Genomic DNA, 57,671 nt, shown 5'->3' with positions numbered 1-57,671 from the left:
TGCATGCCTAAGGATTGAAATGTAGTTTTTGTCATAGTCGTACTCCTTTTTACCGTTAACTTCATTCCGTTATAAATATTGGAATGGGTCGGTATTACGTTCGGATGTAATAATTTCTACATCAAATTCTGTTAATTTCTGTTTTAAATAGTCCTTAACACTATCTTTCATTACAGATTCAATATAGTGACCGGCATCAATCATTGCAAGTCCCATTTCCATCGCGATCTGTGCTTGGTGGAAACCTACATCCCCTGTAATATAAACGTCTGCACCGGCACGTTTCGCTGCGTGAATATACTTTTCCCCGCTGCCGCCAATTACAGCCGCTTTTTTAACATTCTTTTGTAAATCTCCAACAACTCGAACATGCGATAAACCTAACTTTTCTTTCACTTCTTCTGCATATTGCTGGAGATTCGTTTGATTTTTCACTTCACCGATTCGACCGAGTCCAAAGCTTGCACCGGGATTGGTTAATTCGATAATGTCATAAGCTGGTTCTTCATAAGGATGTTCCTCCAGAACGGCTGCTATAACTCGCTTAAGAGAATGTTCTGGTACAAGTGCTTCAACTTTTACTTCTTCAACCTTTGCAATCTCCCCGATTTCACCTATGAATGGATCGGCTTGTGATCCCGGCTTAAATGAGCCAGTTCCTTCTATTTCAAAGGAACAGTGAGTATAATCACCCTGTTCGCCGCCACCAGCGTCACCAATCACCTGCTTGATTGTTTCTCGATGGCTGACGGGAACGTGAACTGCGTACTTATATAGCTTTTCCGTACCAATTTGAACAAGTGGCTTCCCTTTTCGTATTTCCAATTGTTCAGCCAACATATCATTTACTCCACCTTTTACAACATCTAAATTCGTGTGGGACGCATAGACCGTAATATTATGCCGAATCAGTTTCGTGATGACCCGACCTTCTGGAGTATCAAAATTAATTTGTTTCAGCGGTTTAAATAATAGGGGGTGGTGGGCAATAATAACATCGACATTTTTTGCAATTGCTTCATCTACAACTGATTCAAGTACGTCTAGCGTAATCATAATTTTGCTTGCTTTTTGATTAGCGGAACCAATTTGTAGACCAACATTATCCCATGAATAAGCTTTCTCTATTGGAGCGAGCTCCTCTAGTGCTTCAAAAATTGTTTTTACTATGATTTTTTTGCTCATGGACTAATTCCTCCTCCATCCAAATTAATTCCCGTTTAAATTGGTTAATCCGTTTTAAATCGGGGTTGTTCGCCTGCTCCATCTGTGTGATGATAAGGCTTAATTTATCCGCTTCTTTGCGCCATTTTTTATAAAATACAGGAGATTTATCCTTTAATAAATACGGACCTAATAAAAATTGTTTATCCATAATCTCGTCTTTATACGGGTCACTACCTTCCCGATCTGCGACAAGAATTTCATAAATATGGCCATTCTCCTCCATAATCCGCTCTTCTGTCAATAAGAAGCCTTCTTGATGCAGCCAAATTCTTACCTTTCTCGCATCGACATTCGGTTGTAAAATCATACGGTTAACCGTATCAAGCTTATCTTTTCCATCCGATAAAATTTGTTTGATTAATCCTCCGCCCATGCCTGCGATGACCACTTGCTGGATATCGTCGGCCTCTCTTACAACATCTAGACCGTCGCCAAGCCGGACTGTAATACGCCCCGCCAATCCATGCAGCCGGACATTCGCTTGTGCGCTATCAAATGGACCCTGGTTTACTTCACCAGCAATTGCGGTTGCAGTAGGGTCATGCGAGCACACATAGCAAGGTAAATACGCATGATCTGATCCTATATCGGCAAATGTCGCACCTGTTGGTAAAAAATTTGCCACATCAATTAAACGTTTGGAAAGTTTAAAGTTTAATTGTTTCATCCCTTACTCCTTTTGAAAAAGAAAAGCTTTCTGTTCTAGCAGAAAGCTCGTCTTTTCCTTTTATAGATATTACTGTTTTTCACTCAACCATTCTGCAAGGGCATCGAGTTCTTCGCCTTGCACTGCTTGTACTGGTGGCATTGCGCCTTTACCATTTTGAATTATTTCTTTTATGTCATCCGCTGAATAAGATGCACCTACAGCTGTTAAATCTGGTCCGCCTCCACCAGTAAGGTCTGCACCGTGACACATTGCACAGTTATTCTGGAAAATCTCATCGGCGTCACCACCAGCTGTTTCACCGCCCTCTTCTCCACCGTTTTCAACTTGTTCTGTTTCTTCACCTTCGTCTTCGCCTTCAGCAATTTCCGCTTGGTTATTTAAGCCGATAACTGAAATGATGATGACAGCAACAATTCCTAATACAGCAATAAGTGCGTATGGTACTACTGCATTCTTCATTTAATTGCCTCCTTATGTATTCCCTTTTCTATCTATAAAAGACTATATATAGTTTACTCTATAATGTGTCAATTTTAAAGGGAAATGATATTAATTCCAAAGAAAATAATACAAAAAAACAAATATTACGCCTAAAGCACCTATAAAAGCGATATACTTACTCTTTAATTTATAACCCGCGAAAATCCAGAATATGAAATTACATACGATAACTAAAGCAGCCGCGATTGGTTGGATAAACCATAAGTTACTTATTGATAAACTGAGTAATAAACCCAGGAATAGACTGATGATAAAAGCTGAATGAAAATATACAGCTCGCTTATTTTTATAATAGATAGCAACCGCAACTGAATAGCTAAGTAGCAAAAATAAAATAACTAGTTGCAAATTAACATGAAATTCAGTAAAATAGATGACAATAAACGAGAAGGGAAGTAACAGGTAAAGTAAAGCTATTTGAAAGCGCTCTACCACCTTCGTAAAAGAAGTACCCTTCCTCTGTTGTTCGATGGTTGTTGCTTCTTCACCTTCCGTGTATAAAGCAAGCAAGAAATCGCAGTAATGCTCTGGCAGTAGTTTATGTTGTTTCCAGTATTCAATTTCATTGATGATTGTTATCTTACGCTCGTGCTCCACCTGTAATCACCCCATTTTTTATAGGATCGTTCAATGAGGCAGCATCTTTGTTTAGAGCCTGTTTCCATACTGTAAAATAGTCATTTAATAGTCATTGTTTACACGTTTGTCATCGTGTAAACAATGACTGGATTATAGTCTTAGTCTAAGAAGTCTTTCAAGCGCTTGCTGCGGCTAGGGTGACGCAGCTTTCTCAATGCTTTCGCTTCAATTTGACGAATACGCTCGCGAGTTACACCGAACACTTTACCAACTTCTTCAAGTGTTCTTGTACGACCGTCATCAAGACCGAAACGCAGACGCAGTACATTTTCTTCACGATCTGTTAAAGTATCAAGTACATCTTCCAGCTGCTCCTTCAGTAATTCATAAGCTGCATGATCAGATGGAGATATAGCTTCCTGGTCTTCAATAAAATCGCCTAAATGGGAATCATCTTCTTCCCCAATTGGCGTTTCAAGTGAAACTGGTTCTTGAGCGATTTTTAGGATATCTCTCACCTTATCTGGTGATAGTTCCATTTCCTCTCCTATTTCTTCAGGAGTTGGTTCTCTTCCTAAGTCCTGAAGCAGTGAACGCTGGACACGGATAAGCTTGTTGATCGTCTCCACCATATGAACAGGAATCCGGATTGTTCTAGCTTGGTCAGCGATCGCCCGTGTAATTGCCTGACGAATCCACCAAGTTGCATACGTACTGAACTTAAAACCTTTTCGGTAATCGAACTTTTCGACGGCTTTAAGAAGCCCCATGTTCCCTTCCTGGATTAAGTCCAAAAACAGCATACCCCGGCCAACATAGCGTTTTGCTATACTTACAACAAGACGCAAGTTTGCCTCTGACAGTCTCCGCTTAGCCTCCTCGTCACCTTGTTCAATACGGGATGCAAGCTCAATTTCTTCAGCTGCAGATAGAAGGTTCACCCTTCCAATTTCTTTTAAATACATACGAACTGGATCATTTATTTTAATTCCTAAAGGGACACTTAAGTCATCCGTATCTATTTCTTCTTCCTTTGCTATTTTCTGCATATTTGGATCATCCTCAGATTCTCCAATTACTTCAATCCCTTGTTCATTCAGGTATTCGTAGAACTCCTCCATCTCATCGGATTCAATTTCGAAATTAGCAAGTCGGTCAGCCACCTCTTCATAGGCTAATGTACCGCGTTTCTTACCAATTTCGACTAAATTATCCTTAGCCATCTCTAAAGTCATTTCAGTTTCTTTTGTTTGAGTAGGCTTTTTATCGGTCATGAGTCCCCCTCCTTCCAACAAATTAAAATTCCATTAACATTAATGTTTCAGCTTTCTTTGAATCTGTAAAATTTCTTCGGCAATTTGAGCCGCCTTTATCGGATCACTTTGCTGTTCTGCTACCTTTAACTGTTCTTTTAAAGATTGGATTACACTTTTATTACTTGATTCGGTTTCAACCATTCGAATATAATCACCGAGCGCCTCCTCACTAATTTCATCCACCTCAGGGGACATAGCTATCTCCGAGATGAGCTGTTTCAATCTATCATCATTTATACTTTCGAGGAATTTACTTATATCAGGTTTGTTTCCATCTTCATAGAAAGCATAAAGATAAGTAACAATTATTTTATGATCATCAACTCTAAAGTTTGCCCCGAGTTCTTCTTGAACACGGTTAGCCACCCAATCGTTCTGCATCATATAGTAAATAATTTTTCTTTCTGCATTTTGATATGCTGGTAATAGTTTCCGCTTCTTGGGCAAAATAACAGTATTACTAGTATATCTGTTCTCGGTTGTCTTATCCGGCTGATTCCCATATTTTGCTTGAATTGTCTCTAATTCTTCTTTTAGAACATCGAGAGACATCGAGAAGTCCTTGCTTAGCTCCTGTAAATAATATTCCCTTTCTAATGAGCTTTCAACCATAGACAGCTCTTTTAAAACCTTTTGGATGTAATTCAGCTTATCGGCTTCTAGGCTAAGATTATAATCTTTTTTATAATAACGCATTAAAAACGTCATATACGTATCACTTGCGCGTAAGATTTGGTCTTGGAATGCTTCGCCGCCGTGTCTTTCAATAAAGGTATCTGGATCACTTCCGTCCTTTAAATAAGCGACTTTGACCTTACAACCAGCTTGGCGTAGAGTTGCAGCTGCCTTAAAACTTGCTTCTTGACCAGCATCGTCTCCGTCATAACAAATAATGACATCATTGACGTACCTTCTAAGCATTTTCGCTTGAGATTCCGAGAGCGCTGTCCCTAATGTAGCTACAACATTTTTTATTCCTGCCTGGTAAGCTGCAATTACATCCATATACCCTTCAAACAATATTACTTCATTTTCTTTCCGAATATGTCTTTTTGCCAGATCGAAATTATAAAGCAGCCTTCCTTTCTGGAATAATTCGCTCTCCGGACTGTTTAAATATTTCGGTCCTTGATCGTGAATAGCTCGTCCACCGAAGGCAACTGTCTTACCGAGGTGATTCCGTATCGGGAAAATAACCCGCCCCTGGAACCGGTCCGTAACAGTTCCATCATCCCTTTCCGAAACAAGCCCTGCTTTGATAAGTAATTGCTTATTGAAGCCCTTCTTTTCAAGAAATTCCACAATGAAATCTTTAGTATTCGGAGCAAATCCTAGTTGAAAGACATCAATTGTTTCATCTTGGATTGACCGATCTTGTAAATAGTTATATCCTTCCTTACCGTCCTTCGTATAGCGGAGTAAATGATGATAAAGCTTTGTTAACCATTCAGAAGCCTCCAGTATCCGCTGGTTTTCGTCGGAATAGGAAGACCTATTCTCATTTCCTGTCGTAGGAAGGCTGATTCCTGCGCGACCGGCCAGCACCTCCATTGCTTCAAAAAATGAAAAACTTTCTATTTCCATTAAAAATGTCACGACATTTCCACCTTTTCCACATCCAAAACAGTGAAAAATTTGTTTATCCTGTGTGACCGAGAAGGATGGTGTCTTTTCACCATGGAAGGGACAAAGACCGAAGTAATTCCTTCCTTGTTTCTTTAGTTGTACATATTCTCCAACAACATCCACAATATTATTGGCTTTTCTTACTTCTTCTATTACTTCTTCTGGTATTTGACTCAACTCAATCACCATATTCTATTTATTCGTGATAAATCTAGAAACTCCTTCAAAAAACGACATTTTTCTTCATAAAACCGTAAAAAAACAATGAACTGTTAATTATACAGATTTAGTGCAGCACACTTATTTTGTCTGTATCTGCTCACCTCTATGATGATATTAACCTCCCCACCATTATTTTCCTGAATGAAGAAAATAAAAATGCTGGAATTCTATGCAGTTTTCGCCAAAAAATTAATTTTGCCTTTTTCTTTACTCTTAATTTCGATAAGCAGGGGGCAGATTCCTGCTTTTTAATGAATGTTTTTTTCTGAATATAACTCCGCATATTTTAAGTAATAATACTAGGTTTGCACGAAAAATTATTATAATACATCTAGACAAATATTTCTATTCGTTTGCTCATTTTTATTAAAACAGGAAAAAAGCTGGGTGAAAACCCAACCTTTTTTGACTTTTAAGGAATTTTAGTTATTTTCCGCTTTATTTTTGATCATGTGTAAAATAATATTTGCGGTTTCTTCCACTGCCTTATTTGATACATCAATTACTTCACAATTAATTTTTTCAATTACTTTATCAAAGTATTCCAGTTCCTGGTTAATTCGTTTAATTGTTGCATAGGTTGCTTGATTACCAAGTCCAAGGGCTTTTAACCTTTCTTTCCTAATTTCATTTAATTTCTCCGGACTGATGCGGAGACCAATACATTTATCTTTTGCTACTTCAAATAACTCTTCAGGTGGCTCGACTTCTGGAACAATCGGAACGTTCGCTACTTTTATCCGTTTATTAGCAAGATATTGAGATAACGGAGTCTTTGAAGTCCGCGAAATTCCGACTAGGATAATATCAGCTCGCGCAATTCCTCTTGGGTCTCTTCCATCATCATACTTCACAGCAAATTCTATTGCTTCTACCCGTTTGAAATAATCTTCATCAAGCTTATGTACGAGACCGGGTTCTAAGCGAGGTTCTTTTTTAAAGTATTTCTCCATCGCGTCCATCGCAGGTCCCATTATATCAATTGCCTCAACACCAACGCGTTCCGCTTCTTCGTTTAAATAACTTCTGAGTTCCGGATCGACTAAAGTGAATCCGATCATCCCTCGCTGTTCTTTCGCAATTTGTATGTATTCCTGAATTGTCCCCCGATCTTCAACATAAGGAATGCGGATAATTTTATAATCCCCGTTAAATTGACTTAATCCCGCTTTTACTACAAGTTCCGCTGTTTCTCCAACTGAATCCGATAAAATAAATACGGTCGGTTTCGTACTCATTTTCTTCCCCCTTATATTCAATCAAAACGTTCATCCATTGTTAATTCCACTAGTGCTTTCGTCATTGACGTTTTTGTTATTCTCCCAATAACTTCAAGTCCGGCTTCCGTATCTTTTACTACTGGAAGTCCATCAATTTGCTTATTGATCAACTTTTGTGCTGCTTCGATTAAGGAATCATTTTTCCTACAGACCGTAATATTCGGCATCCTAGTCATGATGATGTGGACAGGTACGCCGCTTAAATGCTGTTGCCCCAAACTTGCCCGCAGCAAATCTTTTCTGGAAAGAACACCTGTTAGGCATGACTGTTCATCGACAACGAATAACGTACCTACATCTTCTAAAAACATGGATGTAATGGCATCATAGACGGAAGCATCTTCCCTGATTGCAACCGGTATCTGCTGGTAGTCCTGAACTTTCAACTTTTTTATATTCTCAGTGAGCAACTCTGACCCAGTCTTTCCAGTAAAAAAGTAACCGACGCGGGGTCTTGCTTCTAAAATCCCCGCCATCGTTAGAATAGCAAGATCAGGTCGTAATGTTGCCCTAGTTAATCCTAATTTTTCCGCAATTTTCTCACCCGTTATCGGGCCATTTGGTTTTACAATCTCAATGATCTGTTCTTGACGATCCGATAATTCCATCTTCCCACCACCTATAGGACATACTAATCACTATATATTATACATTATTTGGTGATGGAAAGGAATTATGTTATACTATAAGCTTTTAGAAATGTTGTTTCCACTCAATTAGAGCAAGATCTGCATAGTCTAAAATTAAACTGGAAATAGCTGCAACGAGTGCTAACCGATTATTCCTTAATTCCATATTATCTGCCATAACCATATTATTGTCAAAGAATTCATGGATTGGGTCGGCTAATGCCTCCAGTTGCTCAAATGCTTTCACGGCATCGTGTGCTTTATCATGGTCACTAAATGCTTTACGCGATAACTCAAATTGTTCGAATAACGCTTTTTCCGAATCCGTTTCAAACGCCTGTGGATTGATTTCATTATTTTCCGCTTTATCAGCAAGGTTTAGTATGCGAACAAGCGCTTCTTCCTTTTCTTTAAAAGCTTCTTCATGACGTTTTTTCGATAAATGACGAGCTTTAGCCATTGCATAAGTAAAGTTGCCCATTTCCTTATCCATGACAGCTTGGAAAACATCTTGTTCTATTCCAGCTTCTTTTAACAAATGAGAAGCACGCAGCTTGAAGAATTCATGGATTTTCTCTTTATAATCACTGATCTTTTCAATCTCTAGCTCATCGTATAAGTCATAGGCAAGTTGTAAGAGGTCCTCTACTTTCATTTCCCATTTTCCAGCTTCTAAAATACGTAAAACGCCGATTGCTTGCCTTCTTAGCGCATAGGGGTCTTGAGACCCTGTTGGGATCTTACCGACCGATATAATCCCGACAATCGTGTCGATCTTCTCAGCAACACTAAGGATTGCCCCAATTTCTGAATCGGGAAGGTCGCCATTTGCATGTGTTGGAAGATACTGCTCTCGGATAGCTGCTGCTACAGCTTCTTTCTCACCTAAATTCAAGGCATAAATTTCACCGATAATCCCTTGTAAATCAGTAAATTCATTAACCATGTTCGTCATTAAATCAAACTTACTGATTTCTGCTGCCCGCGAGGCATCTTCTATCATATTAGCAGGCAAGTTCAGATCTTCTGCAATCCGTTCGGTTAAAGCAGTAACTCTTTCCGTCTTTTCAGCAAGTGTACCTAGTTTTTCTTGGAAAACGACACGTGTTAATTTCTCTAAATGATGATTTATTGTATTCTTTTGATCTTCTTCATAGAAAAACTCCGCGTCTTGCAGCCGAGCGCGTAATACTTTTTCATTTCCTCTAATCACTGTTTCAAGAGCGGTGTCATCCCCATTTCTTACTCCAATAAATGAAGGTAGCAACTTCCCTTCTTTGGACTTCACTGGAAAGTATCGTTGGTGCTCCTTCATAGAGATAATTAGGACTTCACTTGGGAGATCAAGAAACATTTCCTCGAATTCCCCTTTAAAGACTGTTGGGTATTCGACTAGGTTCGTCACTTCGGCTAACAAGTCTTGATCAACACTCACTTGAAATTGATCATTTTGCAGTTCATCGATCCCTTCCAAGATACGTGCTTTCCGTTCCTTGGCATCAGCTATAACAAAACTTTCTTTTAATTTCTTTTCATAATCCATCGCATCTTCTAAAGTCACTGGCTTACCGAGAAAACGATGCCCGTACGTGACATTGCTCGTTTCGACTTTAGTAATTTCAAATGGTACAATTTCGTTTCCATACAACGCAACAAGCCAGCGAATTGGTCTGGCAAAACGCAAGGTATTCGTTCCCCATCGCATATTATTACTGAACGAGATGGACGTGATAATATCTTTAAACCCTGGTAACAGTTCGTTGGTCGCTTTTCCTTCAATCCGTTTTGTAACAAACACATATGCTTTACCGTTTACTTCTTTTTCCACAAGGTCTTCCACCGTTTTTCCTTGCCCTTTGGCAAAGCCTATTGCCGCCTTTGTCCATTCTCCATTCTCGTCTTTAGCAATGGTTAGGGCTGGCCCTCTCGCCTCTTCTTCAATCGTCGTTTGCATGTCAGCAATGTTTTCAATTCGTACCGCTAAACGACGCGGGGTGGAAAAAGAAGTAATCGAGTCATACGCAATCCTTAAATCCTCTAGCCATTTGGCTGTTTTTTCTTTTAATTGCAGTTCCGCGTCATCTATAAAGCGAGCTGGTAATTCTTCCATTCCTATCTCGAATAAAACATGTTTAGCCATTTACCTCTTCCCCTTTCTGAAGCATTGGAAAGCCTAATCTTTCCCGTTCTTGTACATATGTTTTCGCGATACCTCTCGCAAGATTCCTTACTCTTGTAATGTAGCCTGTTCTTTCTGTTACAGAGATAACACCTCGCGCATCAAGTAAGTTGAAGGTGTGCGAACATTTCAAGACATAATCATACGCCGGGAATACAAGCCCTTTTTCCATAATCCGCTTTGCTTCGTTCTCGTACATGGAAAATAATTCAAACAGCATTGCTGTATCCGATTCTTCAAATGTGTATGTCGAATGCTCGAACTCTGGTTGATAAAAAATATCTCTTACAGTAACACCATCATTCCACTCCAAGTCAAAGACATTTTCTTTATCCTGGATGTATGAAGCTAACCGTTCTATTCCATATGTCAGTTCGACTGAAACCGGATTTGCTTCAAGTCCACCGATTTGCTGAAAATAGGTGAATTGGGTAATTTCCATCCCATCCAGCCATACTTCCCAACCTAAACCAGCAGCACCGAGCGTAGGATTTTCCCAGTTGTCTTCTACAAAACGAATATCATGCTGCAGTGGGTCTATCCCAATCTTTTTTAATGACTCCAAATATAGTTCCTGAATATTATCAGGTGATGGTTTCATAATGACTTGGAACTGATGATGCTGATACAGCCTGTTTGGGTTATCCCCATATCTACCATCATCCGGTCTTCGCGATGGTTCCACATAAGCAACATTCCACGGTTCCGGTCCGAGACTCCGAAGTAGCGTCATCGGTGACATCGTCCCTGCCCCTTTCTCCGTATCATAAGCTTGGACGAGAATACAATTTTGCTCGGACCAATGCTTTTGCAATTCTAGAATCATTTGTTGAATATTCATTATCAGTACCTCCATTTTACTCCTTTTAATCATAAGAAAAACCGTCCCTATGCTTGTAGTCTATTACAAGCATAGGGACGGCTTTTATACCGCGGTTCCACCCTATTTACCCAAGTTTCTTGAGTCACTTTATTATCATGCTCTGGAGTGCCTCTTCCTTATCCAATCTTCATCCAGCTTACACCATCCTGGACTCGCTTGAGAAGAATTATTGATAAGTACTTTCTCCTTCAACACATGTGAAATATTATTTTGTAAATATGTAACATCATAATCCAGAAAACGGATAATGTCAATGTTCATCCTTTAAACTGATCTAATTGATTCAAAAATCTCCTCGATTTCAAGAAATATCCACCAAATCGGTCATAATAGGCATCAAGAAGCCGCCTAAATAACTGACGATTTTCTAATTTCACCGATATTTCACCGACTTGCTCGATCCCAACTGCTTGAAACATTTGCAATAATTTTACCTGTATTTCTGTTAATTGGACAGCTCGGTCATCAAGCGCCAAGCATCTCCTGCATAATAAGCCGCCTTCTCCTATTGAAAATGCATAAGGTCCTTCTTTATTTCCACAATTACTACAGTGGGAAAGCGTTGGCGCAAAGCCGCCTTTTTGAAATATTTTTAATTCATACATCAAAATAGGGATATCATATTCATCGTGTTCCGCAATCCATTCCATCGTACGGTAGAGCTGATCGTATAAATAAGGCTCTGGTGTTTTATCATCAAGAAGTTTCTCCGACAGTTCAATTAGATAAGCAGTATAAGCTGTTTTTTCAATATCTTCCCGCAGTGGCCGGAAAGATTCCAAGATTTCACCTTGTCGAATTGTACTTAAACCGGGATTGATATATACAAAAAATTGACCAGCAATGAATGGCTGCGTCACAGCAGCCATTCTGCTTCTAGGCTTCTTCGCCCCTCTTGCCATCGCGGTGAATTTCCCGATATTCTTACTGAATATCGTTATAATTTTATTCGTTTCGCCATAATCAATCGTCTTTAAAATAATCCCTTCAATTTTTTCAAGCAAAGCTGTTCAGCTCTTTTCCTTTCATAATCCTAGGTTACATTTTGGTTGTCTCAACTTCATTTGATTCATCTTCATCTGTATCATTCTCTTCATTATCTACATTTTCCAGTTCTTTGTATAATAAATAGGTTTCAATGTTTCCTGTCTGACTAAATACTTTCCACGTAATATCAAGCACAAGAAACCCCGCCTTTCTATTTTTTCTTTTGAAAATGCTTCTATTTCTAGATTGACCATGAAGCTGAAAATAATAAGTATTAAATTTTACCATGGTTTAATATTCATCTTGTCTAAATCCTAATTCGTGCAGTTGGCTCTGCTTATTCCGCCAGTCTTTTTTAACTTTTACCCAAAGTTCTAAATATACTTTCGAACCGAGAAGACGCTCAATATCTTTCCTGGCTTCTTGACCGATTTTCTTTAGCATACTACCTTGCTTACCGATAATAATACCTTTTTGGCTACTTCTTTCCGTTACGATTGTCGCTTGAATAAAGACGGTTTCATCCTTTCGTCTTTCCATGTTTTCAAGTGCGACAGCGATCGAGTGCGGCACTTCTTCCCTCGTAAGATGCAGTGCTTTTTCCCGAATGAATTCTGTAATAATAAAGCGTTCCGGATGATCCGTGATTTGATCTTGCGGATAATAAAGTGGTCCTTCCGGCAAATAACTCTGCAACTCGGTTAATAAGCGATTGACATTATTCCCTTGAAGTGCAGAAATTGGAATAATTTCCTGGAAATCACCTTTTTCCCTATATTCATCAATAATACCCAGTAAAGATTCTGGTGAAACTAAATCAATTTTATTAATAATTAAAAAGACAGGGCTTTTCACACTTTCCAAACGATCAATGATAAATTGATCCCCTCGTCCATAACCCTCGTCTGCGTTAATCATAAATAATACTGCATCGACTTCATTTAATGTATTGTCGGCAATTTTCACCATGAAATCTCCGAGACGGTGTTTCGGTTTATGGATACCTGGTGTATCGATAAACACCATTTGATAATCATCGGTTGTAAGTACACCCTGTATTTTATTTCTTGTTGTTTGTGGCTTATCACTCATAATGGCAATTTTTTGTCCGATTACGTGATTAAGGAATGTAGACTTTCCCACATTCGGTCTGCCAATAATCGCGATAAAGCCCGATTTATAATTGGATTTCATGTAATTTTTCCTCCAAGATGTCTTGTTTTTTATTATCATACTATAAAACGAATCGCTTTTTCTACTTTCGACAAAGGTTCTAAAAACTTCCGAAGAACTGACAGGGGATAAATCACTTTCATTCAGCGTAAGTGTCTTTGCTCGTTTATTTAATTTGGTGCTCTAATCGCCGTTCAGTTGCCCGGCGGACGGATGCTTTCCACGGGCACGGCCGAAGCCTCGACGCACAGGACGTGCTAATGCAGACGTTGCCACAGGACGTGGCGTTCTCAGTCTGCCTCGGAAGAAGTTCGCTTCCTGCGGGGTCTCCGGACTCGTGCTATTCCCGCAGGAGTCACCGTCCACCGGGCAACTGAACTGGTAGAGAGCGTTATTATTAACGGAAACTATCCCAATTATGGTGAGAGTTCTAATTCCTTAAATGAAAAATAGTGCTCCAAATTGGACTTTTCCTAGGAGCAGTCCAGACACCTCGAGACTCCAGCAGGAGGATAGGCATAGGTGAGACCCCGCAGGGCGACAGCCCGAGGAGGCTCACCAGCCGCCTGCGGAAAGCGAGAGGTGTCTGGACTGCGGACTTCCAGGAGAAGGTTGCACTTACGCTGAATGAAAGAAATCAGCTGAGTATGCTAGAAGATGGATAGGAGTTTTGGGAGAAAAATAATTACTCCGACTAGTACAGAAACAATGGAACTGACAAGGACAGCACCTGCAGCCGCATCTTTAATGAAGCGGGCATCGGGATGAATCTCCGGGCGCAGATAATCAATCATCTTTTCGATCGCCGTATTTAAAAGTTCCGTTAGAAGAACCAGCCCGATTACAATGATAATGAGTGCCCATTCGAGCTGCGACAGCTCGAATAGTAGCCCAGCAGCAAGAACCAGCACCATGATGCTTACATGAAAGCGAAAGTTCCATTCCGATTTAAATACGGCCCTGATTCCAGCAAAAGCATGATGAAAGCCGACCTTTCCTTTCTTATCTTTCAATGCCAAACTCACTCAATATCTCTCTTTGTTTCGCAAACATTTCCTTTTCATCTGTCTCTGTCATATGATCATAGCCAAGTAAGTGCAGAAATCCATGGATGGTCAGAAAAGCAATTTCCCGCTCTAGAGTGTGCCCATACTCATCCGCTTGTTCCTGTGCCCGGTCGACGGAGATAACGATATCGCCAAGTATAATAGGTATATCCACTCCTTGGATATGCATCTCTCCGTCCACACGATCCTGCATGGCAAAGGATATGACGTCTGTCGGTGTGTTCTTCTGCCGATAGTTACGATTCAATTCTTGGATTTCACCATCGCGGACAAAATTAACGGACATCTCCGCTTCGTTGGAGACCCCCTCCCGCTTTGCAGCAAATTCCAAGAGACGTTTCAATAGATCCACCTGGTCGGCTGGTAATAAATTGGTTTTATCATGAAAATCGATATGCATTATTTTTCCTCCCTATTTGGATACTGGATTCTTGAATGGAAAAAACCTTTTAATGAATCACAAATTGTCCGTTGAATGACTTTTAATTCCGTTAATGTTAGTGGACTTTCATCCAATTGGCCATCCGCTATTTTATCACTCATTATTGCTGCAACAATCTCTTCAATTTTCTCTTCGGTCGGCTCAGATAACGACCGCACAGCAGCTTCTACGGAGTCACAAATGCTGACAACAGCAGCCTCTTTCGATTGCGGTTTGGGACCAGGATAACGGAACTCCTCTTCCTGCACATCTGGATTCTTCTCTTTCTCTTTATAATAGAAGAACTTGAGCAATGAAGTTCCATGATGTGACTTTGCAATCTCAATAATTTCTTTCGGTAATTTGTTCTCCTTCAACATCTCTACCCCATCATAAGGGTGGCTAATGATTATTTTTGCACTTTCTTTTGGATCCATCCGGTCATGCGGGTTCTGATTAGATAACTGATTTTCAATAAAGAACTGCGGACGGACGGTTTTTCCAATATCATGATAATACGCACCGACTCTTGCTAACAATCCATTTGCACCAATCGCCTCGCATGCCGTCTCACTAATGTTCGCAACCATGACAGAATGATGGTAAGTGCCCGGTGCTTCAACTAACAATTTCTTAAGTAAGGGCTGATTCGGGCTTGAGAGCTGCAGCAATCTCGTGTCTGATAAGATACCCAAACCTGTCTCAAAGAACGGTAAAAGACCGATTGTCAGCACTGCAGCTAAGAATGCGGAAACAAGTCCGTATGCTGAGTTTAGGAAAAAGTCAATTAACGTATATTTTTCAAAGGACAAGAATAGAAATAGTAATACAGTCAGGATATTCACTAGTATAATTCCCAGTCCCGCCTTTAAAATAGCTAAGCGGTCTTTCACTTGCGGGAAGAAAATAATTCCTGCCAGTTGGGAAAAGAAGAAATAAATTCCTGCTTCAATATTTAATGCCCCTGGAATAAGTCCATTGAATATCACCGTACCTATAATTGCATAAATTCCTGCCATAATGATCGCCAGCCGTTCACTGATGAATAACTTCAATAAAAGGGCTCCCATGGCAATAGGCATTATATAGAACAGTTGGTTGTTATCCGTCGAAAACAGACTGACAACTTTCATTAATGTAACTACAATGAAACTTATCGTTAACAGTGCGGCTAATACGCGCTTATTCATTGTTTCACGTTTGGCCAACTTATTAATCTCGACGACTGAAATACTGCCAAGTATAATTAACAACAGAACTAAACCGATGACGGGATAAAAATTACGTTCCCCATCAAGTAAACCGACAAGTTGCAGCTGTTCATATATTTCATTCGTAATCACTTGACCTTCACTGACAATGATCTCCCCGGCTTTTATCATTTCCGGATCGACATTGCTGGCAGCAATTTTTCGTGCTTCATTCGTCGCTTCCAAATCGAAAAATGAGTTTTCTGTTACGATAAAGTTTGCAAACTCGATAAGCGCATCTTTAAGAACAGGATCGAGTTCTGAATACTTTATTTCATCCTCGACAATGACTCTAGCCGATTGCAAATTCTCTGTTCGGACTCCCTCTTCCATTACCTCTTTTACACTAGTGATAAAAAGCTTTTTAGCCTTTTCGATTTCCTCCCGCGGTTGATTAATCAATGCACGAAAGGAATCGGCACTCGCCTCTAGTACAATTTCTTCGGAGAGGACTTGTCTTAATCGGTCAATTTTCTCCTCCGTCGATAGTTCGGCAGCTTCCTCTTCGCTCTCTCCTTCTTTCACCTGTTTATCTTTGTCCTTGGTCTTATCCGATTCATCGTTTAGAGAAAGAACTGCATCGAATATCTCCTCACTATAACCGATCCTTTCGTTATTGACCTGTTCGGATATCGAATACCTGTCACCGATTTGCTGGACCGCTTCCCTCGTCTTTCTCTCTGTTTCCACTTCATTTTCAATCGTTACGGGTGAACGGATCGTCGTATTCGCTGTAGCAAATCGTTGTAAGTCATACGTTTCCGTGTAGACATTATTTAAGGAAATGAAAAAGAAGAAAATACTTTGTATGAACACAGCAACGACAATTAAAAATAAGCTTGTTCTATTTCCCAGCCATTTCTCTACTTTTTGGAATAAATTCTTTTTCTTTTTCACTTTCCACTTACCCCCTAAGTGAAAATAAGACCTACAGAGCAGGTCTTACTGATTCGTATCATTATTTTCATATGCATGAATAATCCGCTGAACGAGCGGATGACGAACAACATCGGACCCTTTCAAGTACACAAAAGAAATACCCTCTACATTCTGGAGGATTTGTTCCGCAATCCGAAGACCGGAGTGCACTCCTTTTGGTAAATCAATCTGCGTGATGTCACCAGTAATCACCATTTTTGACCCGAAGCCTAGTCGGGTTAAAAACATCTTCATTTGAGCTGGTGTTGTATTCTGGGCTTCATCTAAAATAACGAAAGCGTCATCCAATGTTCTTCCACGCATATAAGCGAGCGGGGCAATTTCAATAACTTCCCTCTCAATTAACCTTGCCGTATGTTCAACTCCTAAAACATCGTGCAACGCATCATAAAGCGGACGTAAATACGGGTCAACTTTCTCTTTTAAGTCACCTGGTAAGAAACCAAGGCTTTCACCTGCCTCAACAGCAGGCCTTGTTAAAATAATCTTCTTCACAAGACCTTTCTTCAACGCATCGACAGCCATCACAACGGCTAAATACGTTTTACCCGTTCCAGCAGGACCAAAGCCAAATACTAAGTCTGTTGCCCGTATTCGGTCCACATATACTTTTTGGCCTAATGTCTTTACACGAATGGACTTTCCTTTCATATTCTTCGTAATTTCATCTTCAAATAATGCTTCAAATTGATTGATCGTTCCTTTTCTAGCCATCTCTACCGCATAGGCGATATCTCTTTCCGAAAACGATATGCCTCTTTGAATTAAAGAAAGTAAAGAGAACAGCACTTGTTTCAGTACTTCAACCGCTTCCACACTGCCTGAAGCTTGTACTTTCTCTCCGCGTGAAACAATACGGATATCCAAAAGGGATTCCAAATGTTTTAAATGCTTATCATTGTTTCCGAATAAAGCTAGCGCTTCGGTTGGATCTTGTAATTGTAAATCAATATCAGTTAAATTTCCTGCCATACTTAATCTCCTTGGTTTATCGGTTGTTCAACAGCTATATTTTCTTCTACCGTGATGTACAAGCTTAGTTTTACTTTACCATGACGGATGGTTTCATGCAAAACTTTTTCCGTGATAATTTCAGCATCTTTCCCAAGCCTTCTTTGCAAATCATTTTTAGCTTGGCGAATACCGGTCTGTATTGCTTCTTCTCGCGTTCTCTCACTGTACCAAGGAGTACTCTCAAGCCTCTTTTCAGCTGTAAAGTAGATTGGAGGACGCCAGCCAAAAATATCTAATTGATATTCATCTGTTTCTATCAACTCATGTTCAAAGTGTTCAAAACGAGTAAGTGGCCAAATCGGAATAGATAGTGAACCGAATTTAATTCGGTATTTTTCATTCGTATTGCCAGTTAATTCAACATGCTCTGCTGTTAAAGGGACGCTCACTTCAGCTTTATACCAAGTTGTTGCGATAATCTCACCATCTGCAGCAACCAATTCGAATTCCTGCTTATCTTCTTCCTCATCATTCTCATCATTGATATTCAGCTTTTCAATTGCTCCAGAAACAAGTACATCCCCCTTCTCGACCACATCATTGACCGTTACTTCAGGCATTCCTTTTTTCACATACATATATTGAATAACACCGCTCTTACCAGCAACTAAATGCCTTGGACCTGCTGGCTCGTCCTTTTCGATGATGAGTTTCTCCACCCCTTCAAGATAAAAACTTGTCCCTTTTTTATCCACACCAATCCAAAGCAATTCCGGCACATCTTCGAGCAATAATTGTTGGATTTGATTAGGAGATTCGATTGAGAAAGTAAACGCTCCTGGATAAACACCATAACTAGTTAATTGTTCTTTGATTTTATTTTCCAATTCTTCCGGCACTCCTGTTACCGTTACTTGCCATACCATATTGGAGAGGATAAAGAATAATAATAAACTAAGCAGAAGACCGATTAACAAAGGTTTTTTTCTGCCGACTCTTTTCTTAAAAAAAGGTAACCCATGTTTATTCAAAAAATGGATTTTAAATTTGCTTCCACGGCGAAGTTTGCGGATTTCTTTCACATCTTTAAGCAACACGCTTGCTGTACATTGGTTAACATTAACTTTTTTAATTTCCCAAAGCATAATTCCATTCCGCGCGCATTGTTGCAAGAATTGCTCCGGATGGTCACCTGTGACTTGAATCTCTACAACTCCTGATAGATAGGATCCTTTTACAGATTTCATATGTCCTCCTTTTACAATGAACTAGGTATATATTTTATTTCTTCAATTTCTCCTTCTAGCAAAATTTCTTCTGGGAGCATTTGTTTCAAGACAAAGGAAGTACCGAGTATTTGTACATATCCATTCGTCGTTTTTAATTTCAATTCTGTCTCGGAATATGTTTCTAGTCCTTTATGATTCTCAATATACAGGTGGAAGTTGCCGATCATCGTTAGTCGCGGTAACTCCAGCAAAATATCGGAAGGAAGTGCTAAATAGTTAACCATTAAGTTGCGGAACTTCAGATGCCATTTTTTCACGGATACATCCCCCTCTTCTCTATATGTATGAACGACTGAAATGATTAAGACCTTGATAAAAACAAAAAACCATTAGCTTTGCACCGAGTAAATCGATGTGCTAATGGCTTTTTTTATCTTTTATAACGCTCGGATGTGACACTTTGGTAAGGTTTCAAAGAACGAGGTCTACCTAATACTTCGGCCATAATAATTCCGTTAATCAAACCTTTGTTCTTCAAGCTCCGGCGGATATCTTTCTTTAATACTTCCTGCTCCTCCGATAAGCTTTTCAATACTTCCATTTGTTGACGGCTGATGAAGTCATCAATATTCCCATCCGTGGTGTTTACATCTGCGGCTCCCCTATACCTTTCCTGTAATCGATCGATTTGAGCCTGCTGTTCTTCTTCCATCCCCTTTGGTGTAGCGAGGGTTACCGTCGCTTCTTTCGGTTCTGGCTCTATTTTAGTCGTCACAACCTCTTTAGGGCGCTCTCGTACGGTTTCTTTCCGAGTTGACGCGGGAGCTTGTCTTGGTTGCCCTTGGCGTCCAGTCTGTGGCTGCTGTGGCCGATTTGGGCGTTGTTGTTGCTGTTTTTTCTGTTGTTCTTTATTGCTTGAGAGCATTCCGATAATTCCTGAGATGATCAAAATAACCAGGAACATATTTTCAAATATAAATTCGAAAATCTCGCCCATTACTTCCCTCCTTTACCGGAAACAAAGAAGTGATTAATTGTTATCATCATGGTCTTCTGTCAATTTACCGATTGTATCGCGCATTTCTGTGTCCGCACCAATATTGCGGTAATTCATATAATCCATGACACCCATATTGCCTGAACGTAGTGCTTCTGCAAGGGCACGCGGCACATCTGCTTCAGCTTCCACAACCTTCGCGCGCATCTCTTGTGTTCTTGCAACCATCTCTTGTTCTAGGGCAACAGCACTTGCTCGGCGCTCTTCCGCTTTCGCTTGAGCAATTTTCTTATCTGCTTCTGCCTGGTCGGTCTGTAGCGTCGCACCAATGTTCTTACCGATATCAACATCAGCAATATCGATTGAAAGTATTTCAAAAGCTGTTCCTGCATCTAACCCTTTAGCAAGTACAGTGTGGGAAATGGAATCAGGATTTTCCAGCACTTGTTCATGTGTTTTAGAACTACCAATTGTACTAATAACCCCTTCACCAACACGGGCAATTACTGTTTCTTCACCTGCACCACCGACTAGACGGTCAATGTTCGCTCTTACAGTAATTCGTGCCAAAGCTTTTACCTCAATCCCGTTCATGGCAATACCTGCAATAAAGGGGGTTTCAATCACCTTTGGGTTAACACTCATTTGTACCGCTTCTAAAACATCACGACCAGCAAGGTCAATCGCTGCTCCTCTTTCGAATGGAAGTTCAATATTCGCACGATGTGATGCGATAAGTGCATTTACAACACGATCAACGTTCCCACCAGCAAGATAGTGACTCTCTAGCTGATTGATTGATACATTAAGTCCTGCTTTATGTGCTCTTATGAGTGGAGTAATCACCCGGCTCGGCACAACCCGACGTAAACGCATCCCGATTAGTGTGAAGATACTCACTTTAACACCCGCTGCGAGTGCACTAATCCACAGTGTGACCGGAATGAACGTGAATAAGATTGCAAGCGCAATAATAATCACTGCAATAATTATCAGTGGAAAAATATCAAAACCCATAAAAACTCCTCCTAAAACAATCATTTTTTTATTCTATTATCTCTCGAACCACAATTCGCATTCCCTCTACTTTCGCTATTTTAATCTTTTTCCCTTTATCGATAAAGCTGCCTTCTGAGACAATATCGATATATTCATCACCGAATGAGCCGATTCCAGAGGGACGTAAAGGGGTGAGCGCCACCCCCTCCATACCGATCAACTCGAGACGGTTTACACTTGATACATACCCAAGTTCCGTTGTTGTCTGGTCTTTTAATATGATATGGCGGAACAAGCCTTTATCCGCCCCAATTCTTCGGTATAGGAATATCGCAGCAATAATCGCAATAATAAACGAAATACTAATACTAAGTGCCATATGACCGAGATCATAACCTGACATGAATAAGGAGCCTAATATTGCACCGATTCCCAACAGGCCTGCAATACCACCTGGTAAAAAGAATTCCAAAACGATGAGAATGATTCCGACAACTAAGAGTATAATGGCTTCCATTCCAGCTAGTCCAGCGACAATATGACCATAGAAAAACAGGATAAGTGCGATAATTCCCATTGTTCCGGGTATACCGAATCCAGGAGAATACAGCTCAAGAACGAGTCCAAGACTTGCGATTGAAAGCAATATCGGAATGACAGTCGGGTGAGTTAAAAATCTTGCTACTTCTTCCGCGAGCGTCGTTTCTGTTTCAACGATTGTCGCATTTGTCAAATCAAGCTCTGCCAATAACTCTGTACGATGATTGACAATCCCTTCCGCATACCCTACCTCCACCGCTTCATTAGGACCAAGTGTAAGGTACTTACCTTCGGGTGCCCCGTATTCAGGCAAGTCAATGGAAGGGTCTGCCATTGCAGCAGCATATAACGGATCTCTCCCCTTTGATTCAGCAGCACTTCTCATGGATGCTAACCAAGCGGATTGCGCTTTTTCATCGGCAGCATTTCCATCCCCGGTAATTACCCCACTTGCCCCCATGGTTGCATGTGGCCTGAAATAAATAGTATCGGTGTTAAGGGCAATATAGGAGCCTGCTGAAAGTGCTTCGTTTACAATAAATGAAGTGGTCGGGATCTCCAGACTTTGTAATAGTTCTGCAATTTGTCCAGCAGAATCCACTCTCCCTCCAGGTGTGTTGATTTCAAATATGATATGGTCGGCATTTGACTCAATCGCTTCATTAGTCGTTCGTTTTAAAAACGCTTCAAGTCCTCGTTCCACCTCGCGTTCAATTGGAATAACATAGACAAGCTTTCCAGTTCCTTCCCCATGAGCCTTGTTCGTAAAAGTTGGAAGGAAAATGAAGATTACAAGTAATGTTAATAATATGTAGTGCAAGATCTTTTTGGCAGGCAATTTAAACACCCCCTTCATTGGTATCTTACTATACGGATAAAAACAATCATATGTTTCACTTTTTCAATTATTTTTGCAGAAGATACCGTTTCCTACTAAAATACTACCACATATCCTCCAGTTATGAAAATATGTATAAAACTTAAAAAATGGTCCCGATTATCACCATGATAATAATCGGGACCATTTTAAGGGTATAAAAGACTGGTTAGCACGCTAACTCGTCTTTCACTTCAATTTTTCTTCAACTATTTGCTTTACTTGAGAGCCGTCTGCTTTACCTTTGGTTAATGGAATTACTTTCCCCATTACTTTTCCAATATCTTTCATCGATGTTGCATTGGCTTCTCGAATAGCTTGTTCTACAATTTTCTCCGTTTCCTCTATAGAAAGTTGCTTCGGCATATACTGCTCTAACACTTCTATTTCAAACTGAGCCTTGTCAGCAAGGTCTGCTCGATCCGCAGAAGTAAATTCCTGGAGGGATTCTTTTCTTTGTTTGAGCTCTCTGGACAAAATTGTTAGTTCTTCATTTTCCGAAAGATGTTCTTTTCCTAGCTTGATCAATTCATTTTGAATCGAAGCCTTTACCATGCGAATTACAGTAAGGGTATCTTTATCCTTCTTCTTCATCGCTTGAATCATATCTTGATTAAGCTTTTCAAGTAGAGTCATTTACGCTAACACCCTCTTCTTAGTATCTACGCTTTCTTGCTGCCTCCGATTTTTTCTTCCGTCTTACGCTAGGTTTTTCATAGTGTTCACGCTTGCGATATTCTTGCAATGTACCACTTTTCGATACATTACGCTTGAAGCGACGAAGAGCATCCTCAAGAGACTCGTTTTTACGTACGCGAGTTGAATTTGACATGCTTGTTTCCCTCCCTCCGAAGCAAAAAACAAAAATTTCTACATATGAAAATCAAGTCACATGCTTCCTAAATTATAATATAAGCAGGCGTGCTGGTCAACTTAAAGTTTTGAAAAGAAAAGATTTAATAGATTTCTTGTTCTGTCATTCCTTTGCCACTTACGTATCCCACTCTAATTCCTCAAAATGATAAGAAATACTAGCCAAAGCATAAATTGCTGCTGTTTCTGTACGAAGAATCCTTGGGCCAAAACGAACTGCCTGAAAATCGCGTTCCGTTAAAGCTTTAGCTTCATTCTCGGAAAAGCCGCCTTCTGGACCGATGCAAATGATAAGGTTCATTCCCCGTTCCAGCTTCTTTAACACTGTTGCAAAAGATTGAAAATCACTTGATCTAGCTTCTTCCTCATAAGCGAAAATACAAGCATCATATTGTTTACTAAGTTCAAGCAGTTGTTTCAAAGTTACAGAATCTTGAATGGTTGGGATTAGGGAACGATGACTCTGTTCGCTAGCTTCTTTGACAATCTTCTCAAAACGCTGCTGTTTTTTGCGCATTTTTTTCTCATCCCAAACAACAATCGAGCGTTCCGCCTTATAGGGGATAAAAGAAGTTGCACCAAGCTCAGTTCCTTTCTGGAGAATCAACTCAAATTTATCCCCTTTTGGCAATCCTTGTGCAATCGTCACATTGATCGGCAGTTCAACATCTTGCCGAACCCATTCCATAATCCTCGCGGTTACCTGGTTGCTAGATATTGCTTCAATTGCACAAATCGCTGTAGCTCCATTGCGTCCTGTGCAAATAATTTGATCACCCGGTTGACTCCGCATGACTCTGTATATATGATGGACGTCATCTCCTATAATCGTTACCGCTTCGTCTGACCATTGTTCATCTTCGAGGATAAAATATCTTTGCATGCCTTTCACCTACCGACCATCAAGATTGCTTGGGCTTTCTTGCTATAATAGAAATCCAATCTTCCAATTCATTCTGTTCTATAACTTCAAAACCTTGTCTTCTTAATTCTCCAAGAACCATTTCTTGCTTATCCTTAATAATTCCGGAAGTGATAAAGTAACCGCCTGCCTTTAAATTATTCCATGCATCGTTAATAAACTTCACAATGATTTCAGCTAAAATATTAGAAACGATGACGTCAGCATCTAAGTGTATTCCTTTTAATAAATCATTTTGCTCCACGGTAATCTCGCTCGCCAAGTCATTTAATTGAATATTGGCCTTACTGCTCTTCACCGCAACTTCATCCAAATCAAATGCATGGATTTTTGCCGCGCCTAATTTAGCAGCAGCGATTGTTAAAATTCCAGAACCGGAGCCGACATCAATAACCTTGTCTTTCGCCTTTAAATACTTTTCTAGTGCTTGGATACTTAAGATAGTTGTCGGGTGAGTACCTGTACCGAATGCCATTCCGGGATCCATTTCAATAATGACTTCATGTTCATTTGCAGGTCGATACTCTTCCCAAATCGGTTTAATAGTTATCGTATCAGTCACTTGAACAGGCTTATAGTATTTTTTCCATGCCGTTGCCCAATCTTCTTCATGAACATCAGTTAAGACAATTTCATTTTTTCCTAGGTCGTGAAATGTTGCTAATGCATTAATCCTTTTTGTAATTTCATTAATCGTGTCTTTTAAATGGCTATTGACAGGTAAATAAGTTTTAATCCGGACACCTTCATCCGGATAATCTTGTGGATCCAGCTCATATATTTCGCCAAATTGTGCTTCTTTCGCTTTTACCAAGTCAAGTGGATCTTCTATAACTAATCCGCTTGCTCCAGTTTCTTGCAATATATAGGAAATGGATTCAATTGCTTCGTTCGTTGTATGAATGCAAATTTCTGTCCAGTTCATTTTATCCATCCTAACCTATTGGATTCGATATGTATAAAGATGTTGCGGGAAACCGCAACATCTATTAATCACCTTTAAATGCTTTTTTAAAACGCTGAAAAAAATTGGTGTCTTGTTCTTCGGTTGAATCATTACCACCGATTTCATTGAATTCTCTTAGAAGTTCTTTCTGTTTCTCAGTTAATTTCGTCGGTGTTACGATACGAACTTGAATATGCTGGTCTCCTTGACCGCGACCGCGAACGTTTGCGACACCTTTACCACGTAAACGGAATGTTTTACCTGTTTGTGTACCAGCAGGTATCTTCAGCTTAACTTTCCCATGAACAGTAGGTACTTCGACTTCATCTCCTAAAGCTGCTTGTGTGAATGTTAGTGGGAGCTCACAGAAAATATGGTCGCCATCCCGCTCGAAATAATCATGTGGTTTCACACGAACGACAACGTATAAATCTCCTGGTGGCCCTCCATTAACACCGTCTTCTCCTTTTCCTGCAACACGGATCTGTTGTCCTTCATCAATCCCAGCAGGTATAGAAATGTGGATTTTACGGCTCTTCTTCACGCGGCCGTCACCATGACAGGTTGAACATTTTTCTCGAACGATTTTACCTGTCCCATTACAGTAATGACAAACTCTGCGATTAACAACTCTGCCAAATGGTGTATTCTGTTCTTGGTTTAACTGTCCTGAACCATGACAGTGGGAACAGGTTTCCGGCGTTGTTCCAGGCTTGGCACCACTTCCATGACAAGTACTACATTCTTCTTCCCTTGGAATGGTTATATCGAGTTCTTTACCAAATATAGCTTCTTCAAATTCTAGTGTTACTGTATATTGCAAATCAGCACCTTGTCTTGGTGCGTTCGGATCACGGCTTCTTCCACCGCCTCCAAAGAACATATCGAAAATATCACCGAAACCTCCGAAGTCTTGTGCATTTCCAAATCCGCCGAAACCTTGCCCGGAAGCACCAGCATGACCGAACTGATCGTATTGCGCCCTTTTCGTGTCATCACTCAATACTTCATAGGCTTCCTTCGCCTCTTTAAATTTCTCTTCGGCATCCGGTTCTTTACTCACATCTGGATGATACTTTCTTGCCAACTTACGGTACGCTTTCTTTATCTCATCTTTAGATGCTCCTTTATCTATTCCTAGAACATCATAATAATCTCGTTTACTCAAAGTTTAATCACTCTCCTGCCGAACTTTAACATACGTTTCATCATATCACTTTCCCCAAAGTAATAGCAACTAAGGGGATAAATTAAGTTCGCTGTAATTATCCTGAAAAAAGTCAAAGTCAAGAGAATCCTGACTTTGACTTTTTCGTTAAAATCTATTTATTATTTTCTTCGTCATCTACTTCTTTATAGTCTGCGTCAACGACATCGTCATCTCCAGACGCTTCCGTTGCACCGCCTTCTGCTTGTTGCTCCTGTTGCATTTGCTCATATAATTTAACAGAAAGTTGCTGTACATGCTGCTCAAGTGCTTCTTTTTTCGCTTTAATATCTTCAATATCAGTACCTTCTAAAGCTTTTTTAAGCTCTTCTTTAGCAGACTCTGCTTGGGCTTTATCTTCTTCAGATACTTTATCACCAAGATCAGTAATTGTCTTATCTGTTGTGAATATGAGTTGATCTGCTTCGTTACGAAGATCTACTTCCTCACGGCGCTGTTTATCCGCTTCCGCATTCTCTTCAGCTTCTCTTACCATCTTATCTACTTCTTCATCGGATAGACCAGAAGAAGACTGGATTGTGATGGATTGCTCTTTATTTGTACCTTTATCTTTTGCACGTACGTTTACAATTCCGTTTGCATCAATATCAAATGTAACTTCGATTTGCGGGACACCACGAGGTGCTGGCGGAATATCCGTTAGTTGGAAACGTCCAAGCGTTTTGTTATCTGCTGCCATTTCACGCTCCCCTTGAAGTACATGAATGTCTACAGCTGTTTGGTTATCTGCAGCAGTAGAGAATATTTGAGAGTGGCTTGTTGGGATTGTTGTATTTCTTTCAATCAGCTTCGTTGTTACGCCGCCCATTGTTTCAATTCCAAGTGATAGTGGTGTAACGTCCAGTAATAATACGTCCTTAACATCACCAGCTAATACCCCACCTTGGATAGCAGCCCCAAGCGCAACCACTTCATCAGGGTTAACTCCTTTAGAAGGTTCTTTACCAATTTCTTTCTTAATTGCTTCTTGAACTGCAGGAATACGAGTAGAACCACCAACTAGAAGAACTTTATCAATATCACTTGCTGAGAATCCAGCATCTGATAATGCCTTACGTGTCGGAACCATTGTACGTTCTACTAAATTAGAAGAAAGTTCTTCAAATTTCGCACGAGATAACGTCATTTCTAAATGTAATGGCCCAGCTTCTCCTGCTGTAATAAACGGTAGTGAGATTTGTGTTTGGGAAACTCCAGATAATTCTTTTTTGGCTTTCTCTGCAGCATCTTTCAAACGCTGTGTAGCCATTTTATCCTGTGAAAGATCAATGCCGTTTTCTTTACGGAACTCTTCCACCATGTAATCAATAACAACTTGGTCGAAATCATCCCCACCTAGACGGTTGTCTCCTGCTGTAGCAAGTACTTCGAACGTTCCATCACCGATATCAAGGACGGATACGTCAAATGTACCTCCACCAAGGTCGAATACAAGAATTGTTTGATCTTCATCTTCTTTATCAATTCCATATGCCAAAGCCGCTGCAGTTGGCTCATTAATAATACGCTCTACTTCAAGGCCAGCGATTCTTCCAGCATCTTTCGTAGCTTGACGCTCTGAGTCATTGAAGTAAGCTGGTACCGTAATAACTGCCTTATCAATTTTTTCTCCAGTATAGTCTTCTGCATATGCTTTAATGTGCTGTAAAATAATTGCAGAAACTTCTTGAGGTGTATATTCTTTATCCTCAATTTTTACTTTGTAGTCTGTACCCATATGGCGCTTAATGGACTGAATTGTATCCGGGTTCGTGATTGCTTGACGTTTTGCAATCTCCCCGACTTGCCTTTCACCATTTTTAAACGCAACAACAGATGGTGTTGTCCTGTTACCTTCCGGGTTCGGAATTACAACAGATTCTCCACCTTCCATTACTGCCACACAAGAGTTTGTAGTACCTAGGTCAATACCGATTATTTTACTCATACTTCTCATTTCCTCCTTGACTGAATCACTTATTTATTAACTTTAACCATAGATGGTCGGATCACGCGATCTTTTAACATATACCCTTTTTGTAATTCCTCAACAATGTGGTTTGATTCGTGAGCTTCATCTTCAACTTGCAGCACAGCATGATGCAAGTTTGGATCGAATTCTTTACCCTCCGTCTCAATAACTTCCACCCCATTGTTTGTCAGGACATCTTGCAATTGACGGTAAACCATGGAAATCCCTTCAATCAGATTACTCGTAGCTTCCGTCTGTTCTACTTGTAGGGCTCGTTCAAAGTTATCAAGCACTGGTAGCAAGTCATTCACGATATCTTGAGCCTTATACTTCCGCTCAGCTTCTTTTTCCTTTTGCGTACGTCTTTTGAAGTTATCATATTCTGCCTGCAATCTAAGTAAGCGATCGTATAAATCATCTTTCTCTTTTTGAAGTGCTGCAAATTCATCATCATTAGCAGCTGTTTCTTCATCCGTAATAACTTCTTGCTCAGCTTCTTCGACAACATCCGCCTCTTCTGCTTTTATTTCTTCATTTGCTTGTGCTTGCTCTTTATTCTCTGCCACAAGCGACACCTCCACTCACTATATTTCCGTAAAAAACCAGCAGAAATGGTGGTAGGGAATTATAGACACAGGTGCCTTCCCCTGCCACGCATCGAAACTGCTCACTCTTTGTCCTTATACCACATATATAAGGTATTTGTCATTTCATTCGACAATCCTTTTAGTAACGAAATAACTTTACGATACTCCATTCGTTTCGGACCGAGCAGTGCAATTGTACCAATCTGCTCTTCCTCATGACGGAGGGATGAAGTGATCAAACTGAAATCTTTAATTGCTTCTACTTCATTTTCATTCCCAATCGTCACTTCAATACCTGGGGTCGAATCCTTAAGTAACTTAATGAGCTCATCTTCTTTATCCATCAAAGTATAAAAAGAGCGTACTTTGTCGATATCATTAAATTCAGGCTGCATCAGCATGTTCGATGTGCCGCTCACATATACCTTCACTGGATAATCCGTTAAAAAAATCGCTTTTAAATACTTCAAAGAGTTTTCGTAATCATCCAGATAGCGTTTCATAATGTCCGCCATTTCAGTATAAAATATATTTTGGAGCTTCACAATCGGAATCCCGACCAGCTTCTGATTAATAATATTTACGAGCTTTTCCAAGTCAGAAGCATTAATTGCTTCTGGCAATGAAACCATTCGGTGTTCGACATGTCCCGTATTTGTAATCAATATCGCAACAGCAGTCTGCGAAGAAAGTGGCACAATCTGCAGTTGCTTTAATTGGGTTTCAAAAATTTCAGGACCGAGAATGATTGCTGTATAACTCGTCAGCTCTGATAAAATCTCAGCCGACATCTGAACAATTTGCTCAAATTCATAGATGCCTTCTTGCACTAACTTGCTGACGATTCCACGATATTTATTATGAGAAACTGGTTTAATTAAATGGTCGACATAGTAACGATACCCTTTTTCAGATGGAATTCGTCCAGATGATGAATGCATCTTCTCAAGAAATCCAAGTTCTTCCAAATCCGCCATTTCATTACGGATTGTTGCAGCACTAAAAGGAATGGTTCCTTTTTTAGCTAGCACCCGCGAACCAACAGGATGGGCAGTGTCTATAAAGTCATCAATTATAACCTGTAATAATAATAGTTGCCTCTCAGTCAGCATGATGTTCACCTCTGTTAGCACTCCAACTTCTCGAGTGCTAATTCTATTTATAAACTATCAAATCGGCAGGTTTTTGTCAATAAACTTAGCTCTCCTCATTTTTTCTTCGAGTTCTTGATCGTCAAGGATAAATTCTTCAAATACAAGATTTGCTAGTAGCATCCCCTCATCCGTTAATTTCCAAACACCTTGTTTTACGGTGAGTAATCCTTGTCCTATCAACTTCTTAAGCTGTTCGCTGTAAAAGTCTTTTAAAGAAAGACCAAATTTATGCTGGAAAATCCGTTCATCATATCCGGCATTTTTCCGGAGTCCGAGCATTAATTCCTCTTCAATTTCCTCCCTTACTCCGATCTTATCAATTTCAAGGATCGGCTTTTCTCCACTTCCTGCTTTTTCGATATAAATAGGTAATGGACGAAGGTTGGCAATTCGCTTACCTGGAACATATCCAGATGCCCCCGCACCAAATCCATAATAATACTCATTATTCCAGTATGTTAAGTTATGCTTACTTTCAAACCCTGGCTTTGCAAAATTACTGATTTCGTATTGTTTCACTCCGTTTGCTGCCATCGACTCTTTTAAAATTTGGTACATTGTTACCTCATCTTCTTCACGCGGTCGGTGCAACAGTCCTTTTTTATGCCGTTTGTAAAAAACGGTTTGCGGTTCGATTTGCAGGGCGTAAGTGGAATAATGCGGTAACTTAAATTGCAGCGCTTCCTTCAATGATTGTTGGAATTGTTCCACCGATTGATTTGGGAGTGCATAAATTAAGTCAAGGCTTATATTCGTAAACTCTTTTTTCGAGAGAATATTTACGGTTTGATAAACATCTTTTACTCGGTGGACCCGGCCCAGCTGTGCCAACATGTCATCGTCCATCACTTGAACGCCAAATGAAATTCGATTGATTCCGTACGCTTTTAATATATCCGCTTTCTCTTCGTCTATATCCCCGGGATTTAATTCAATAGTGAATTCTTCTAATCCGGCTATATCAAACTTCCGGTGCAACATCTCGAACATCCATATTAATTGCTCTTTATCCAATGCGGTCGGTGTTCCCCCACCGATATAAATGGTACGAAGTTTATTCCCATCTCCGGGAATATAGCTCTCGATTTCTTTCTCGAGTGCGTGTAAATACTCTGTAGCACGTTTCTCGGTATAATAATATTTAACGAAATTGCAATAATGACACATTTGTTTACAAAACGGAATATGGATATATGCTGATTGTATGCAACTCATCGTGTACCTCTTTTCCTTATTTGAAGAATCCGGACGAAAAGGAAAAGCCTGAGAGCGTTTCGCTTTCAAGCTTTTCTTATCACATAGGAAACTATAAAACATAAATGCTGTGGATAAATAAGATATCCAGGGCTGGCCACGTCCGCTCTGCGCCCAGCAAAGCCCAAATGAATTACTTCTTGAGTAAACTTCTACGAGTAATCTTCTTGCGGCTTTGCGAGGAGTGTTTCTTCGCCGAGTATGCTTGCAACACGACGAGCAACTATCAAACTTCACACTCCTCCAATCGATAAGTCAACATCAACTCAAAACTAAAGGAGGGCCGTTTAAATTCGGGCTAAAGCCCAACTCACGTCTACCCCTAAAGAGGCATGTTTCCTTTATCTCATTCCGGAGTGCTCCAGTTTGTACGTTGCTACGACGCACAGGATGTGCTAGTGCAGGTGTAGCGACAGGACGTCGCGTTTTTAACCTGCAAGGGCGCTTCCGCCTTTGTTAATGTCATCTATTCATCATCCATTTCTAATACTGCCATGAACGCTTCTTGAGGCACTTCCACGGATCCGACCATTTTCATCCGCTTCTTACCTTCTTTCTGCTTCTCTAATAGTTTTCGTTTCCGACTGACGTCTCCGCCATATAGTTTCGCTGTAACATCTTTTCTAACGGCTTTTATCGTCGAACGGGCAACTATTTTATTTCCAATCGCCGCCTGAACCGGAACTTCAAACTGTTGACGTGGAATAAGTTTCTTCAGTTTTTCAACAATTTGTTTACCGCGTTCATACGCAAAGTCCCTGTGCACGATAAAGGATAGTGCGTCGATTGTTTCATGGTTCAACAAGATGTCCATCTTAACAAGTTGGGATTCTTTGTAACCAATAAATTCATAATCAAAGGAAGCATAGCCTTTTGTGCTCGATTTTAGCTGATCGAAGAAGTCATAAACGATTTCAGATAAAGGAATATGATAAATAACATTCACTCGAATATCATCTAAATAGTCCATATTAATAAATTGCCCGCGTTTCCTCTGGGCAATTTCCATAACTGCACCAACGAAATCATTCGGTACCATTATAGTTGCTTCTACGAAAGGTTCGCTTATTGACTCAATCACTTGAGGATCTGGCATATCTGCGGGATTATCGACAACGAGTTTCTCGCCATTCGTCTTCATGACTTCGAAAATAACACTAGGTGCTGTCGTGATTAAATCAATGCCGAACTCCCTTTCAATCCGTTCTTGAATAATCTCCATATGAAGCAGACCTAAAAATCCGCAACGGAAACCGAAGCCTAAAGCTTGGGAAGTCTCAGCTTCATATTGCAAGGAAGAATCATTCAATTCTAAACGTTCCAGCGCTTCTCGCAAGTCATTATAATTATTGGATTCTACGGGATAAAGACCACAGAAAACCATCGGATTCAAGCGGCGGTAACCTGGTAATGCTTCTTTTGCTGGACGGTTGACTAACGTAACGGTGTCACCGACTTGCGTGTCTCCAACATTTTTCATTGAAGCTGTAAAATAACCGACATCCCCTACTACTAATTCATCTGTAGATGTGATTTTCGGCTTAAACACACCGACATCATTCACTTCGAATTCTTTATCTGTCGAGAACATTTTAATTTTATCCCCGACTTTCATGGAACCTTCCTTAATACAAACGTAGGCAACTACACCCCGGTAAGGGTCATAAAGCGAGTCGAAAATAAGTGCTTTTAGAGGGTCAGCCGGATTACCAGCTGGCGGTGGAATTACTTCTGTTACCCGCTCTAAAATGTCTTCAATTCCAATATTAGATTTAGCCGATGCAAGAATAACTTCATCTGGATCGATGCCCAACACATCTTCCAGCTCCTGCTTCACTCTATCTGTATCCGCATTCGGTAAGTCAATCTTATTAATGACTGGAATGATTTCCAGGTCATTCTCCATGGCAAGATAGACGTTTGCTAAAGTTTGGGCTTCAATTCCTTGTGCGGCGTCCACAACTAGAATTGCCCCTTCACAAGCTGCAAGACTCCGCGATACTTCATATGTGAAATCGACGTGCCCCGGTGTATCGATTAAATGAAAGGTAAAATCCTCGCCTTTTTTACTTGTATATTCGAGCTGAACGGCATTTAATTTAATCGTTATTCCGCGTTCACGCTCCAAGTCCATTCCATCGAGGATTTGTTCTTTCATTTCTCGTTTGGAAATTGCCTTTGTGTTTTCTAAGATACGGTCAGCCAGCGTTGACTTCCCGTGATCGATATGGGCAATGATAGAAAAATTACGTACGTTTCTTTGTTCTTTCACCATTCCTGTTGTTCACTCCTACAACCCGATTTAGCTTGATTGTTCCTTTGCCGGGCATATAAATTTGGTGATAAATGCTAGCATTGATTATAGCAATTGAGACAAGGATATTCAAGAACAAACGTATGCCAAACGCCATTTACACGAAGGTTTTACTTTTTTAGTAAAACAATCTTGATACTTGGTATAGTAGTTCGACGACGATTTCATAGAAGAAGTTTACGATTGTTTCAAGTGCTGAGGCCGCTTTATAGGCTGGGGTTGAGTCGGTTGGGGTGAGTGTAGTTTCTTCGATAGGTTCGTATGTGTTTCCGACTTCCACTGCCCGCCGTTCCTCTGCCTCAATGTTTGGTTGTTCTTCATTTGGTTGCTCTTCCCGTACTTCTGCAACCTCTCTTGGCTGCTCCTCATAAGCGCTTCTCTCCTGGTTGACTCCATATAAAGCGCCCCCCAAAAAGCAAACGGCAAATAATAATAAGATGGTAATGAAACGCATTTTCTCTCCCCCTTAGTTTCCTTGTACAGCTTCGGCATCCCAGTAATGATCACTGAAAACGTCAACTAGCGCTTGAACCGTCCGATATGTTTCTTCTAATGTATTATCAACTCCGCCGATTTCAAGAACCAATAGATTTTCTGACAGGTCTTGGTTATAGACACCATTATTATTGGCCCCGCCTTGAGGAACGACTCCTCGACTTAAACCGGGATATTTTTCTTCTAGTTTATTATGCAGACTTTCAGCTAGTTCGAAATTCTTTTGAAAGGAAGGATTATCTTGCCCAATAACGAACATGATACGAGCATAGATTTCTCCATTCACTTCTTTTGTCGTAACATCTCGCGGCATGCTATCTCGGTGGATATCAAATGCATATTTCAAGTCTCCGTGCTGGGAAAATGCTTCCGCTACAACTTCTCGCGATGCGTCATAAGACTTCCAATATTCCCAACCCCTATCCAAAAGCACTTCACCAATAATATCTGTATCGTCTACAATTGCTCCGATTCCTTTTTTAGCCAAATCTTCCTTCATTCGCTCAGAAACTTTTGTAATATTTATCTCCCCGTGATGGGCAAGGTTAGAATCATCCACATCAGGTAAATGCGGCAAGAACGCTTCCCGGTTATGTGTGTTATAAATAAACACCGTATCCTGTAACTCTTCCGCTTCTTCTGGCGGCGCTTCTTCTGTTTCTTCTGTTTCCTCATTTTCTTCGTAAACAGCTTGCCTCTCCTCTAATACATCTTCCAGTGGGAAACTTGATTCAACTGGTAAATTGGAATAATCCGTTCCTTCTCCCGCAATTAGTATTTCTCTGTCGTATCTTGAAAATCCCGGTAGTTCATTACCAAGTAAACTTCGGAAATCTTGTGGTTTAATACTTGTCACTAATTGAAATAAACTTTTGGAAAGTGTATGTAGTTGATTATGTTCTTCGTAATGAAGCATGAGCGCTCTATTTTCCATGCCTAATAAATTCAGAAAAACGGAACCGTCAATATCACTAGTCCACTTTGAAATCATACTGGACGATAATCGGTTGGCAGGTGGCGTTGTTGTCATATAACCAACAATGACAAAGATAAGGAAAAAGCTTGCTGCTAAAGCTAAGAGCTTTCGTACTCGTCCAAATGACCGATTATTTTTAGAATAAAACATGATTCTACCCCCCTGATTTCCTGTACAATTAACTCTATGACAGAAATCTAGTTGGTAGAACCATGTTTTCTAGTAAATATAGTAATTATCTTGTAAAGCTCGCAGATTCACTTCCATCAATATTCTCATGCAGGGCATGGTTTATTCCTTCTGCCAACAGATGAGCCATATCGAGCATGAATCCATCTACTTCTTTCGGCGTAACCATCAAGTTATGACCAATCGGGGTCAGAACCTCGGAAATTAGCTGCCTTTTCTCTTCCTCTGTTAAACCTCCTACAATTCCAAGTACTGTCTTACGTTGTTCAGAATCAGGAAGGTCTTCCTCCGTAAACTTCTTTGAACCAAATGCAAGCCCACCTGGCGTTAATGCTTTACTTGGTAAATCTTTTTCTTTCCATTCCCTACCAAAATGTTTCAATAAAAAATCGATTGTATCACTCGTAATCGTTACCGCGTCAACAACCGTCGGTACTCCAATTGCTATAACCGGGATTCCGAGTGTGTCTTTACTAAGTTCTTTTCGTTTATTCCCTACCCCAGAACCGGGGTGAATCCCCGAATCAGACAATTGTATCGTTTCATTTACTCGTTCAATCGACCGAGCGGCAAGTGCGTCAATCGCGATGACAAAATCTGGATCAAACTTCTCAACAATCCCTAGCACAATGTCACTCGTTTCAATTCCTGTCACTCCCATGACTCCAGGAGTGACAGATGCGACTGGGCGATAACCCTCTGTCACAGTCTCGTAATCAAGCCTAAAAAGATGACTTGTGACCAAGATTTTTTCAGCTGTCATTGGGCCGAGTGCATCTGGTGTAACATTCCAATTCCCAAGACCTACAATTAACCCTTCCGCATCTTGCGGGACATCGTTCTTCTTTAATAAGTTACGGAGTTCCATCGCAAGAATATCTGCCGCTGCCTTTTGCCTTTTTGTATCCTGCGACTTGACTCCATCCGCATAAATCGTGACATATGCACCTTCTTTTTTTCCAATTTGTTTTGCACCCGCTGCATCTATATCTACGTAAGAAATCCTTATCCCATCTTGGTCTCTGTCTTTAACGATGACCCCTTGAATCTCACTTGCTGGTTTTTCTTGCTCTACATACATATCCCTTGCTTCTACCGCTAAGTCTGTACGAACTTGATAATTTTTCTTATCGTCCATTCCGCTCTTCCTCCAGTAATTACAAATATTTTTCCTGTTATCCTTAGAATGAACGAAAGTGCTATGATTCATGCACGAAAGATAATATAATAATTCTGTTGAAAACTTAAGCCTAGTTTGGTAAAATTACTTTGTTAATGAAAAAGCGATACGAAGAGATGGTTGAAAAATAAAAATGCTTTTATTAACCACCCAATTCTTCTATAGGAGGTGACATCATGGCTAACATTAAATCTGCTATCAAACGTGTACGTACTAATGATAAGAAACGTTCGCTGAACCTAGCAAAAAAATCTGACATGCGTACTGCCATTAAACAGGTAGAAAAGTATGTAGAAGCAAATGATGTGGAAAATGCTAAAACAGCACTAAATGCAACAATCAAGAAGATTGATAAAGTTGTCCAAAAAGGTATTATTCACAAAAATAATGGAGAGCGTCATAAAACTCGTTTAATTAAAAAAGTGAATAATCTAGGTGCATAAATAAAAAACGATCCAAGCGCTGGATCGTTTTTTTTTATTTTTCCTTTATGCTGTTTCAATTAAATCATATAGCATTAATTCAAATGCCATCTCTTTCTCCATTTTTCCTGATTTTATCGTTGCATCTGTGTCTGCCAGCTGAATGATAATGCGTTCTAACTTATCTACAGTGAATTGACGTTCCCGGTTTAGAGCAATTTTTACAACGTAAGGGTGTACTCCAAGCTGTTTTTGCATTTGAAACTGACTATACCCCTGCTGCTTTAATAATTTCACCCGTAATATCGAACGAAATTGGAACGCGATTAAGGAGATCATCGCAATCGGCTCTTCTTTCATTTTTAATAGATCTTTAAAAATCCGGATTGCTTTATGTAAATCCTTTTCAATCACTGCGTCTACTAAACGCAATGCCGAACTTGTCGTCGTATGAGAGACAAGCTCTTCGGCAATATCTTTTGTTACTTCACCGTTCGGACCAACATAAAGTGCTAGCTTCTGCAGTTCATTTTCCAATTGATGCAGATTGTTCGATAGCTCAGCCTCCATTATTTCATACGCTTCATCATTAATTGTCACTTGCAATTGGCTTGCGATAGAGTTTACCCATTGTTTTAAATCATTATCTTTGATTGGATTGCAAGCAGCAACGGTTGCATGCTTTTTCAGCAGCTTACTTATTTTCTTTCGTTCATCAATTTTCTCATATGGAGCTATGATGACGAGAACCGTATAATCAACAGGTGCTGCTAGATACCGTTCAAGTGCAAGCAGATCGTGTTCGAAAGTTAATTTATCAGGTTTCGCTTTTAAAAAGACCGGATTTTCAGCAATAACCAATTTCCGTTCACTAAAAAATGGATACGTTTCTGCATCCCCTACAGCCGCCTCTATTGGTACTTCTTCCAGGTCATAGACAGCTAAACTATCCTCATCATTTGCTGCTACCTTTTCAATTAATTGCTGTTTCAATTGTTGGAGGAAAAAGCTTTCGGAACCATAGAAAAAATAAATTGGTGCGATTTGTTTTTTCTTAATTTGTTTCAATACTTCCATATATGACACGCAGAACCACTCCAGTTATGTATGTTGCTACTTTTGATTGTATCATAACAATGAGGCACAATATATCAAAGAACTAATTTTATTTCTTCCAGCAACTTACTCAACCTGCGCAGCCTAAAATAACTAGGAAATTCCCTTTATAAAATCCAAAAAGTCTATTAATCGCTTTCATACAGCGTAAGTGTCTAGCTCTTTCAGTTTTTTTTGGCGTTCTAATTACCGTTCAGTTGCCCGGCGGACGGATGCTTTCCACGGGCACGGCCTCAGCCTCCTCGGAAGAAAAGCGCTTCCTGCGGGGTCTTCGGACTCGTGCTTTTCCCGTTGGAGTCACCGTCCGCCGGGCAACTGAACTGGTAGAGAGGGTTATTATTAATGGAAACTAACCCACCACTATAATAAGCGATCTAATTCCTAAAATGAAAAATAGCGTTCCAAACTAGGGCATTCCTCGGAGCAGTCCAGACACCTCGAGACTCCTGCAGGAGGATAGGCATAGGTGAGACCCCGCAGGGCGACAGCCCGAGGAGGCTCACCAGCCGCCTGCGGAAAGCGAGAGGTGTCTGGACTGCGAACCTCCAGGTAAGAGTTGCACTTACGCCGTATGAAAGCTTCTGTGGTTTATTTTATGGATTGTGATATACCCCGTCCGACTTCGAGTGCTTGATAGGATAAACTAATTTTAGTATTTAGATGCGAAAATAGAGCAACTTATATTACAAGTGGATTTTTCATTCTTTTTATCTTATACTAGTGTTGGATGACAAGGAGGGGTATGATGAACGAATTTGAAAATAATCCACAATCTAAAAATAATGACGTGATCGATTCAGGATTTGGTTTTGTGTTTTCATTTTTATTCTTTTTCCTAATTTTTGCGATTGGGGTCGTGTTTAACGTTATCGGTAGCTAAAAATAAAAGCATTCCAAAAAGAGACTGAAAATTATTCAGTCTCTTTTTTAATACGGTAAAAATGTTTCGAACCGTGCCTCATCTTCACCAAATATATATTGTACGGCTCCGTGCTTGTCCGTGCGAAAAATTCGGATACCTAGTTCTTCTAATGTTTCAATTACCTCTTTCGTTGGGTGCCCGTATGAATTACCTCTCCCAACAGAAATAAATGCATCATTACTTTGAAGGGATTGCAGAAATAACGGATTGGATGATGTATTACTGCCATGATGAGCTATTTTAATAACATCTGCCTGAACTTGATAGTGCTTCATAATTTCCAATTCCTCTGCTTCGCCTATATCCCCAGTGAACAACCAGCTGCGACCACCAATTTCTGTAAAAAGCACCAAAGAATTTTCATTGGCATCCTGTTTATCTACTACAGGAGAGACCACCGTAAAGGGCTGTCCTTGAATATTAATCGTACTTCCAACCTCGATGCGTTGTAATGGAACTTGATGATCCATAAGCTTTTGCATCAACTTCGGTTCAAATACATAGTAATCGCTGACATAAACTTCTTTCACAACTCCATCCTCTATCATAAATTCAAGACTTCCGAAATGATCAAGGTCTTCATGGGATATAAACAATGCATCTATTTCATGAATTCCCCGAGACCGCATATAAGGCTTAATGATCCGTTCATACACGGTTGGTGAAGGTTCCATATCAGTAAAAGAGAAGCTTGCACCAGCATCAATCATAATCACACCTTCTCGGTACGGTAATTCAATAATAAAAGCATCACCCTGTCCAATATCTAACATCGTTACAGTTCCTTTGGCCGAAAAGTAAGGAGCAGCTGCATAGCCAGTTAATACAAGCGTAAGAAGGCTAAATCCGATGAAAGCTTCCTTCAATCTCTCTCTTTCCACCAAGACGAGACTCACCACTAAACAGAGATAGTAACAAATAAAAAAAGCAACAGGTAAATCAGATACATACAAAGGGTAATTAAAGTATTCATCCACCCATTCAATAAATAAAAGCACATTATAATGAATACCGGTAAATAATATATCGAAAGCATGTAATATGGATTCTGGCAAAAAAGAAAATAATAAAAAGAAAAACATAAACGGAATAACAAAAATAGAAAAATACGGGATAATTACTAGATTCAATAGAATCGATAACGGTTGAAAAAGGGAAAAGTAATTGAGCTGGATTGGAAGAATAACCATCTGGGATATAAAACTGATAATCAACACCTGGTAAAATGAGGATGATACAAGGGACAACCATTTACGCGTAAGGATAATTCCAAATGTGACGAGGAACGAAAACTGAAACCCTATATGATAAATGATAAACCGGTCAAAGAGAAGCAACAGGATAAAAACGACACTAATGATATCGAGTGCAGTCACTGAAATTTTCATTCGCCTTAAAATGATGAACAAAACAACCATTGCACTTGCACGTAGCACAGATGGTTCACCACCAGCAAGTACAGCATAAAGCGGTAAAAATAACAAGACAACAAGTTCTGCTTTCTCCCTCGTCATGGCTGATGTTTTAATAAGTAAAAAATAGACGAGTCCTACAACAATCCCTATATGCAGTCCGGAAATCGCAAGTATATGGGATAGTCCCCAATCCTGGAACAATCGAATGACCGATGGATCAATCCTAGAATCATCACCCAAAACAAGCGCATTGACCCAAGCAGCAGTATAATCACTGATATTTTCTGGTGCTTGATGCAATAAGAGCTGGCGGAGGTAAATAAATCTGTGCCAGAAGGAAGCACCGACACAATCGATATCCGTTAGATCATGAACAACAATCTGTTTCGTAATTTCCTTCTTTAATAGGAATTGTCGGTAATCAAATTCACCGGGATTGCTTGCACCTTCCGGGTATTCGATTTTACCATGAACGATACATTCAGCCCCGTATTTCAACAAAGCTGTTTCATTAGGAGCGATTTCCCTCTCGTCAGGGAAATAAATCACCAGCACGTTATCGGCGGTTGTATCGTCTTCTACAACAAGTTCAATTTTATTTTCTTGAATAATCGGTGAGCGGATTATTTTCCCTTGAAGAAATGTGGAGTCGTTGGAGTTTTTCTGTGAAGATATATCTGCCTCTACGTGTGGCAGATAATAAAAGAAAAAGAGGTAGGAAATAATAGATAGGAGTAATGGTAATATTTTCAACCGATGACTAGCAAACAAATATGCGAGCCAAAGAAACATCAAGATAAACAAGTTCCACTCAAACAAAACAGATATTGCAGCTACTAGTGCTGATAATGCTACAATATGCCAGTAACCTTTCATTTTACAATCTCCTTTTAGAACAGCCCAAATTCCTCTTCCACAGGAATGATTTGGACTGTCCGTGATAAAGGGGAGTCTATTCGTTCAAGAATAGTCGCTCTACTTCTTCTTTGAACTCTTGTACTTCATTGTCTTCTCCATTCTCAGCCAATTTTGTATATAACTTTTCAACGAGTTCTTGTTTTTCCTTGTAATGTGTGTCAAATGTGAGATAGTCTAAAGTAACTTTCACCGTTTTTACGCCTGTTTGTTCAAATAATTCGATCGCATAAGGATGATTTCGATAATCCTGTGCATAATAAACGGTTCGAATTCCGCTTTGAATGAGCTGTTTACAGCACTGCAGACAAGGGAAATGTGTTACATAGATATCGGCTCCTTCCGTCGGGACACCGAATTTTGCACATTGTAAAAGTGCGTTGGCTTCCGCATGAACAGTTCTTACACAGTGTCCGTCAATTACGTAACATCCTTCATCTATACAGTGTACACTTCCTGATACACTGCCATTATAACCGCCCGCAATGATTCTTTTATCCCGGACAATCGTTGCACCGACCATAAGTCGTTCGCATGTACTTCTTAATGCCAATAGATGGCTTTGTGCCATAAAATATTGATCCCATGAAATTCTTTTCAATCGTAACCCCCCCAACTGTTTCTATTACCCTAGTTTACCTGTCAACTCTATTTTTCGTCAATCCATACTTTACGGGACTTGAATTTGATCAATGAAATTAGCTAATGTTTTTTCACCAATTCCTGAAATATCCAGAAGATCCTCTGCCTGTTGAAACAATCCGTTTTCTTCCCGGTATTGAATAATTGCTTGGGCTTTGGCGGGACCAATTCCATTTAATGATTCTATCTCTTCTTGACTTGCATCATTAATGCGAATCTTTCCTTCCGCTTCTCCATCAGCTGGGCTTGCAGGATTTGCCCCCGATTCTTCCCCTTGCTTATATACAATGAGAGACATTTCATCATGGACTTTTTGCGCAAGATTGATAAGCTGAACATCTGCATCTTCTGTAAATCCACCAGCGATTTCAATTACATCATTCACACGGGCATCCGGACTCATCTCATACACTCCAGGCTTCTTTACTTCTCCTTTAATATCAATAATTACATTTTCAAAAGTCGTCTCCTGTTCCTCTGCCGGGCCAATGATTGCTTCGGCATCTTCCCCTGCCGCATGGAGGTTGTTTGGCTTGCTCTCTTCTTTCACAGATTTACCAGTTATGAAGAAAAAAAGTAGTACTGCTAGACCAATTCCAGCAACGAATATTATTTTCTTTTTGGCATCTGACATAGTGGGGTCACATCCTTAGATGGGGAAATACTTATGTGGAATAGACAGTTTAGGGGGCTTAATCATATGGTTCGACATCGAACGTTAAACTCCTGCCTACAGAAAAACCTCAAGATAATTGAATTATCTCGAGGTTTTTCTTGCGGAAAAGAAAATTCTTGCAGCATCATCAGCGATGCTTTCATCATTTACTGCAAAATCGGCATACACTTTAACATTTTCAAAGCCGCTCTGTTGTAAAATTTCTTTGTAAAAATTGATAGAAAATGTCCGTTGATGATGCTGTTCGTCAAATCGTTCATACAATCCATCCTGCAAATAATAAAAGGTTAGGTCATGATACATTTCCCCAACTTCTTCGCCCGGAATACAAAACCAGATATAAGAAGCTTCATCGGTTACTTCCGCAAATGTTTCATTAACATAGTAATCCAAAATAAATGGTAAATGATGAACATCGAAGAGAAATAAACCACCTGGCTTCAATAGATTAAATACATGCTGAAATGTTTTGCGGATTTCTTCTGGTTCCGTTATATAATTGATAACATCACAGTAACTGATGGCAAGATCGTAATCTCTCAGTCCTGAAAGCTCTCTGATATCTTGATGCAACCAATTGACTGTAATCTTATTTGCACTCGCTTTATGTTCAGCATACGTAAGCATTTCCGCAGAATAATCAATCCCGGTCATCTCATAGCCTCTTTCAGCAAGTCTAGTCGTTATTTCTCCAGTACCACAGCCAAGATCGGCAATCCGCTTTACGTGAGTTTTGGAAAAACGAATCATTTCCTCCGTAAAATCCACCCATTGTTCGTAGGGGGCGTGAGTCATTAAATGATCATATACTTCAGCCATGCGCCGATACACCATCATTAACCCTCTTGTCCGATATGAAGCGGAACTTCCGCTGCATCTCCCCATAGCCGCTCTAAATTATAGTAGCTGCGTTCATCTTTATGGAATATGTGACAAACAATATCACCAAGGTCGATCAGTACCCAGCGCGCCTGTTCAAACCCTTCCATTCGATTAACTTCAATATCTTGTTCATCCATTTCATCCTTGATCGCCCGCGCAATCGCCTGTACTTGACGTTCCGTGTTACCGTGACAAATTAGAAAATAATCCGCAACTAAAGATACTTGATTCATATCTAGAGCAATAATATTTTCCGCACGTTTATCATCACAAGCTTCCGCGATCGACTGAACGATTTCATTCATTTCCATTCAATAATCCCTCCGTATGAATTGTTCTTGTTAAATCATTATATGCGTGAAACGAATCCGGGTGGATTGTCACTTTCTTCTGTATCAGATAATTTAACGTATTTCTCGCAACTAACCAGCATGCATAATCTAAACTTTGTTCACTCGCTGCACGAACTTCGTCAATACCTGGTATATCCCTGCCAGGTTCGATATAATCTGCGAGATAGACAATTTTTTCGATATTCGTCATACCAGCTCGGCCTGTCGTATGGTGTGCAATGGCTTGAAGTACATCGGAGTCCGTGATGCCATATTCATTTTCCATTACGTGCGACGCGACAGGTCCATGCCATAATTCCGAGTGGTACGTTAATAAATCGTTAGATAAATGATTATTTACAAGATAGGTTTTCAAATCTTCCACAGGCCAGTTCTTGGCGTAGTCATGGAGTGCTGCTGCAAGCTTTGCCTTTTCGGTAGATTCTTTAAAGCGTTTGGCTAGTACTCCACTCGTTTCAATCACACGTAACGTATGCTCAAATCGTGGAGCTTTTAGTTCTTGTTTTACTAATTCAATTGCTTCCTTCAAATCCATATAACCGCTCTCCTCTAATATAAGCATCTACACGCTCTGGCACGAGATATTTCGCCGATCGGTTATTCTGTAGACGATTGCGAATCTCTGTCGAAGAAATATCAATCAATGGAATATTTACCGTCAATATATTGTAATCTGTTGCTAATTCATAGCCAGAGCGTTTCACACCTACAAATGGCACGAGTTTAATAAGCTCGTCTATACGGTGCCAATTCGGAAGGTATTCCACCATATCAGCCCCGATAAGAAAATAAAATTCATAATCCGGGTACAAGGTGGTTAATTCCTTCATCGTATCAATCGTATATGATTTCCCGGATCGTTTAATTTCGATTGTACTTATTTTAAAATACGGGTTCGTTTCGATTGCCAGTTCAATCATTTTAATGCGGTCATGTACTTCCGTCTTTGCATCATTTTTATGAGGAGGTGTGTAAGTTGGGATAAACCAGATCTCATCCAACTCGAGCGCTAACCGGACTTCTTCGGCAATGATTAAATGGCCTAAGTGCGGCGGGTCGAATGTTCCTCCAAGAATACCAATCCTCATCATGTCACCATCCATCCTTTTTAAGGCAACTCAATTTGTTTATTTTCCACTGATTCCTTATAAAGGATAATATTATTCCCGATGATTTGCACGAGTTCTGCATCCGCCCCTTGAACTAGCTTGTCCGCAACCGTCGCTTTATCTTCGAGACAATTTTGCAGTACACTGACCTTTATTAACTCTCTCTTTTCCAAAACGTCTATAATCTGTTCGATCATATTATCATTTACACCAATTTTTCCAACTTGGAAAATCGGTTTTAAATGATGAGCTTCCGCGCGTAAAAATCTTTTTTGTTTTCCTGTCAACATATTATCTTCCTTCCAATACAGCTAATAGTTCGTATTCCATTTCTTGCACATCTGGGCACATACCTGTCCAGATTTCAAACGCATATTGCGCCTGGTAAAGCAACATCGTATGCCCTAATAATATTCTTGCTCCGAGACGTTCTGCATCTTGCAGAATCTGGGTTTTAAGCGGTTGATAAACGATATCACTCATGATTGTCTCGGGATTCAACCGATTCAATTGGACAATCGGCTTTAAGTCAACACTTTTCATACCAATTGAAGTCGTCTGGATAATCAAGTCATATTCATCTAGATGCCGGCTAGCTTCCTCAATCGTGAAAATTTTTGTCTTAGTATTATCCTTACCCAACTTTGCTATATCTTCCGCTTTTTCCTGTGTACGATTTGCAATATCGATTTGAGCGAAACCAAATTTAGTTAGGGCGTAGTAGATTCCTCGAGCTGCTCCACCTGCACCCAGAATCATTATCTTCCTATTTAAATGCTCGAATAAGTCGGGATAAGCATTTTCAAGTGATCGTACGTAACCAATCCCGTCTGTATTGTAACCCACCCATCTTCCTTTTTCATTTACGACCGTATTAACCGCCTGCATTTCCTTTGCAATATCATCCATGTCATTTAAGTAGGGAATGATTTTCTCTTTATACGGTACGGTAACGTTAAAGCCGTCCAATTGTTTTTCCTTTAACTCCAACACCTTTTCTTTAAAATCATCTTCTGGAGTAATTTCAAATAGACGATATTCCCCTTGTAATTCTGCTTTCTGTAATAATCGCTCATGTATCCATGGTGATAACGAATGCTGAATTGGATACCCGATCAGCCCTAACTTGTACAATGAACCTTCCCCCTATATTAATGAATTTCTAACTCCAGCAGAAACCCCTTTCGGACTGTGAACAACGACGGTCGCTTCTTCCCCACTCACCGTTACCCAACCAAGTCCTGGAAATACGATATCTTTTTTACCTCCTGAAATCTTGAAGGAATGCTCTATGAATGGAGGCAAGAGCTCGATACTTTCTTCTGTCGGCGGTGATAATAATCCACCGAGATGTGATTCATACAATTCATCGGCTTTTTCCAACTTAGTCCGATGAATCTCCAACTCATTTGCGAAATAACAAATAAAAGCAAGTCGTTCACCCTTAACAAAATCCAGTCTTGCCAAACCGCCAAAGAACAGGGTTTGTCCAGAATTTAATTGAAAACCTCGAGACTTAATTTCTTTTCTCGGTGTAACAACTTTTAAGTCTTCTGGGGAAAGATAATGCGCAATCTGCTGTTTATTCACAATACCAGGTGTATCAATCAACGAAGCTGAATCATCTAACGGGATTTGAATAAATCCTAACGTTGTTCCCGGGAAATAAGATGTCGTTATTACATTTTTATGTCCAGTCGACTGTTTAATGAGTGTGTTGATAAATGTTGATTTTCCTACATTCGTCGTTCCGACTACATAAACATCTTGGCCATTTCGTTCATAGTCGATTGCTTCCTTCAGCTCATCAATTCCCGTCCCTTTCACCGAAGATATTAAAAATACATCTTGAACTTTAATACCAGCATCTTTCGCTTCCTTCCTTAACCACTGGATGAGTTTATTTGGATTCGTCGACTTTGGCAATAAATCAAGTTTATTTCCTACTAATATAATCGGATTGTTTCCGGTAATTCTTGGAAGGCTCTCAATGAGACTTCCGTGGACGTCAAATATATCAATCATATGAACGATTAATCCTTCCGACTCGCGGATAGAACTAACCATTTTCAAAAAGTCATCATCTGTCATCGGTACATCCTGTGTTTCATTATAATGTTTCAGTCGAAAGCAGCGCTGGCAAAGCACGACTTCTTTCTCTAGTGCAGCAGCAGGAGCATAGCCGATTTTTTCTTTATCTTCTGTTTGAATTTGCGCTCCGCAACCTTCACAATATATTGTTTCCATTTATTCGTCCTCCCAGCTGATTTTTCCTTTGGAGCGGAAATAGTTTAAAATCATTCTTTCAATTCTCCGATTAAACTGTGTAATCTTCGCATCAGACTGCACAATCGGCACAACTAATATCGTATAGAATCCAGCTGAATTTCCTCCAAGTACATCTGTCAAAAGCTGGTCACCAATCACAACGATTTCATCTTTCTCTAGATTCATTTCCTTTGCGACTCTGTTAAAAGCCCTACGCAATGGTTTCCTTGCGCTATATACGTATGGAGTCCCTAGCGGATCAGAAAACGCTTTGACCCGGTCCAAATTATTATTGGATATGATTGTAACTTTAATATCGTGTTCTTTCATTTGTTCAAACCATTTGACTACCTCAGGAGTTGCATCGCGTACATCCCAGGCAACTAATGTATTATCAAGATCTGTAATGATTCCTTTGATCCCCCGTGTTTTCAATTTTTCCGGTTGGATATCAAAGATACTTTTCACATTTTCATTCGGTAAAAACCTATTAAGCACTTCCTACACCTCATTATTCATCTTTCCGTAGTATTATCTTATCCTATAATAGCTTAATTAGGGTGAAAGATAAACTAACTACTGATGTAAACTTCTATTTAATTCTAATTTCCGCCTTCTTGTTCGGTTAATTGTTCTGATGTGTGATATGCTTTTATAATAAACTAAACCTTCACACACGAAAACCAAAGAAATGATCCTTTTATTCAGCGTAAGTGTCTTTGCTCGTTCCTTTAGTTTAGAACTCTAATCGCCGTTCAGTTGCCCGGTGGACGGATGCTTTCCGCGGGCACAGCCGAAGCCTCCTCGGGCTACCGCCCTGCGGGGTCTCCGGACTCGTGCTATTCCCGCAGGAGTCACCGTCCACCGGGCAACTGAACTGGTAGAGAGGGTTAATATTAACGGAAACTATCCCACTATAATGAGAGTTCTAATTCCCAATTCCTTAAATGAAAAATAGTGTTCCAAATTCGGTCATTGATGGGAGCAGTCCAGACACCTCGAGACTCCTGCGGGAGGATAGGCCTAGGTGAGACCCCGCAGCGGGCTTGCCCGCGAGGAGGCTCACCAGCCGCCCGCGGAAAGCGAGAGGTGTCTGGACTGCGGACCCCGGAAAGAGAGTTGCGGACTTACGCTTAATGAAAGGAATTCGTAGTTTTTGCTGATGATGGTATATATGGTATACCTTGCTGTTTCAGGGTGCGAAGGTTGAGTAGTTAACAAATACTTATCTATTATCTAATTTAAGGAAGAAAGGGGTATTGACTTGGTATTTACTAAAGTTGTCTATGCTGAAGACACGTATACTTTTGAAGAGAAAATAAACGAGGTTATTTCCAATGAGTCCAAAACTGATGTTACGCTAAAAGACATTAAATTCAACTCTGTTTTTCAAGGCGGAGCTCTAGGATCAGATACAATAGCGAATACTGCTATATTAATTTTTGAAAAAGAATGATCACAGTATTTATTTACTAACCCGACGAAAAATCACGTCGGGTTATTTTTTATAAAAAATCTGAAGTATATTCTATTCAGCCAAGCTTTATACCCGTTTTCTTCCGATTTATTTAAAAAATCGTTCGACATAAATTGACAATTCAAAAATTGGGGATAACCTTATTCACTAAAAAAATCCCTTTAATACAACATTTTTATCGGTAAACAGCGAATTATGCACAAGTTATCTACATTTACCTGTAGATAACTTGTGTCTTGTCCTCGTTTTGGAAACATGTTAAATTATTAATTGAACATTCTCATGACGATAATTTTGGGGGATTATAATATGGAAAATTTATCCGATGAACTGCTTGTAGAATCATATATAAAAGCACGTAAGTTAAATCTTAGTCAAGATTTTCTGTCACTGATCAAGAAGGAAATTGATAAGAGAAGTCTTAACAACAAGATAAAACAGTACCGTTAATAGAAAAAATCAGCTAACTCGCCCCTGTTTTTGTCGATTTTTTCCTAAATCAAGAAAACTTTAATGGACATACACTATTTACCCCCATAAATCATACAGTTTACTATAGGCTGTAGCCTAATTGAAAGTGAAGACTTTATTGTGGGGGTGTTTGTCCTTGTCTGGAATTTTATCTGTTCTTGCTGTCATCATGAAGGAAGCAATGTTTTTCGTTTCCTATATAAAGAATCACGCCTTTCCGCAACCGCTCTCTTCCAAGGAGGAGGCAAAATATATAAAAGCAATGCTTGAAGGGGATGGTGAAGCAAGGAACAAATTAATCGAACATAATTTGCGTTTAGTAGCTCATATTGTTAAAAAGTTCGATAATACCGGCGAAGACACGGAAGATTTGATCTCAATTGGAACGATCGGTCTCATTAAAGGAGTAGAAAGCTTTTCAGTAGATAAGGGAACAAAATTAGCCACGTATGCCGCACGTTGTATTGAAAATGAAATCCTCATGCATCTCCGCGCCTTAAAAAAGGTAAAGAAAGACGTCTCTCTCCACGACCCCATCGGTCAGGATAAAGAAGGCAATGAAATCAGTCTGATCGATATTTTAGAGGCTGAAAATGAAAACATCATCGAATATATCCAATTGAACATGGAGATCGATAAGATGCAACATTTCTTCAAAGTTCTCGATGAACGGGAAAAAGAAGTAATCATCTACCGATATGGACTTCACGATAAAAATGAAATGACCCAGCGAGAAATTGCAAAAAAGTTAAACATATCAAGAAGCTACGTTTCCCGCATTGAGAAACGTGCTTTAATGAAGGTTTTCCATGAGTATTACCGACAGGAAAGAAGTAAACAGAACGACTGAAATAAAGACAGAGGAATTCAAAGTGAATTCCTCTATCCGAGTTTGTATCTATACAGTTTTTACAACCTTCATAATTAATTCAGAAGCGTTTTTTGCCGCCGTTTTAAGGAATGCGTCAAAGGAAACAGACGAATCCTTTCCTGCGATATCAGAAAGCGCTCGGATAACGACAAATGGAGTCTCATATTGAGCACATACTTGAGCTATAGCAGCTGCTTCCATTTCAGCGGCAATCATTTCTGGAAACTTAAATCGCGCTGTATTTACTTTGACTTCATCTTCCATAAATGAATCACCAGTAGCTATTAGACCGATTTCAAAGTTTATTCCTAACCCTTTTACCGCATCTGCGGTCAACTGGACAAGACGTTCATCTGCTTTAAATGTAGCAGGTAGACCCGGTACTTGGCCATAAACATAATCAAACGCAGTAACATCTACGTCATGATGTACAACTTCATTAGAAATCACAAGATCCCCCACATTAAGATTATCTGAGAAACCTCCGGCAGAACCGGTATTAATAATGAACTGTGGGTGGAAGCGTTCCATCATAATTGTCGTTCCCATTGCTGCATTCACTTTACCGATTCCAGATTTTAATAACACAATCTCTTTTCCTGCTAATTCCCCTTGGATAAAATGGCAACCAGCAACTGTGATTTCTGTTCGGTTATCCATGTTCTCCAGTAAATAAGCTATTTCTTCATCCATTGCTCCGATGATTCCAATCATGTTGTTACCTCCAGCTTTTTAGTTCAACTTTTCATCATTTCAATGTTTCTAGTTTGGTTGGTTGCCAACCTTCTTCGTCAATCCAAGACATGAAAATACGATATTTTTCAGTTTGAGCACGGTTCGAAACAGTGGCGACCACTTTCTGATCTCCTCCATTTCCAATCCAAACTTCAATTAAATCATCTTCCGGGATGCCAGTTACCTTTGAAGCCGCCCGTTTAATCTCAATTCGGTCAGCTGAGCCATCTTCATAATTAGTTGTATGTGGACCAGTTTGCTCTGTACCAATTGGTGGCCAGTTACCCATAACCGCTTCTGCAACATCATCATCTGATGGCTCTGTTTCTACCGTCTCAATTTCGTCATAATCATCATTTTCCTCTGATTCATTTTCATCAACAGATTCATCTTCTTCATCTTTGTTGCGATCATCTTCATCTACTTCACTGTCGTCACTATCTTCTTTTCCATTCGCTTCTTCATCATCTGGTTTTTCATTTTCATCTTCGGTTTCCAGGAAAAATGAATCTTCTTCACTTGTCGAACCCTCGTTATCATCAGATGCTTTCTTATCATTGCCTCCGAAAATCCAAGCGCCGATTAAAAATAACACCAGGACGGCAGCTATTGTAAGAAAATAATTAATAAATTTGGTGTTTCTCCTACGTTTTTCAAACTTGTCCATACGCGAGTTATTTTTTGTCATCTTTATTTTACCTCCTCGTTCCCGTTTATCACGATGCGATCGTCAGTAAAACTCCCACCGAAAACTTGAGCGTGTACCTAAAAAGTTTCGAGGGATAACGGACGCTAACACCTGATTCGTTCAACTAACAATCATAAAGGATAAATGTCATCTAAGTACGAGACGCTTATCGCAACGTCAGACTCGTACATTCAGTACGTCGAACCCCCAATGATTGAAGTTTGACTTTATAGTATCATACCATAAGATTTATGGGGAGAAAATAAGCTGGACATATCAGAATTGTACCATGACGAAAGATTTAAAAAGCAGCAGAGTCTCCCCCGCTGCTCGTTCTTTAATATTTTATTATTCGACTTTTGTAATGCGAACTTGGAAGTCGCCTCCTGGAGTCGTAACAGTAACTTCCGTACCAACTTCTTGACCGAGCAAGCTTTTGGCAATTGGTGAATCATTAGAAATTTTACCTTCAAATGGGTCAGCTTCAGCGCTTCCCACGATTGTATAAGTTTCCTCATCACCGTCTGGAAGTTCTTGGAAAGTAACAGATTTCCCTAAGGACACGATGTTTGAGTTTGTATCTGTATTTTCAATGATCACTGCATTACGGATCATTTTTTCTAATTGGGTAATTCGTTGTTCAACAAAAGCTTGTTCCTCTTTGGCAGAATCATACTCGGAGTTCTCAGACAAGTCACCGAAATCACGGGCTATTTTAATCCTTTCAACGACTTCTTGTCTTCTATCCGTTTTTAAATAATGTAATTCTTTCTCTAATTTTTCTTTCCCCTCGGCTGTCATATAATAACTTTTCTCTGTAGACATGTAAAACACTCCTTTATATTTTTCCACTTTCATTAAGAATAAATCCTGCACTTGCATTAAATGTATGCGCTTTGACCGCATTTATGAGATGTATGAGAATATGCTATTCACCATCATGGCAGAGTTCTCCTAATTTATCAATATATTTTTACATTGAAATTAGTTTTTGTGTGACAACATTGTTTCTATTTTAGATGCCATGATATCAATTGCTACATGGTTCTGTCCACCTTCCGGGATGATAATATCTGCATAGCGCTTTGTCGGTTCGATAAACTGCTCATGGGATGGTCGTACGTTGCTCAAGTATTGATCGATAACTGAATCCAGACTCCGACCTCTTTCCTTGATATCCCGCATTAATCGGCGTATGATCCTTAAATCTGCATCCGTATCAACAAATACTTTAATATCCATCAATTCACGGAGCTCAGCATCTTCCAGGATAAGAATCCCTTCCACAATAATGACATCTTTTGGTTCTACATGAATCACTTTATCGGAGCGGGTATGCAATTTATAATCATAGACCGGCTTCTCAATCGTCTTTTTCTCCGTCAAGTCTTTAACATGTTGAATCAATAAATCATTATCAAACGCAAATGGATGATCGTAATTCGTATTTAATCTCTCTTCGAATGATAAATGTGCTTGATTTTTATAGTAATAATCTTGTTCAAGGACAAGAATTGATTTATCGGTAAAGCGATCATAGATTGCTCTTGTTACAGATGTTTTTCCGCTTCCACTTCCTCCTGCAACACCGATGACCATTGGTTTATCCAACATTCCATTTGGCCGCCTTTCAATCTTTTTTATAACTTATCATTACACCGTCTCCAATAGGCAAGATCGATGTTATATATTCCGGATGTGCACTTAAGAATTGATTATAAGCACGGATTTTCTTCACCATATTCCGGTACCTTTTTGGTGCTGTCTCCTCGTCTTTCACATAGCCTCGGAATAAGACATTATCCGTAACGAGCCAGCCCCCCTTTTGGAGGAGTGGGTGGGCTAAATCAAAGAAATCCCGATATTTCCCTTTAGCTGCATCAATAAAAATGAAATCAAATGATTCCTTATCCTGCTGTAATTCTTCTAACACCTCGAGCGCATCACCAAAGCGGACATCTACTTGTTCGCTTTTCTGCGATTCTTTTATAAATCGAACAGCTTCCTCGTAACGTTGTTTATCCCTTTCAATCGTTATGATTTCGGCTTCTGGACTTGCTTCAAGCATCCGGATAGCAGAATAACCGATTGCTGTTCCTATTTCTAGAATTCTTTTCGGTTGATGGATCATGATTTGTTTCAGTAAAAAATCAATTGCTGTGCTCTCCATAATCGGCACGTTGTGTAAGTGCGCATATTCTTCAAGCTCTCTCACCTGATCAGTAGCAGGATTGATTAGCTCTTGTAAATAACCCTGAATGTCCTCATTCATCATTTCTACCTCTTTTTTACTAAAAAGTTTTCTTTCGTGAAAAGTAGAAATGTGAATATAGTATTCACATTTCTACTCATCATTCATATTTTTTTTATTTTGATTATGCTCCTCTAACGTTTCTGCAAAGTGAATATTCCCCTCGTGGTCATGAAGGAAATAATAATAATCACTTTCTACCGGATTCAGGACTGCCTCTAACGAACTTTCGGCGAAATTACTGATTGGTCCGACCGGTAACCCTTCCACATAATACGTATTATACGGTGATTCAATTTCCAAATCCTCATATAATACACGGTCTTTATGCTCTTCCTGTGCATAGAGCACTGTCGGGTCAGTTTGAAGCGGCATATCTGCTTCTAAACGGTTATAGAAGACGCCAGCTATTTCATTACGCTGATCGATATGTCCGGTTTCTTTTTCAATAATGGAAGCAAATGTAATAACTTCATGCATCGTCAAATCAAGTTCTTCGATTTCCTCAAAGTGTTGGGATACGATCGCCTGCGTTTGATCCAGCATCATTTCGACAATCGTCTCAATCGAAGGATCTTCCTCATAGAAATCATACGTAATCGCAAATAAATAACCTTCCAGTGGATATCTAATCTCCTCATTTAATATATCGTCGGTAAGGAGAAGTGGATAATCCTTTATTAACTGTTTGATATATTTTTCATCATTCACTTTCTCCAAAAACTCTTCGCTTGTGAATGAGAATTGATCGGCATAGATTTCAGCAATCTGCTCGATGGTGAGCCCTTCAGGAATTGTGACCCGATGCGCTGTTTCCAGGACAATTTTCCCGCTTTTTAGGGATTCGATGATTTCATCCATCGACATCGCTGGGCTGAATGTATAGACACCAGCTTGGAAATCTGATTCATTTTTCAATTTTATGTAGAAACGAAAAATAAGGCCATTTTTTATAATACCATTTTCCTCTAATATCGTCGCTATTGTTGAACTGGTTGAACCAATCGGTATTTCAACTTCGACTTTTTCTTCACTATCTGCTTCTACCGGTTCCAGAGCCGATTTCACATAGAAATAACCAGCCAGTCCACTTATGACTAATATAATGATTAGTACTAGCAAGACGATGGATACTATCTTACGGACCGTGCGCGCTTCTTCCCCACGAGCATTACGGTTTTCTTTGAAGCGCTTGGTGAATTTACCTTTGCTCATGTATTCCTCTCCCTCTTATTCGATATATTATACTATATTATGTAAAATAATAAAGTATAAAGTGAATCCTAATTTCATCCATAACACTATAAAAATTCACTTCACAGGGAAAAGCTGATGTCTCTTGGAGACATCAGCTTTAATAAAAAATTTACTTTTCGTCTTCGTCTTCCTCCGCCAATGTTGCGAGCATCTCTTCAACAATTTCCCATTCCTCATCCGATTCAATCGGAAACAGGGAGAGATCTTCCTCATCATTTTCTTTTTCCTCATAACGGAAAGCATATACTTCGACTTCTTCGTCTTCCGCTTGTTCGACAGGTACAACGGCGATATAAGATTGGTCTGTATCATCGACATCGAATGTAAATAATACCTCGAATAAATGCTCTTCTCCGTTATCATCCGGGATGATAATTCTTTCTTTTTCTTCTAAACTCATGAGGTCACCTCTTTTTATTTTTGATCCAGATAGCCCTGTAATATAAACACTGCAGCCATCTTATCAATTACTTTTTTCCGTTTCTTTCTGCTCATATCTGCTTCCAATAAAACTCGTTCCGCAGCGGCAGTCGTTAAACGTTCGTCCCAAAGAACATAAGGCAATTGGAACGTTTCTCCAAAATGTTCGGCAAAACGCTGGGAAGCTTCTCCCCGCTCTCCGATTGTACCATTCATGTTCTTTGGTAAGCCAATGATAGCTTTCCCTATATCATGTTCGTCTATGATTTTTTTTAATTCATCGTCTGCAGAATGGAGATCAAGCTCATTCCAATGAATCGTTGTTAGCCCTTGTGCTGTCCAGCCCAATGCATCACTGACAGCAACTCCTATTGTTTTCGATCCGACATCTAGTCCAATAATTTTCATTTAGTTGTTTTGATTTTCCTTTAAATAATATTTTACTAATTCTTCAATTACCTCATCGCGTTCCACTTTACGAATTAGGTTTCTCGCATCTTTATGCCTTGGGATATAAGCAGGGTCACCGGATAATAAATAACCTACAATCTGATTAATTGGATTGTATCCTTTTTCCTTTAATGCTTCATGCACAGTAAAAAGGATTGTTTTTATATCGCGATCATACGGCTCCTCTGAAAAATTAAACTTCATTGTTTTATCAATTGAACTCATTGTGACACCTCATTCCAAGTATTCGCGCACGATCCATCTTTATAAAATTCATTATAACCTTTTCCATGGATTGTTACAAATTACTACTGATTGATTGTTTTCTTTACAAAGGCTTGTGCAGATGTGAGGGCGTCTTGAATTTTAGATGGATCACTTCCCCCTGCCTGGGCCATGTCCGGTCGCCCTCCGCCGCCACCACCGCAAATGGTAGCAGCTTCTTTTATTAATTTACCTGCATGTATACCTTTTTCGACAAAGTCTTTGGAAACTCCTGCCGCGAGCTGAACTTTTCCGTTATTTTCTGTTGCCAGTAAAATAACTGCGGAATCCAGCTTTTGTTTCAAATCATCGACCATATTCCGTAACTGGTTCATATCTTTTACATTGACGTGCTCTGCTAGCACCGGGACACCGGCGATATCTTCCACTTTTTCCAAGATAGAAGATGCTTCAATGTTTGCTATTTTTGTACTTAAAGATTCATTTTCCTTTTCCAGGTTACTTACTTCTTGTTGTAATGATTGTACTCTTTCTGTAATTTGCTGATCATCATTTGCCTTCACTAGATTAGATACCTGCTTTAGAATCTTCATTTTCCCGTTTAAAAACTCAAAAGCTTTCTTGCTTGTGACAGCTTCTATCCTTCTCGTTCCAGCGCCGATCCCGCCTTCAGATACGAGTTTAAACAGGCCGATTTCAGAAGTGTTACGTACATGACAGCCGCCACACAACTCGACACTGTAGTCACCGATTTGCACAACACGGACAATATCTCCATATTTTTCCCCGAATAACGCCATTGCTCCTGTTTCTTTCGCTTTTTCAAATTCCTGATAATCAATGGAAAGATCAATGGATTGCCAAATTTTTTCGTTCACAATCGCTTCGATTTTCCGAAGTTCGTCTTCACTGAGTGCGGAAAAATGAGTGAAATCAAAACGCAAACGATCTGGGGTGACGAGTGAACCTGCTTGATTGACATGATTACCTAGCACATCCTTTAATGCTTGGTGCAGTATGTGGGTTGCCGTATGGTTTTTAATAACTGCGTTACGGAAGGCATTTTCGACAATTGCCTGAACTTCATCCCCTTTACTAATTTCCCCGCTTTTCACTATCACTTTATGGATATGGAGTCCTTGTGGTGATTTTTGAACATCTTCTACATAAGCTGACGCATGCTCCGTATAAATCCATCCTTTGTCGCCAACTTGTCCACCACTCTCCGCGTAAAATGGCGTTTCTTTCAAGAAGAGGAATACTTCATCATTTGCTTTTGCCACTTGTGCTTCTTCACCGGCATGGATAATCGCTATAACGGTAGTCTTCGTTTCCAGTTTGTCATATCCGGTAAAGGTGTCTTCCAAATCCAGGCCACTTAATGTCGTGTCTTGTACTTGCATCGAATCGACCTTTTGTCTTGCGTTTCTTGCTCTTTCTTTCTGTTTTTCCATTTCGGTTTCAAAACCGTGCTCATCAATTGTAAATCCAT

Annotated in this window: 63 protein-coding genes and 1 other annotated feature (2 of these 64 running past the window's edge); of the genes, 5 read left to right on the top strand and 58 right to left on the bottom strand. The window is 39.8% G+C overall.

What is annotated here, in order from left to right; all coding sequences use genetic code 11:
* From SPD53_RS00890 to gpr, 36 genes are all read right to left on the bottom strand, one after another.
* Nucleotides 1-35 carry the 5' portion of a DEAD/DEAH box helicase gene (locus SPD53_RS00890; protein ID WP_336251380.1) on the bottom strand. Its footprint begins 1,282 nt before the window's first position, so only the first 35 of its 1,317 coding nucleotides appear in the window; it begins with the start codon at nt 33-35; its stop codon lies beyond the left edge, outside the window.
* Nucleotides 36-69: 34 nt separating this feature from the next.
* Nucleotides 70-1,185 (bottom strand): Nif3-like dinuclear metal center hexameric protein, encoded by a 1,116-nt coding sequence (locus SPD53_RS00885; protein WP_156856802.1) that lies wholly within the window; start codon nt 1,183-1,185, stop codon nt 70-72.
* Nucleotides 1,151-1,894 (bottom strand): tRNA (adenine(22)-N(1))-methyltransferase, encoded by a 744-nt coding sequence (locus SPD53_RS00880; RefSeq protein WP_156856803.1) that lies wholly within the window; start codon nt 1,892-1,894, stop codon nt 1,151-1,153. The genes SPD53_RS00885 and SPD53_RS00880 overlap by 35 nt, the downstream gene beginning before the upstream one ends.
* 69 nt (nt 1,895-1,963) lie before the next feature.
* Nucleotides 1,964-2,356 carry a c-type cytochrome gene (locus SPD53_RS00875; protein ID WP_156856804.1) on the bottom strand — a complete coding sequence of 131 codons (393 nt, stop codon included), beginning with the start codon at nt 2,354-2,356 and terminating at the stop codon, nt 1,964-1,966.
* 90 nt (nt 2,357-2,446) lie between these two features.
* Entirely contained in the window at nt 2,447-2,995 is a 549-nt protein-coding gene (locus SPD53_RS00870) for a hypothetical protein (protein ID WP_156856805.1), read from the bottom strand.
* 140 nt (nt 2,996-3,135) lie between these two features.
* On the bottom strand, nt 3,136-4,251 hold the full coding sequence (gene rpoD, locus SPD53_RS00865) for an RNA polymerase sigma factor RpoD (protein ID WP_156856806.1): 1,116 nt from the start codon (nt 4,249-4,251) through the stop codon (nt 3,136-3,138).
* 39 nt (nt 4,252-4,290) lie between these two features.
* Nucleotides 4,291-6,108, bottom strand: a complete 1,818-nt coding sequence (gene dnaG, locus SPD53_RS00860; protein WP_336251379.1) for a DNA primase — start codon at nt 6,106-6,108, stop codon at nt 4,291-4,293.
* A 455-nt stretch (nt 6,109-6,563) separates the two neighbouring features.
* Nucleotides 6,564-7,379, bottom strand: coding sequence for a pyruvate, water dikinase regulatory protein (locus SPD53_RS00855; RefSeq protein ID WP_188859338.1), 816 nt, complete (start codon nt 7,377-7,379; stop codon nt 6,564-6,566).
* Between the two features lie 17 nt (nt 7,380-7,396).
* Nucleotides 7,397-8,029 carry a helix-turn-helix transcriptional regulator gene (locus SPD53_RS00850; RefSeq protein WP_156856809.1) on the bottom strand — a complete coding sequence of 211 codons (633 nt, stop codon included), beginning with the start codon at nt 8,027-8,029 and terminating at the stop codon, nt 7,397-7,399.
* An 85-nt stretch (nt 8,030-8,114) separates the two neighbouring features.
* Nucleotides 8,115-10,190 (bottom strand): glycine--tRNA ligase subunit beta, encoded by a 2,076-nt coding sequence (gene glyS, locus SPD53_RS00845; protein WP_336251378.1) that lies wholly within the window; start codon nt 10,188-10,190, stop codon nt 8,115-8,117.
* Entirely contained in the window at nt 10,183-11,070 is an 888-nt protein-coding gene (gene glyQ / locus SPD53_RS00840) for a glycine--tRNA ligase subunit alpha (RefSeq protein WP_336251377.1), read from the bottom strand. The genes glyS and glyQ overlap by 8 nt, the downstream gene beginning before the upstream one ends.
* Before the next feature lie 70 nt (nt 11,071-11,140).
* Nucleotides 11,141-11,313, bottom strand: a binding site (T-box leader).
* A 56-nt stretch (nt 11,314-11,369) separates the two neighbouring features.
* Nucleotides 11,370-12,116 carry a DNA repair protein RecO gene (gene recO, locus SPD53_RS00835; RefSeq protein ID WP_336251376.1) on the bottom strand — a complete coding sequence of 249 codons (747 nt, stop codon included), beginning with the start codon at nt 12,114-12,116 and terminating at the stop codon, nt 11,370-11,372.
* Nucleotides 12,117-12,150: 34 nt separating this feature from the next.
* Complete coding sequence (locus SPD53_RS00830) at nt 12,151-12,294, bottom strand: YqzL family protein (RefSeq protein ID WP_336251569.1); 144 nt, start codon at nt 12,292-12,294, stop codon at nt 12,151-12,153.
* A gap of 96 nt (nt 12,295-12,390) precedes the next feature.
* Nucleotides 12,391-13,293 carry a GTPase Era gene (gene era, locus SPD53_RS00825; RefSeq protein ID WP_336251375.1) on the bottom strand — a complete coding sequence of 301 codons (903 nt, stop codon included), beginning with the start codon at nt 13,291-13,293 and terminating at the stop codon, nt 12,391-12,393.
* A gap of 629 nt (nt 13,294-13,922) precedes the next feature.
* Entirely contained in the window at nt 13,923-14,297 is a 375-nt protein-coding gene (locus SPD53_RS00820) for a diacylglycerol kinase family protein (protein ID WP_336251374.1), read from the bottom strand.
* Nucleotides 14,275-14,739 (bottom strand): rRNA maturation RNase YbeY, encoded by a 465-nt coding sequence (gene ybeY, locus SPD53_RS00815; RefSeq protein ID WP_188856476.1) that lies wholly within the window; start codon nt 14,737-14,739, stop codon nt 14,275-14,277. Before ybeY ends, SPD53_RS00820 begins: the two co-directional genes overlap by 23 nt.
* Nucleotides 14,739-16,907 (bottom strand): HD family phosphohydrolase, encoded by a 2,169-nt coding sequence (locus SPD53_RS00810; RefSeq protein ID WP_188856477.1) that lies wholly within the window; start codon nt 16,905-16,907, stop codon nt 14,739-14,741. The genes ybeY and SPD53_RS00810 overlap by 1 nt, the downstream gene beginning before the upstream one ends.
* Nucleotides 16,908-16,952: 45 nt before the next feature.
* Complete coding sequence (locus tag SPD53_RS00805) at nt 16,953-17,921, bottom strand: PhoH family protein (protein WP_156856817.1); 969 nt, start codon at nt 17,919-17,921, stop codon at nt 16,953-16,955.
* Nucleotides 17,922-17,923: 2 nt separating this feature from the next.
* Nucleotides 17,924-19,150 (bottom strand): sporulation protein YqfD, encoded by a 1,227-nt coding sequence (gene yqfD / locus SPD53_RS00800; RefSeq protein ID WP_336251373.1) that lies wholly within the window; start codon nt 19,148-19,150, stop codon nt 17,924-17,926.
* Nucleotides 19,151-19,161: 11 nt separating this feature from the next.
* Nucleotides 19,162-19,449, bottom strand: a complete 288-nt coding sequence (yqfC, locus tag SPD53_RS00795) for a sporulation protein YqfC (protein ID WP_336251372.1) — start codon at nt 19,447-19,449, stop codon at nt 19,162-19,164.
* Between the two features lie 113 nt (nt 19,450-19,562).
* Nucleotides 19,563-20,129 (bottom strand): hypothetical protein, encoded by a 567-nt coding sequence (locus SPD53_RS00790; protein ID WP_336251371.1) that lies wholly within the window; start codon nt 20,127-20,129, stop codon nt 19,563-19,565.
* A 33-nt stretch (nt 20,130-20,162) separates the two neighbouring features.
* Complete coding sequence (gene floA / locus SPD53_RS00785; RefSeq protein ID WP_336251370.1) at nt 20,163-21,146, bottom strand: flotillin-like protein FloA; 984 nt, start codon at nt 21,144-21,146, stop codon at nt 20,163-20,165.
* 28 nt (nt 21,147-21,174) lie between these two features.
* Nucleotides 21,175-22,506, bottom strand: coding sequence for an NfeD family protein (locus SPD53_RS00780; protein ID WP_336251369.1), 1,332 nt, complete (start codon nt 22,504-22,506; stop codon nt 21,175-21,177).
* A 228-nt stretch (nt 22,507-22,734) separates the two neighbouring features.
* Entirely contained in the window at nt 22,735-23,181 is a 447-nt protein-coding gene (locus SPD53_RS00775) for a GatB/YqeY domain-containing protein (protein ID WP_156856822.1), read from the bottom strand.
* Nucleotides 23,182-23,200: 19 nt separating this feature from the next.
* Nucleotides 23,201-23,377, bottom strand: a complete 177-nt coding sequence (gene rpsU, locus SPD53_RS00770; RefSeq protein ID WP_156856823.1) for a 30S ribosomal protein S21 — start codon at nt 23,375-23,377, stop codon at nt 23,201-23,203.
* Nucleotides 23,378-23,536: 159 nt separating this feature from the next.
* Nucleotides 23,537-24,301: a 16S rRNA (uracil(1498)-N(3))-methyltransferase gene (locus tag SPD53_RS00765; protein ID WP_336251368.1), complete on the bottom strand. Its 765-nt coding sequence runs from the start codon at nt 24,299-24,301 to the stop codon at nt 23,537-23,539.
* A 19-nt stretch (nt 24,302-24,320) separates the two neighbouring features.
* Nucleotides 24,321-25,265, bottom strand: coding sequence for a 50S ribosomal protein L11 methyltransferase (gene prmA, locus SPD53_RS00760; protein WP_156856825.1), 945 nt, complete (start codon nt 25,263-25,265; stop codon nt 24,321-24,323).
* A gap of 64 nt (nt 25,266-25,329) precedes the next feature.
* Nucleotides 25,330-26,454: a molecular chaperone DnaJ gene (gene dnaJ / locus SPD53_RS00755; RefSeq protein ID WP_156856826.1), complete on the bottom strand. Its 1,125-nt coding sequence runs from the start codon at nt 26,452-26,454 to the stop codon at nt 25,330-25,332.
* Nucleotides 26,455-26,608: 154 nt separating this feature from the next.
* The gene (dnaK, locus tag SPD53_RS00750) at nt 26,609-28,441 is read right to left on the bottom strand and encodes a molecular chaperone DnaK (protein WP_156856827.1); all 1,833 of its coding nucleotides are present in this window, start codon (nt 28,439-28,441) and stop codon (nt 26,609-26,611) included.
* Between the two features lie 29 nt (nt 28,442-28,470).
* Nucleotides 28,471-29,031: a nucleotide exchange factor GrpE gene (grpE, locus tag SPD53_RS00745; RefSeq protein WP_156856828.1), complete on the bottom strand. Its 561-nt coding sequence runs from the start codon at nt 29,029-29,031 to the stop codon at nt 28,471-28,473.
* Nucleotides 29,032-29,132: 101 nt separating this feature from the next.
* A complete protein-coding gene (gene hrcA / locus SPD53_RS00740; protein WP_156856843.1) occupies nt 29,133-30,164 on the bottom strand; it encodes a heat-inducible transcriptional repressor HrcA in 1,032 nt (343 codons plus the stop codon).
* A gap of 57 nt (nt 30,165-30,221) precedes the next feature.
* Entirely contained in the window at nt 30,222-31,421 is a 1,200-nt protein-coding gene (hemW, locus tag SPD53_RS00735) for a radical SAM family heme chaperone HemW (protein ID WP_336251367.1), read from the bottom strand.
* Nucleotides 31,422-31,926: 505 nt separating this feature from the next.
* The gene (gene lepA / locus SPD53_RS00730; protein WP_336251366.1) at nt 31,927-33,735 is read right to left on the bottom strand and encodes a translation elongation factor 4; all 1,809 of its coding nucleotides are present in this window, start codon (nt 33,733-33,735) and stop codon (nt 31,927-31,929) included.
* Between the two features lie 157 nt (nt 33,736-33,892).
* On the bottom strand, nt 33,893-34,228 hold the full coding sequence (locus SPD53_RS00725; protein ID WP_188856485.1) for a hypothetical protein: 336 nt from the start codon (nt 34,226-34,228) through the stop codon (nt 33,893-33,895).
* A 12-nt stretch (nt 34,229-34,240) separates the two neighbouring features.
* Nucleotides 34,241-35,395 (bottom strand): stage II sporulation protein P, encoded by a 1,155-nt coding sequence (spoIIP, locus tag SPD53_RS00720; RefSeq protein WP_188856486.1) that lies wholly within the window; start codon nt 35,393-35,395, stop codon nt 34,241-34,243.
* An 85-nt stretch (nt 35,396-35,480) separates the two neighbouring features.
* Entirely contained in the window at nt 35,481-36,572 is a 1,092-nt protein-coding gene (gene gpr, locus SPD53_RS00715) for a GPR endopeptidase (protein WP_336251365.1), read from the bottom strand.
* Nucleotides 36,573-36,790: 218 nt separating this feature from the next.
* Here gpr and rpsT point away from each other — a divergent pair, with 218 nt between their 5' ends.
* Nucleotides 36,791-37,057 carry a 30S ribosomal protein S20 gene (rpsT, locus tag SPD53_RS00710; protein ID WP_156856834.1) on the top strand — a complete coding sequence of 89 codons (267 nt, stop codon included), beginning with the start codon at nt 36,791-36,793 and terminating at the stop codon, nt 37,055-37,057.
* Between the two features lie 45 nt (nt 37,058-37,102).
* Here rpsT and holA read toward each other — a convergent pair whose 3' ends face one another.
* A complete protein-coding gene (gene holA / locus SPD53_RS00705; protein ID WP_336251568.1) occupies nt 37,103-38,113 on the bottom strand; it encodes a DNA polymerase III subunit delta in 1,011 nt (336 codons plus the stop codon).
* A gap of 784 nt (nt 38,114-38,897) precedes the next feature.
* Here holA and SPD53_RS00700 point away from each other — a divergent pair.
* On the top strand, nt 38,898-39,032 hold the full coding sequence (locus SPD53_RS00700; RefSeq protein ID WP_188856489.1) for a YqzM family protein: 135 nt from the start codon (nt 38,898-38,900) through the stop codon (nt 39,030-39,032).
* Nucleotides 39,033-39,079: 47 nt separating this feature from the next.
* Here the strand turns inward: SPD53_RS00700 and SPD53_RS00695 are convergent, their stop codons facing one another.
* The 11 genes from SPD53_RS00695 to SPD53_RS00645 all read right to left on the bottom strand — a co-directional run bounded on the left by SPD53_RS00695 (nt 39,080) and on the right by SPD53_RS00645 (nt 47,832).
* Nucleotides 39,080-41,365, bottom strand: coding sequence for a DNA internalization-related competence protein ComEC/Rec2 (locus SPD53_RS00695; RefSeq protein ID WP_336251364.1), 2,286 nt, complete (start codon nt 41,363-41,365; stop codon nt 39,080-39,082).
* Nucleotides 41,366-41,441: 76 nt separating this feature from the next.
* Complete coding sequence (locus SPD53_RS00690) at nt 41,442-42,005, bottom strand: ComE operon protein 2 (protein ID WP_188856491.1); 564 nt, start codon at nt 42,003-42,005, stop codon at nt 41,442-41,444.
* A 69-nt stretch (nt 42,006-42,074) separates the two neighbouring features.
* On the bottom strand, nt 42,075-42,680 hold the full coding sequence (locus SPD53_RS00685; RefSeq protein ID WP_336251363.1) for a helix-hairpin-helix domain-containing protein: 606 nt from the start codon (nt 42,678-42,680) through the stop codon (nt 42,075-42,077).
* A 123-nt stretch (nt 42,681-42,803) separates the two neighbouring features.
* On the bottom strand, nt 42,804-43,556 hold the full coding sequence (locus SPD53_RS00680) for a methyltransferase domain-containing protein (protein ID WP_156858039.1): 753 nt from the start codon (nt 43,554-43,556) through the stop codon (nt 42,804-42,806).
* 2 nt (nt 43,557-43,558) lie between these two features.
* A complete protein-coding gene (gene rsfS, locus SPD53_RS00675) occupies nt 43,559-43,915 on the bottom strand; it encodes a ribosome silencing factor (RefSeq protein ID WP_156858040.1) in 357 nt (118 codons plus the stop codon).
* A complete protein-coding gene (gene yqeK, locus SPD53_RS00670; protein WP_156858041.1) occupies nt 43,902-44,492 on the bottom strand; it encodes a bis(5'-nucleosyl)-tetraphosphatase (symmetrical) YqeK in 591 nt (196 codons plus the stop codon). The genes rsfS and yqeK overlap by 14 nt, the downstream gene beginning before the upstream one ends.
* The gene (locus SPD53_RS00665; RefSeq protein WP_336251362.1) at nt 44,470-45,060 is read right to left on the bottom strand and encodes a nicotinate-nucleotide adenylyltransferase; all 591 of its coding nucleotides are present in this window, start codon (nt 45,058-45,060) and stop codon (nt 44,470-44,472) included. The genes yqeK and SPD53_RS00665 overlap by 23 nt, the downstream gene beginning before the upstream one ends.
* 5 nt (nt 45,061-45,065) lie before the next feature.
* Nucleotides 45,066-45,356, bottom strand: coding sequence for a ribosome assembly RNA-binding protein YhbY (gene yhbY / locus SPD53_RS00660; protein ID WP_156858043.1), 291 nt, complete (start codon nt 45,354-45,356; stop codon nt 45,066-45,068).
* A 1-nt stretch (nt 45,357) separates the two neighbouring features.
* Entirely contained in the window at nt 45,358-46,200 is an 843-nt protein-coding gene (gene aroE, locus SPD53_RS00655; RefSeq protein WP_156858044.1) for a shikimate dehydrogenase, read from the bottom strand.
* Nucleotides 46,201-46,212: 12 nt separating this feature from the next.
* Nucleotides 46,213-47,313, bottom strand: a complete 1,101-nt coding sequence (yqeH, locus tag SPD53_RS00650) for a ribosome biogenesis GTPase YqeH (protein ID WP_156858045.1) — start codon at nt 47,311-47,313, stop codon at nt 46,213-46,215.
* Nucleotides 47,314-47,832, bottom strand: coding sequence for a YqeG family HAD IIIA-type phosphatase (locus SPD53_RS00645; protein ID WP_156858046.1), 519 nt, complete (start codon nt 47,830-47,832; stop codon nt 47,314-47,316).
* A 766-nt stretch (nt 47,833-48,598) separates the two neighbouring features.
* On the opposite strand from SPD53_RS00645, the gene SPD53_RS00640 reads away from it, so the two are divergent.
* From SPD53_RS00640 to sigK, 3 genes are all read left to right on the top strand, one after another.
* Nucleotides 48,599-48,790 carry a hypothetical protein gene (locus tag SPD53_RS00640; RefSeq protein WP_156856243.1) on the top strand — a complete coding sequence of 64 codons (192 nt, stop codon included), beginning with the start codon at nt 48,599-48,601 and terminating at the stop codon, nt 48,788-48,790.
* Between the two features lie 330 nt (nt 48,791-49,120).
* Nucleotides 49,121-49,261, top strand: a complete 141-nt coding sequence (locus SPD53_RS00635; protein ID WP_156856337.1) for a sporulation histidine kinase inhibitor Sda — start codon at nt 49,121-49,123, stop codon at nt 49,259-49,261.
* A gap of 157 nt (nt 49,262-49,418) precedes the next feature.
* Complete coding sequence (gene sigK / locus SPD53_RS00630) at nt 49,419-50,132, top strand: RNA polymerase sporulation sigma factor SigK (RefSeq protein ID WP_156856244.1); 714 nt, start codon at nt 49,419-49,421, stop codon at nt 50,130-50,132.
* 48 nt (nt 50,133-50,180) lie between these two features.
* Here sigK and mtnN read toward each other — a convergent pair whose 3' ends face one another.
* The 10 genes from mtnN to alaS form a co-directional block, all read right to left on the bottom strand.
* Nucleotides 50,181-50,867: a 5'-methylthioadenosine/S-adenosylhomocysteine nucleosidase gene (mtnN, locus tag SPD53_RS00625; protein ID WP_156856245.1), complete on the bottom strand. Its 687-nt coding sequence runs from the start codon at nt 50,865-50,867 to the stop codon at nt 50,181-50,183.
* Between the two features lie 34 nt (nt 50,868-50,901).
* Nucleotides 50,902-51,576 carry a YrrS family protein gene (locus SPD53_RS00620; RefSeq protein ID WP_156856246.1) on the bottom strand — a complete coding sequence of 225 codons (675 nt, stop codon included), beginning with the start codon at nt 51,574-51,576 and terminating at the stop codon, nt 50,902-50,904.
* Between the two features lie 348 nt (nt 51,577-51,924).
* Nucleotides 51,925-52,401: a transcription elongation factor GreA gene (gene greA / locus SPD53_RS00615; RefSeq protein WP_156856247.1), complete on the bottom strand. Its 477-nt coding sequence runs from the start codon at nt 52,399-52,401 to the stop codon at nt 51,925-51,927.
* Between the two features lie 159 nt (nt 52,402-52,560).
* Nucleotides 52,561-53,190, bottom strand: a complete 630-nt coding sequence (gene udk, locus SPD53_RS00610) for a uridine kinase (protein WP_336251361.1) — start codon at nt 53,188-53,190, stop codon at nt 52,561-52,563.
* Nucleotides 53,191-53,206: 16 nt separating this feature from the next.
* Nucleotides 53,207-53,848 (bottom strand): O-methyltransferase, encoded by a 642-nt coding sequence (locus tag SPD53_RS00605; RefSeq protein ID WP_156856338.1) that lies wholly within the window; start codon nt 53,846-53,848, stop codon nt 53,207-53,209.
* 72 nt (nt 53,849-53,920) lie between these two features.
* Complete coding sequence (gene mltG / locus SPD53_RS00600) at nt 53,921-55,042, bottom strand: endolytic transglycosylase MltG (protein WP_336251360.1); 1,122 nt, start codon at nt 55,040-55,042, stop codon at nt 53,921-53,923.
* Between the two features lie 151 nt (nt 55,043-55,193).
* Nucleotides 55,194-55,484, bottom strand: a complete 291-nt coding sequence (locus SPD53_RS00595) for a DUF1292 domain-containing protein (RefSeq protein ID WP_156856250.1) — start codon at nt 55,482-55,484, stop codon at nt 55,194-55,196.
* A gap of 14 nt (nt 55,485-55,498) precedes the next feature.
* Nucleotides 55,499-55,912 carry a Holliday junction resolvase RuvX gene (gene ruvX / locus SPD53_RS00590; RefSeq protein ID WP_156856251.1) on the bottom strand — a complete coding sequence of 138 codons (414 nt, stop codon included), beginning with the start codon at nt 55,910-55,912 and terminating at the stop codon, nt 55,499-55,501.
* Nucleotides 55,913-56,179 (bottom strand): IreB family regulatory phosphoprotein, encoded by a 267-nt coding sequence (locus SPD53_RS00585; RefSeq protein WP_156856252.1) that lies wholly within the window; start codon nt 56,177-56,179, stop codon nt 55,913-55,915. It abuts the gene before it with no gap.
* An 83-nt stretch (nt 56,180-56,262) separates the two neighbouring features.
* Nucleotides 56,263-57,671, bottom strand: the 3' portion of a protein-coding gene (gene alaS / locus SPD53_RS00580; RefSeq protein WP_336251359.1) for an alanine--tRNA ligase. 1,237 nt of this gene lie beyond the right edge of the window; the window shows 1,409 of its 2,646 coding nt (coding positions 1,238-2,646); the start codon falls outside the window, past its right edge; it ends in the stop codon at nt 56,263-56,265.

The sequence above is a fragment of the Oceanobacillus sp. MO10714A genome, assembly GCF_037072045.1.
Classification (GTDB): Bacteria; Bacillota; Bacilli; order Bacillales; family Amphibacillaceae; genus Oceanobacillus; species Oceanobacillus indicireducens.
The sequence above is the reverse complement of the archived record's forward strand: the minus strand, read 5'-3'. Positions and strand labels throughout refer to the sequence as shown.

Coding starts and splice junctions, on each gene's coding strand:
- SPD53_RS00885 (WP_156856802.1), bottom strand. CDS start 1,185: ATGAGCAAAAAAATCATAGTAAAAACAATTTTTGAAGCACTAGAGGAG.
- SPD53_RS00880 (WP_156856803.1), bottom strand. CDS start 1,894: ATGAAACAATTAAACTTTAAACTTTCCAAACGTTTAATTGATGTGGCA.
- SPD53_RS00875 (WP_156856804.1), bottom strand. CDS start 2,356: ATGAAGAATGCAGTAGTACCATACGCACTTATTGCTGTATTAGGAATT.
- rpoD (WP_156856806.1), bottom strand. CDS start 4,251: ATGACCGATAAAAAGCCTACTCAAACAAAAGAAACTGAAATGACTTTA.
- dnaG (WP_336251379.1), bottom strand. CDS start 6,108: ATGGTGATTGAGTTGAGTCAAATACCAGAAGAAGTAATAGAAGAAGTA.
- SPD53_RS00855 (WP_188859338.1), bottom strand. CDS start 7,379: ATGAGTACGAAACCGACCGTATTTATTTTATCGGATTCAGTTGGAGAA.
- SPD53_RS00850 (WP_156856809.1), bottom strand. CDS start 8,029: ATGGAATTATCGGATCGTCAAGAACAGATCATTGAGATTGTAAAACCA.
- glyS (WP_336251378.1), bottom strand. CDS start 10,190: ATGGCTAAACATGTTTTATTCGAGATAGGAATGGAAGAATTACCAGCT.
- glyQ (WP_336251377.1), bottom strand. CDS start 11,070: ATGAATATTCAACAAATGATTCTAGAATTGCAAAAGCATTGGTCCGAG.
- era (WP_336251375.1), bottom strand. CDS start 13,293: ATGAAATCCAATTATAAATCGGGCTTTATCGCGATTATTGGCAGACCG.
- ybeY (WP_188856476.1), bottom strand. CDS start 14,739: ATGCATATCGATTTTCATGATAAAACCAATTTATTACCAGCCGACCAG.
- SPD53_RS00805 (WP_156856817.1), bottom strand. CDS start 17,921: ATGGCAGGAAATTTAACTGATATTGATTTACAATTACAAGATCCAACC.
- yqfD (WP_336251373.1), bottom strand. CDS start 19,150: ATGAAATCTGTAAAAGGATCCTATCTATCAGGAGTTGTAGAGATTCAA.
- SPD53_RS00790 (WP_336251371.1), bottom strand. CDS start 20,129: ATGGGCGAGATTTTCGAATTTATATTTGAAAATATGTTCCTGGTTATT.
- floA (WP_336251370.1), bottom strand. CDS start 21,146: ATGGGTTTTGATATTTTTCCACTGATAATTATTGCAGTGATTATTATT.
- SPD53_RS00775 (WP_156856822.1), bottom strand. CDS start 23,181: ATGACTCTACTTGAAAAGCTTAATCAAGATATGATTCAAGCGATGAAG.
- rpsU (WP_156856823.1), bottom strand. CDS start 23,377: ATGTCAAATTCAACTCGCGTACGTAAAAACGAGTCTCTTGAGGATGCT.
- SPD53_RS00765 (WP_336251368.1), bottom strand. CDS start 24,301: ATGCAAAGATATTTTATCCTCGAAGATGAACAATGGTCAGACGAAGCG.
- prmA (WP_156856825.1), bottom strand. CDS start 25,265: ATGAACTGGACAGAAATTTGCATTCATACAACGAACGAAGCAATTGAA.
- dnaK (WP_156856827.1), bottom strand. CDS start 28,441: ATGAGTAAAATAATCGGTATTGACCTAGGTACTACAAACTCTTGTGTG.
- hrcA (WP_156856843.1), bottom strand. CDS start 30,164: ATGCTGACTGAGAGGCAACTATTATTATTACAGGTTATAATTGATGAC.
- hemW (WP_336251367.1), bottom strand. CDS start 31,421: ATGAGTTGCATACAATCAGCATATATCCATATTCCGTTTTGTAAACAA.
- lepA (WP_336251366.1), bottom strand. CDS start 33,735: ATGGTGAAAGAACAAAGAAACGTACGTAATTTTTCTATCATTGCCCAT.
- SPD53_RS00725 (WP_188856485.1), bottom strand. CDS start 34,228: ATGCGTTTCATTACCATCTTATTATTATTTGCCGTTTGCTTTTTGGGG.
- spoIIP (WP_188856486.1), bottom strand. CDS start 35,395: ATGTTTTATTCTAAAAATAATCGGTCATTTGGACGAGTACGAAAGCTC.
- gpr (WP_336251365.1), bottom strand. CDS start 36,572: ATGGACGATAAGAAAAATTATCAAGTTCGTACAGACTTAGCGGTAGAA.
- rpsT (WP_156856834.1), top strand. CDS start 36,791: ATGGCTAACATTAAATCTGCTATCAAACGTGTACGTACTAATGATAAG.
- holA (WP_336251568.1), bottom strand. CDS start 38,113: ATGGAAGTATTGAAACAAATTAAGAAAAAACAAATCGCACCAATTTAT.
- SPD53_RS00700 (WP_188856489.1), top strand. CDS start 38,898: ATGAACGAATTTGAAAATAATCCACAATCTAAAAATAATGACGTGATC.
- SPD53_RS00695 (WP_336251364.1), bottom strand. CDS start 41,365: ATGAAAGGTTACTGGCATATTGTAGCATTATCAGCACTAGTAGCTGCA.
- SPD53_RS00685 (WP_336251363.1), bottom strand. CDS start 42,680: ATGTCAGATGCCAAAAAGAAAATAATATTCGTTGCTGGAATTGGTCTA.
- SPD53_RS00680 (WP_156858039.1), bottom strand. CDS start 43,556: ATGGTGTATCGGCGCATGGCTGAAGTATATGATCATTTAATGACTCAC.
- rsfS (WP_156858040.1), bottom strand. CDS start 43,915: ATGGAAATGAATGAAATCGTTCAGTCGATCGCGGAAGCTTGTGATGAT.
- yqeK (WP_156858041.1), bottom strand. CDS start 44,492: ATGGATTTGAAGGAAGCAATTGAATTAGTAAAACAAGAACTAAAAGCT.
- SPD53_RS00665 (WP_336251362.1), bottom strand. CDS start 45,060: ATGGATGGTGACATGATGAGGATTGGTATTCTTGGAGGAACATTCGAC.
- yhbY (WP_156858043.1), bottom strand. CDS start 45,356: ATGTTGACAGGAAAACAAAAAAGATTTTTACGCGCGGAAGCTCATCAT.
- yqeH (WP_156858045.1), bottom strand. CDS start 47,313: ATGGAAACAATATATTGTGAAGGTTGCGGAGCGCAAATTCAAACAGAA.
- SPD53_RS00635 (WP_156856337.1), top strand. CDS start 49,121: ATGGAAAATTTATCCGATGAACTGCTTGTAGAATCATATATAAAAGCA.
- mtnN (WP_156856245.1), bottom strand. CDS start 50,867: ATGATTGGAATCATCGGAGCAATGGATGAAGAAATAGCTTATTTACTG.
- SPD53_RS00620 (WP_156856246.1), bottom strand. CDS start 51,576: ATGACAAAAAATAACTCGCGTATGGACAAGTTTGAAAAACGTAGGAGA.
- greA (WP_156856247.1), bottom strand. CDS start 52,401: ATGTCTACAGAGAAAAGTTATTATATGACAGCCGAGGGGAAAGAAAAA.
- udk (WP_336251361.1), bottom strand. CDS start 53,190: ATGTTGGATAAACCAATGGTCATCGGTGTTGCAGGAGGAAGTGGAAGC.
- SPD53_RS00605 (WP_156856338.1), bottom strand. CDS start 53,848: ATGAATGAGGACATTCAGGGTTATTTACAAGAGCTAATCAATCCTGCT.
- mltG (WP_336251360.1), bottom strand. CDS start 55,042: ATGAGCAAAGGTAAATTCACCAAGCGCTTCAAAGAAAACCGTAATGCT.
- SPD53_RS00595 (WP_156856250.1), bottom strand. CDS start 55,484: ATGAGTTTAGAAGAAAAAGAAAGAATTATCATCCCGGATGATAACGGA.
- ruvX (WP_156856251.1), bottom strand. CDS start 55,912: ATGAAAATTATTGGACTAGATGTCGGATCGAAAACAATAGGAGTTGCT.
- SPD53_RS00585 (WP_156856252.1), bottom strand. CDS start 56,179: ATGAGTTCAATTGATAAAACAATGAAGTTTAATTTTTCAGAGGAGCCG.